This window comes from Laceyella tengchongensis (genome assembly GCF_900182735.1).
In the GTDB taxonomy this organism is placed as follows: domain Bacteria; phylum Bacillota; class Bacilli; order Thermoactinomycetales; family Thermoactinomycetaceae; genus Laceyella; species Laceyella tengchongensis.
On sequence record NZ_FXTU01000005.1, the window covers coordinates 56984 to 114654 of the forward strand.

Below are 57671 nucleotides of genomic sequence, written 5' to 3' on the forward strand. Positions count from 1 at the left end.
GGATACATCGAAAGGTGTACGTCCGGTTCGGAGGGGGGCTGATAGAAACCGGCCCTTATCGGGGATAAGGGAACCGGCGCTGTCTGTCTACCCTACAAAACAACCACGTCAGTGAACTTGGCTGCAGCGATTGCGGCACTAGGGAAGAAAGTGTTGATTGTGGATATTGACCCGCAAGGGAACACAACAAGTGGGCTGGGCATAAACAAAGGGGATGTCAAGCACTGCATCTATGATGTGTTAATTGATGAAGCGCCGGCGGAGCAATCCATCCTGCCGACTTTGTTGGAAAATCTTTTTTTGATTCCGGCCACGATTCAATTGGCCGGGGTGGAAATCGAACTGTCGCAAGTCATTTCGCGGGAGAAGCGGTTGAAAAGCGCGTTACAGACCGTGAAACACCGTTTTGATTACATCTTCATCGATTGTCCGCCTTCACTGGGGATTATCACCCTGAATGCGCTGAGTGCCGCCCAATCGGTGTTGATTCCGATTCAATGTGAGTTTTATGCGTTGGAAGGGTTGGGACAACTCCTCAATACGATTCGCATTGTGCAAAAGCATTTGAACAAAGGGTTGGAGATTGAAGGTGTTTTGCTGACCATGTATGACGCCCGTACCAACCTGTCTTCGCAGGTGATGGAAGAAGTGAAAAAGTACTTCCAGACGAAAGTGTACAACACAGTGATTCCGCGCAACATCCGATTGAGCGAGGCGCCCAGCCATGGGCAACCGATTATCGTCTATGATGCGCGTTCGCGAGGGGCAGAATGTTACAATGAATTGGCGAGAGAAGTGGTGATGCAGAATGAGTAAACGTCTGGGCCGAGGATTGGATGCCTTGTTTTCGCAAGTTGACGTGAAAGAGGAAGATGTGGTGACTGAGGCGGAGATCACTGAGCTGCGCCCCAATCCGTATCAACCTCGTAAGAACTTCGACGATGCAGCGTTGCAGGAATTGATGGAATCGATTAAGCAACATGGGATTGTGCAACCCTTGGTTGTCCGCAAGAGCATTCGGGGTTATGAAATCGTGGCTGGGGAGCGTCGTTTTCGCGCGGCTAAGCTGGCTGCATTGCAGACCGTTCCCATTGTCGTAAGAGATTTTACTGATGAGCAGATGATGGAAATTGCGCTGGTTGAAAACATACAGCGGGAAGACTTGAATCCAATCGAAGTTGCCTTCGCCTATCAGAAACTGATGAATCATTTGGGGATTACGCAAGAGGAACTGGCAGAACGAGTTGGGAAAAGCCGTCCGCATGTGGCCAATTTCTTGCGATTGCTGCAATTGCCGGCGGAGGTACAAGAGTATGTTTCACGTGGAACATTGTCGATGGGACATGCTCGTACCCTGCTGGGGGTAAAAGATCGGGATATGCTGAAACGGTTAGCGGAAAAAGTGATCAAAGAGAAGCCAAGTGTTCGGCAGTTGGAAGAATGGGTGCAAAAATTAAACGAAGTGATGCCCAAAAAGGAAGAGCGCAAAAAGAAAACTGCCGATCCATTCATCAAGCGGTATGAAGATGTGTTGCAACAAGTGTTTAGCACCCCAGTACGCATTAAACATGGACGGAAAAAGGGGAAAATCGAAATTGAATACTACTCCGAACGGGAGTTGGAACGCTTGATCGAAATGTTAAATGGCGAGCGGGTGATTGAATAAACAGGGGGAAGAGGAAAGTGATTTATTTGGACAATGCGGCTTCGACCTGGCCCAAACCTCCAGAAGTGGCGGAAGCGGCGAAGACCGCCATTTCGGACTATGGGGCTAATCCCGGGCGCGGAGGCCACCAGTTGGCGCGCAGGGCGGAGCAGACCATCACGAAAACCAGAGCCAAACTGGCACGTCTTTTTGGCGTGAAGGACCCCAATCGTTTTCTCTTTTGTTTTCATGCGACCCATGCCATTAACCAAGCGATTCAAGGAACGCTCTCGTCGGAAGACCATGTGATTATTTCCGGATGGGAACACAATGCTGTCGCCCGCCCGGTTACTGCGCTCGCCCAGACGAAAGGGGTTCGGGTCAGCGTGGTGGAACCTTCTGAATCAGGAGATTGGCTGACGGCGATCCAACAAGCGGTATCACCGCGAACGAAAATGATCATCACTACCCATGGTTCCAATGTGACTGGAGAAGTGATGCCGGTTGTGGAGATCGGCCAGTACGCCCGAAGCAAGGGGATATTGTACTTGGTGGATGCTTCGCAGACGGCTGGCTTGTTACCGTACCGGCTTGATGAATGGCCCATTGATATGCTCGCCTTTCCAGGGCATAAAGGATTGTATGGGCCGCAAGGCACGGGTGGGCTGTATGTGGCGGAAGGTGTTTCCATGTATCCGCTTTTGTTCGGAGGGACCGGGAGCCGCTCAGAGGAGCTGGAACAACCGCTAGACTGGCCAGGCGGCTTTGAGAGCGGCACACTCAACACGCCGGGTCTTGCCGGACTGGGGGCGGGCGTGGACTTTGTGTTGCGGACGGGTGTGGAGCGCATTCATCAGCATGAAATGGAGCTGACCCGTTTGTTGTGGGAAGGACTGAAACGGCTGAATGGGGTGCGGCTGTCCACTGAAGAGATGCCTTCGTTGCCGCTTTTTTCTTTTAATCTAGTCGGTTTGGATGGTCAAGAGGTAGCGATGATCTTGGACCAACATTATGACATCGCTGTCCGCGCTGGATTCCATTGCGCCGCTTTGAAGCATCGTAGCTTAGGTACGGAGGCGGGGGCCATCCGGGTGAGCCCCGGCTATTTCAACACCCCAGCCGAGATGGAATCGTTTTTAAAGGCCATTGCTGAGATTCAGCGTTATCTGTCATGATTGGATGCTATGATCTTTTGACATAGGGAGAGTCAGGGAAGTGAAGGCTGATCATGGGGTGTCGGTACTGTTTCAGTAAACGAGTCCAGGCCGTCTGCTAAAAGCAGGCGGCCTGCGTTTGTTGACCGAGCGTTTGGAACCCGTTTGGATTACGCCGAGAGTGTGGGCATCTTTAAACAGGCTTTTTTAATGGAAGTGGAGATGATTTCGGCCATGTTCATGACCAAGCTCAACCGGGTGTTTTGTAAGACAAAATATTCCATGAATCCGGATACGTTGACTATGCCGGTGATATGGATGTTTCCCACTTCCGGTAAGGATTTGTTCACTCCGGCTCCAGGCTTTAACGGCCCTAGCCCCAGTTGGATGGATCCTACGCTTTTAAAGTGGCCAAGACAAGCGTCCACTGCAATGACCAGCGAATGGGGATGGGCGGATGAGATGTTCTCCAAGGTTTCTTCAAGATTGAGCGCGTGCACCGGGTCATCCAGTGTGCCGTATATGAGCAGGCCGGGTGGGGGATCTTTGCGCAAAGCACTTCCAACCAGAGGGCCCAGCGCGTCACCAGTTGAACGGTCGGTGCCGACGCAGACGCAAACGATGTCATGATAAGGGGCGAAAGAGCGGCAAGCAAACGCTAGTTGATTTGCAAACTCCTCATCTGCCATAGGATGGGTATGTTCAACCCGAAAAGGATAGGTTGTTTTATGCGCTTGGCGGACAGAGGCATATTCGTTCATGGACAACCCTCCGAGAATCAATTCTGTAACAGTATACGGATTTGAGAGGGAAAATATACATAGGTTGCTAGATTATTAAAATCGATCGGAGAGTTAACCAAAGTTTAGCCAACAGTCGCTAAAAAACAGCATATAATAGAAAATATCAGTCTGGCCGTGTAACAGGAATTGCGGAAGCTAATAGCGGGAAAGAATCAAATACAAGCTGGTTGAATTTTGACCAGAGGCTTTCTATAATTGTAGCATTCACAGAAGAGAGAGTGATCTGAATTGCAAATGAAGCAATTTGGTCTTGGCGATGTCGTGGAAATGAAAAAGGCGCATCCTTGCGGAACGAACGCATGGAAAATCATTCGTATGGGAGCCGATATCCGCATGAAATGCACAGGATGCGACCACAGCGTCTTGTTGCCGCGGAGCCGGTTTGAAAAGAGATTGAAGCGCGTATTGGTGCCTGCGGGCGGACAGGATGCAACAGAATAAGGATGAGCGGCCTCATGAGAGAGAGGCCGCTTTTTTTGTCCAGAGTACACTAGGTAATGATCCGCATGGCCAAATCCTCTGTCCTCCCGCTGATGGCACTCGGTCCCACTTTTCGCTATAATGGACAAGGATTCGAATATCAGTACGGTGTTCGGTGAGAATCGGACGTTAGAGGAGGAGCCAAAAGATGGCGTTAGCTACTGGAATTGTCGGTTTACCTAACGTAGGAAAATCCACGCTGTTTAATGCGATCACCCAAGCGGGAGCGGAGTCGGCCAACTACCCGTTTTGCACGATTGACCCGAATGTGGGGGTTGTCGATGTGCCGGATCCGCGATTGGATCGGTTGGCGGAATTGATCAAACCACAACGGACCGTTCCCACATCCTTTCAATTCGTGGACATCGCCGGCTTGGTGAAAGGAGCGAGCCGGGGGGAAGGGCTGGGAAATAAATTCCTCTCCCACATCCGCGAAGTGGACGCCATTATTCATGTGGTTCGTTGCTTTGAAGATGAAAACATCACCCATGTGGCGGGCAAAGTGGACCCAGCTGCGGATATAGAAACCATCAGCCTAGAGTTGGTGTTGGCGGACTTGGAAACCGTTGAAAAACGGTTGGAGCGTGTGAAAAAGCAGAAAAAGAGCGGGGACAAAGTGGCGGCGCAAGAGCATGCCATCCTGGAGCGATTGCAACAGGTTCTAGCCGAAGGAAAACCGGCGCGTATGGTAGCGTTGGATGAAGAAGAACGCAAACTGATCAAGAGCCTGAACCTTTTGACGATGAAAAATGTCCTCTATGCGGCCAATGTGAGCGAACAGGACATCGCCAATCCCGACGAAAATCCCTATGTGCAGGTAGTGAAGGAAATCGCTGCCGCTGAAGGAGCGGAAGTGGTGCCGATCAGTGCCCAAGTGGAAGCGGAAATCGCCGAGCTAGAAGGGGAAGAGCGCGCCATGTTTTTAGAAGAGCTCGGCTTGGAGCAGTCGGGCTTGGACCGTTTGATCTCGGCCGCCTACAAGTTGCTCGGCTTGATCACGTATTTTACTGCTGGTGAGAAAGAAGTGCGGGCTTGGACCATCCGCGAGGGCACCAAAGCGCCGCAAGCGGCCGCGGTGATCCACACCGACTTTGAACGCGGCTTCATTCGCGCAGAGGTTACAGCGTATGAAGACCTGATCGCCTGTGGATCACAAGCGGTTGCCCGCGAGAAGGGATTATTGCGTTTGGAAGGGAAAGATTATGTCGTCAAAGACGGGGACATCATGACGTTCCGCTTTAACGTGTAGAAGCGAAAGCTGCCACAATCATTTTGGCACTTTCCCGAGTTCTTCGCCCTACCTGTTTTTTGCTCTTTTTGCAGTGAGGGTTCATTGATTTCTTTTTCGTTTTCTGTTACAATTACTAATCGTACTACGTATCAGACGTATTACTCCTTGCTCTGCGTCGCATAGCAGGGCCGTTTAAGTCCAAAAGGAGGTGTAGAGGATGCATAACTACGAAATCATGTTCATCGTACGTCCAGATGTGGATGAGGAAACCGTAAAAGCGACCCGTGAAAAGGTACAAGCGACCATTACGGAAAACGGCGGCGAAATCACCAACATCGACGAAATGGGCAAACGCCGTCTCGCTTACGAGATCGACAAACATCGTGAAGGTGTGTACACCGTGTACACATTCAAAGGTGAAGCGCGCGTTGTTGACGAACTTGATCACGTGATCCGCATTAACGACAACATTTTGCGTCACCTGATCATCAACATCGACGAAAAATAAGATCGATTGATATAGATGAAGGTTGATCATTAGCAAGGGAGAGGGGATCAATGTTAAATCGGGTCATCTTAGTCGGACGGCTCACCCGTGATCCGGAGTTGCGTTACACAGCCAGCGGAGTGGCGATCACACGCTTTTCCATCGCGGTGAACCGGAATTACACGAACCAGCAAGGGGAACGAGAAGCAGACTTTATCAACATCGTCACGTGGCGTGGACTGGCTGAGAACTGTGCCAACTACCTGCGAAAAGGCTCTTTGGTTGGAGTCGATGGCCGTTTGCAGACGGGCAAGTATGAAAACCAAGAAGGGCGCACGGTGTACACCACGGATGTGGTGGCGGAAGACGTCCGTTTCTTGGAGCCGAAAAACCGAAGCGAGTCGGTTTCCGATTTCGGCGGAGGTTCATTTGGCGGCAACTCCTACGGTGGTGGAAACAACAAAAACGTTGGCCGCAAACCGATGGATGATCCCTTTGCTGATGATGGCCAACCCATTGACATCTCTGATGATGATCTGCCTTTCTGACATTTAAACCACTTGCTAAATAAGGAAGGAGGCAATTGCTCATGGCTCGTCGTCGTGGAAACAAGCGCCGCAAGGTCTGCTACTTCACAGTCAACAAAATCGATTATATCGATTACAAAGACACCGACTTGTTGCGCAAGTTCATCAGTGAGCGCGGTAAAATTCTGCCGCGTCGCGTAACGGGTACCAGCTCCAAGTACCAACGCCAATTGACCCGCGCAATCAAAAGAGCACGTCAAATGGCTCTGGTACCATATAGCAACGATTGATCGGCAAACAGGGGTGTGCGTCGCCCCTGTTTTTCGTATGTAAAAGAAGGAAAAAGTTGGACGGATGTGGAAGCATCTCCTAAACTTGTTTACATTTGAAGGAGTGCAACCATATGAGTCGGCCTGAACGGGGAGTGCAATTCGCTAAGAGCGTGAAAGTGATCGAATGGTTAAAAACCGAAATCCTTGATCAGATTGCCAACCTATTTCGGGGAATTTTCCATGCCAATCAGCATATGATGATAGATAGTTTGTCCAGTTTGGTTATTTCGGTGTATGTCATGGCGAGACGGATGGGTTTTTCGTTTCGCGAGCTTGATCAGGCGGTAATTCAAAAATTACGCGAGCATATCCATGAAGGGCATCAATTGGAACAATGGTACGGTGATTTGTCTTCTTTGGAAGAATACGTGAACAAGAGGTGACAAGTGGTTTGTCTCAACAGTCAAAAGGGGGATGGAAGGATGGCCTTCTCGCTTGCGGAGGGTTTCTCTTCCTTCTCGTTTCTTTATTTATCCCTGTTCTTCAGTTTGTTGCGCTTTGGCTTCTTCCCCTTCCATTCCTCCTGCTCAAGGCTAAGCGGCCTTGGTCGACAACCCTGATTCCGTTCGGCATGTTGATTGTTTGGCTTCTCTTTTATACGGTTCCCCTTTTTATTTGTTTGTTCCTGTTCGCTTGGTTGACTGGTAGCGTCATGGGGCATTTGGTTCGCAAGGAAGATGCGACAGGGACGGATACAGTGTTGGGCGGCTTGGTAGCTGGGTTGGTTAGTTCTTGGATCATCCTGTTGGTGGGCCAACTCGGTTTCCAGTTGTTTTCGCAGTTGACCACGGTTTGGGATCAGCAATGGGCGGAAACGGTGCGCCTTATGGGGAAAAATGGGATTGCTTTGCAGGATGCAGGGTTGTCTTTGTCGGTCGCTTTTCCGATCCTGCTGTTCATGCTCATCGTCCCGTCGGTGGTTGCAACGTTTCTAGTGGCTTCCCGCCTGTTGGAACGTGCGGGATTTCCCCGGAAATCTTTGCCGCCGTTTTATGAATGGCGCTTGCCCCGGATTTTTTTCACCGCGTACCTGTTGTTGATGATCGCATCGCTTGTGCAGTCCGGCAACGAGGTGGGCGGCGATTGGATACTGGGATTCTTGTATTTGATGCAAATCCTGATGGTGTTGCAGGGTTGCTCGTTTGCGCTGTTTCTTCTGCAACGCCGTCGCGGTCGGGTCGGCTGGGGGAGCCACGCGCTCGCGCTGGTGTTGGCCGTTCCGCTTTCTCCGCTGTTTATGTTGTTGGGGTTCATTGATACGGGGATTGACTTGCGGGGACGCCTAGCCAAGAAGTGAGATCCGGCAAGCTGGCGGAAATCCAAGTTTTGGCGGTGTGATCAAGAGGGGCGGGAGTTGCTCTATCCTATAACTGGGGTAAAATAAGAGTGAGATGAAATGCAGGGTTGACAGTTTGAGGGGATAGAATGATGCCAAAGTTTGTTATACAAAGATGGCATGGGTACCATATGATATTTGCCATGTGTTTTAGCCTGGTCTTAATCGCTTTGCTTTCCATATATGAATGGGTTTATGGCTTGGTGGGCCTCGTACTTTTTGTAGTGCTGGCCTGGGTTTTGTACAAGGCGGAACGGGCTTTTCGCCATGATTTCACTGAATATGTGCTGACTCTAAACCATCGAGTCAAGAATGCAGGGCAAACGGCGATGGATGAGATGCCAGTCGGCATCTTGTTGTATGACCGGTCTGGTCGAATTGAGTGGCACAATCCGTTCATTGCAGGCATGATGGGGAAATGTGAACGAATGATTGGGGAACCGGTGGTTGATGTGTTTCCGCAATTGAAAGAAGCACAGGAGGCGGTTCCGTGCACGGTCGAATTGGAAGGGCGCGTCTATGAAGTAACCCATCAGCGCGAAGAGAGAGTGTATTTTTTTAGAGACATCACGCGGCTGGAGAGCTTGCGGCAAAAGTTACACAACGAACGCGCGATTTTCGGGTTCATCCATCTGGATAACTTTGACGAGGCCGGACAAGGCTTGACTGATCAAGAGGCCACGTTGTTGCTGTCCAATGTGGCGGGGACGATTTCCAAGTGGGCATTGGAATATGACATTACCCTCAAACGGCTTGATACAGATAAAATGTTCTTTGTAGCGGCGCAACAATCACTGGAGCGGTTGATGAAATCCCGCTTTGAAATTTTGGACGTGGTCAGGGAGATGACCAGGAAGAATAAGATTCCAATCACCTTGAGTATTGGGATCGCAAGCGTCGGGGACACCTTGGTCGAAAGGACGCAAAACGCCCAAGCGGCATTAGATATCGCGTTGGCTCGCGGTGGGGATCAAGCTGCCGTGAAGCAAGGCGAAGAGACCGTTTTCTTTGGCGGCAAGACCAACGCGGTCGAGAAACGGACGCGAGTGCGTGCCCGGGTAATCTCCCACGCGATGAGCAATTTGATTCAAGACAGCAAGCGCGTGATTGTTATGGGCCACACGCAGCCGGACATGGATGCGTTGGGGGCGGCCATCGGCGTCGTCAAGTTCGCTTTGATTCATGATTGTGAAGCGCACATCGTGCTGGACGAAGAGAACGCTTCGATTGAACGGTTGCTAGCCGCTGTGCGTAGCCACTCGCAACTGGGGGAGATGTTGATCCAACCCGAGCGGGCGCTGTCCTTGGTGGATGATCCGGATACGCTTCTCATCTTGGTCGATACGCACAAGCCGTCGCTGGCGATGGATGCCCGCTTATTGGAGCGGGCCCGCAAAATCGTGGTGATTGACCACCATCGCCGCGGCGAGGATTTTGTGAAAGATCCGGTGCTGGTGTATCTAGAGCCTTATGCCTCTTCTACTAGTGAATTGGTGACGGAGCTGTTGCAATATCAAGATCAGCGTCTGTCCATGGATACGTTGGAAGCGACGGCCTTATTGGCCGGGATTGTGGTAGACACGAAGAATTTCGCCTTCCGGGCTGGTTCGCGCACCTTTGAGGCGGCGTCCTTCTTGCGCAGGCATGGCGCTGACCTCATGATGGTGCAATCGCTGTTGAAAGAGGATTTGAGCCAGTACGTCAAACGGGCGGAAATTATCAAGTCCACGGAAGTCGTGCGCGGAGACATCGCTGTCGCCGTGGGTGACGAGACGACGGAGTATGATCAGTTGCTGATTGCGCAAGCGGCCGACACCTTGTTGAATATGCAAGGCATCCGCGCCTCATTTGTGATAGGCCGCCGTGGTGACGGGTTGATCTCGATCAGTGCGAGATCGCAAGGGGAAATTAATGTCCAAGTCATCATGGAACAATTGGGGGGCGGAGGGCATTTGACCAACGCCGCTTGCCAATTGAAAAACGGTTCATTGGGCGAGGTCAAATCGCGCCTAATGCAAGTGTTGCAAGAGAATTTGGATGGAGGGCCGGAGAAATGAAAGTCATTTTACAACAAGATGTGAAAGGCACAGGCAAAAAAGGGGAAGTCAAAGAAGTTTCCGAAGGTTACGCGCGTAACTTTCTGATTCCACGGAAATTGGCGATTCCCGCCACTGATGGTAACATGAACACGTTGAAAGAGCAAAAGCGCTTAGAAGAGAAACGCAAAGAAGCGGAATTGAAAGAAGCGCAAGAATTGGGCCAGCGCATTGACTCGTTGACGGTGAAATTGTCCACCAAGACCGGGCAAGGTGGTCGGGTGTTCGGTTCCATCACCTCCAAACAAATCAGCCAAGCGCTGAAACAGCAACATCAATTGCAAATCGACAAGAAAAAGATTCTGCTTGATGAGCCGATTCGCGCATTGGGTGTGACCAAAGTTCCCGTGAAGTTGCACCCCAAAGTGTCGGCGACCCTGTCGGTGCAAGTGGTGGAAGAATAAAACGGTGCGCATCCTGCACCCATGCGCGAACCAGGAAGTGGGCTCGCCTTAGGATGATGGCGGGTCTGCCTTCCCTTGCATCAAAGAAGTGATTTAAAGCCCTCCACTCGCATGGAGAGCTTTTTTATGGGGCAAAGGGGGAGAAACGATGAGTGACTTGTTTGCTGATCGTCTACCTCCGCACAATCACGAAGCTGAACAAGCTGTGTTGGGTGCCATTTTGCTGGAGCCGGGCGTATTGGTTTCTGTTAATGAGCGCTTAAAGCCAGATGATTTTTATCGCCAGTCCCATCAACGCCTGTTTCAAGTGATGAATGAATTGGGCGAACAGGGAGAGCCCGTTGATTTGGTCACCCTGACAGCGGAGTTGCAAGACCGCAAGCTGTTGGAAGAAGTGGGGGGAGTGACCTATCTCAACGAACTGGCCAGTGCCGTGCCTACCGCAGCCAATGTCGAGTATTACGCCAAGATCGTTGAGGAGAAAGCGGTGCTGCGCCGACTCATCAGGACGGCATCCCAGATCGCAATGTCTGGTTATGGCGGCAACGAAGAATTGGATCACTTGCTCAATGAAGCGGAACGGCGGATTTTGGAAGTATCTCAGCGCCGCATCCGCGGCAGTGGGTTTATCCCGATTCAAGATGCGTTGATGGAGTCTTATGAGCAGATTGAAGCGTTGCACTTTAACAAAGGCGGCATCAGCGGGATTCCTACCGGATTTGTCGATCTGGATCGGATGACTTCCGGCCTTAAGGGATCGGAGCTGATCATTCTGGCCGCCCGACCAGCGATGGGAAAAACGGCTTTTGCGTTGAACTTGGCACAAAACGCGGCAGTGCGGAGTGGACAGACCGTGGCTATCTTCAGTTTGGAGATGGGGGCTTCCCAGTTGGTGTCACGGATGTTGGCATCGGAAGGGAACATTGACGCCCAAGCATTTCGAACGGGGAATTTAAATGAGGAAGATTGGGAAAAGCTAACAATGGCGATGAGTACATTGAGCGAAGCGCCGATCTTTATTGACGATTCGCCGGGAGTGACTGTGTACGACATTCGCGCCAAACTGCGCCGCTTAAAAGTGGAACGTGGCTTGGGATTGGTCGTGATCGACTACTTGCAGTTGATTTCAGGTCGCGGCGGCGAGAGCAGGCAACAGGAAATTTCCGAAATCTCGCGGTCGTTGAAATTGATGGCGCGGGAATTCGATGTGCCGGTCATCGCATTGTCGCAGTTATCGCGGGCGGTGGAACAGCGGCAAGACAAACGGCCGATGTTATCGGACCTGCGGGAATCGGGCTCAATCGAACAAGATGCCGATGTGGTAGCCTTTTTATATCGGGATGATTATTACAATGAGGATTCCGAGAAGAAAAACATCGCTGAGCTCATCATTGGCAAACAGCGGAGCGGACCGGTTGGCAAAGTGGAATTGCTCTTCCTTAAGAACTACAACAAATTTTTAAGCTTGGATATAAAGCAACCAGCTATACACGAATAATCATTTATAATATTTCGATTAATGTTCGTATTTTATTGACAACGACGCGGTAATATTGGTAAAATGAAGCGGTGCTTGAATTTGATGTTCGGAAATTGTACCGCTGAGGGGGAACAAACGATGTCCACGGTGGTTGTTGTAGGTACCCAGTGGGGAGATGAAGGAAAAGGGAAGATCACGGATTTCTTGGCAGAGAAAGCGGAGGTTGTTGCGCGTTACCAAGGCGGGAACAACGCAGGCCACACCATTGTGTTTGGCGGAACTCGCTATAAGCTGCACATGATTCCGTCTGGGATCTTCTATCGTGACAAAGTGTGCGTGTTGGGTAATGGCATGGTAGTCAATCCGGAAGCATTGGTGAAGGAGTTGGACTACCTGCACGAACATGGGATTGTCACCGACAACTTGCGCATTTCTGATCGGGCCCATGTGATTATGCCTTATCATTTGCGTTTGGATTTAGCTGAAGAAGCGAGCAAGGGCTCCGGTAAAATCGGGACGACGGGTAAAGGGATCGGTCCGGCCTATATGGATAAGGCGGCCCGGGTGGGAATCCGCATCAACGATCTCTTGGATAAGGAATTGTTCCGGGCGAAGCTGACGCGCATCCTGGAGGAGAAAAACCGCATCTTGGAACGACTTTATGGGGAAGAAGGATTTAGCTTTGAAGAGATTTATGAGCCTTATTTGGCTTATGCGGATCGGATTCGCGACTATGTCGTCGACACATCGGTGGTGTTGAACGATGCCATTGACCAAGGAAAACGGGTCTTGTTTGAAGGGGCCCAAGGCGTGATGTTGGATATTGACCAAGGGACGTATCCTTTCGTTACGTCGTCCAACCCGGTCGCTGGTGGGGTATGCATCGGTTCTGGCGTCGGCCCGACCAAGATTCATCAAGTGGTGGGTGTAGCCAAAGCGTACACCACCCGTGTTGGTGACGGCCCATTCCCCACGGAGCTGTTTGATGAAATCGGCGATCAGATCAGAGAAGTGGGACGCGAGTACGGTACCACCACCGGCCGCCCACGCCGCGTGGGTTGGTTTGACAGTGTGGTAGTGCGCCATGCGCGCCGTGTGAGCGGCATCACTGGTCTGTCTCTCAACTCGCTGGACGTGCTGACCGGCATCGACACGGTCAAAATCTGCACCGCTTATGAATATGAAGGGCAAATCATCGAAAATTACCCTGCCAATCTCGATATCTTGGCTAAATGCAAGCCGGTCTACGAAGAATTGCCGGGTTGGAAAGAGGATATTACGGGAGTGCGCAACTTCCATGACTTGCCTTTGGAAGCCCAGCACTATGTAGAACGGGTGTCACAGTTGACAGGGATTCCGCTGGCGATCTTCTCTGTCGGTCCGGACCGTGACCAAACGATCCAAGTGCGCCCGGTATACGCTTAATAAAGCAGACGCTGGGTTCGGCGAAAAAAGAAACACACTGGCGATGAGACTTGTGGAGTCATCATCAGCCAGTGTGTTTTTTATTTTGCGTCGTCACGCGTGAAGCCAATGAGAAAACGGGGTTGGAGCTACTGGCTTATTCACCAGATGACGCCTTAGACCGCTTGTTGCCATTTGATCATTTATGGTATGTTTCGCCGCGGATGATTTTGAAGGCGCGGTAGATTTGCTCTAAGAGGAAGATGCGGATCAGCTGATGGGGAAAGGTCATGGCTGAAAAAGACAGTAACAGGTCAGCCCGTTTTAGCACCTCTGGTGCGATCCCGTATGAACCACCGATGACAAAAACGACATGGCTTTGTCCGTAGGTGCCCAATCGCTCCAGTTTGTTGGCGAACTCTGGAGAAGAGAGGGATTTACCCTCAATGGCCAAAGCGATGAGGAAGGCGTCGGGGGATAAGGCTTTTAAGATGCGCTCACCTTCTTTGCGCTTGATCAACGCCACTTCCGCTTCATGAACAGGGTCTTGTGCCTTTTCTTCATTTACTTCCACGATTTCCACTTTGGCATAGGGAGTAAGTCTTTTTAGATATTCATCGCATGCTTGTTTTAAATATTTTTCTTTTAACTTACCCACGGTGATGAGTTGGATTTTCATGCGTCTTCCTCCGCTGTCTCCTCTTGGTTAGCGATTTGCAAAACATAACGGGGAGTTTGTCCGCACCAAAAACAAGTTGCTTGATCGTTCGGCTCGTCGTCCATCAGTTCCATAAGGGGAGCATGTTCATACATATCCACAATTTCATCGAGTGCAATGTCGACGTGCTCGTCGCATGCATACCATTTTTTCTTTTCGGCAGAAGCCATTTGTTATTTCACTCCTTACCGCACAGTAGTTATTCATAGGTTATCCACAATATCCACAAATTTATCAAAAGACAGGGAAAAGGAAAAGCCCCGTTTGTGAAAAACGGGGCTTGAACGTTTTTATCTCAAGTTGCTTGGCGCTTCGCCCAAGGTAATCGTAGTGGTTTGTTTTTTGCCATCGCGGAAGTAGGTTACTTCCATTTTGTCATTGACGGCTTTTTTGGTGTACATGTATTGTCTGATATCCGAACCCGATTTGACGGTTTGACCATCGAGGGCGGTGATGACGTCTCCCGGTTCCATGCCAGCCTGATCTGCAGGGGAGCCAGGCTCTAACTCATACAGCGCTACCCCGGAAGTGATGTTGTTGGGGAGGTTGAGCTGTTGGCGAGCTTCTTGAGTGAGGTCGGCGACATCGACCATTTGTACTCCTAAGTACGGGCGCGACACTTTGCCGTATTTGATCAATTTTTCAACAATCGGGCGCGCGTCATTGATGGGGATGGCAAATCCAAGTCCTTCTACCCCTTGTTCGGCAATTTTGAGGGTGTTGATGCCAATCACTTGGCCTGAGATGTTGATCAGGGCGCCGCCGCTGTTGCCGGGATTGATGGCAGCATCGGTTTGGATGACATCGGTGGTAGTTTGCTCATCTACTTTAAACGCCCGCTTGGGGGAGCTAATGACACCGGTGGTGACCGACTGACCCAGTCCCAACGGGTTGCCGATGGCGATAGCAGGTTCCCCGGCGGTGAGTTGGTCGGAGTTGCCCAAGTCGGCGATGGCGGTCACATATTTATCGCTGATTTCCAATACCGCTAAGTCTGTCAATTGATCTCCGCCCAATAACCGCGCTTCGACTTCTTGGTTTTTGTCGTTGCCGTTAGGAATGATCACCTTAAAGCGGCTACCGCCTTGGATGACGTGATAATTGGTGATAATGCGCGCTTTGCCGTCAATCTTCTCAAAAATAATACCTGATCCGGAACTCTGTTGCAGTTCTTCGGTTTCAAAGAAATTAAATGAGCGTTTTAAGTTGATAACCCCAACCACGGCCGGAGCCGCTTTTTTGACAGCGCTGGTGATGTCTGAGTTCACCTTGACGCTGGTCACTTGCTTGTTGCCCACCGTGGTTTGCGGCAGGTTGCCATCCACGGACGGAAGAAGCCCCATGCGCGTTAAGGATGGGCTTAACAGCAATACAATCAATCCCCCGATGACCGCAGATACGATCGAAGTGAAAATGGGGCTAGCGGAGCGCTTTGGCTGTTTGTAATCCGGCTGTTCATCATAATAACCCATGGCATTCCCTCCTTGAATTAAGGCCATATGTATGGGAGTGGATTCGCTCTCATTATTTCAACAACTCAAATGTATTATACTAAATCCCTATGTGGGGTGGTTTGGTTTTCAAAGAAACGTAAGGTTGTTGACACAGTTGGATCGAAACGGGCGAATCCAGGCTTTTGTGTACATATTTATTTTATAGTGGGTGTGTGAAGTTGATGTGGAGAATCATTGTTTTGCTTGTGTCAAAATGGAGTAAGGAGAACGACACACATATACAAGTTTGAAGAATAGGAAAAATGAGGAGAATAATAGAAGATAACTAATACAAGTGATTAGGAGATGAGAGAATGAAACAGGGAAAGCGACCCTCTGTCAATACGTTAAAACGGTTTGCTGGAGTTGATTTGGGCGCGCAGGTGGCTGATCTGAAATTGGCATTTTACCAACAGGGTTTGCTCTTATCGGCCTTAATCGATCTTCTCGTCGATAAAGGGTTGATCGAACCGGATGAGTTGGCGGAGTTGGCGACGCGGCTGGACAGGGAAATCACGGTGCCAACCGAAGAATAAAGGGAGTCCCATACATGATGGGACTCCCTTTATTTGTCCTTTACCGCTCTTAGCGGGGTGGGGCGGTCGTCATACGTAGGCCACAGGTGGACATCACGCCCTACCTGCATGCCAGTCTCTTCTAGAATGTTTTTGACGGTCAGATGGGCCAACTCACTTAGGTTGTTGTCCCGGCTCAAATGAGCCAGGTAGATGTTTTCGCCCATCCCCTTGAGAATCTCGGTCAGCGCCACCCCGGCATCCTCATTGGAAAGATGGCCGGTGTCGCCTAAAATGCGGCGTTTCACATTCCACGGATACGTTCCCATGCGCAACATTTCGACGTCATGGTTGCTCTCCCAGACGATGGTATGGGAACCGCTCACCCGGTCGATGATCCGTTGGTTTACATAGCCTAAGTCAGTAACGATGGAGAGGAGATCCTCACCATGTTGGATGTGGAATGCGACCGGTTCTGCAGCGTCATGCGAGATCGCGAACGATTCGACGCGCAGATCGGACAATTCTAGCGCCGCACCCGTTTCCAAGACATTTTGCAAGGATTCGGGGATATCCCCCACACTGCTTGGCAGGTGACGCCAAGTAGATTCATTCATATAGATGGGGATCTGATAGCGACGGGCTAAGACCCCGAGTCCTCGCACATGGTCGATATGCTCATGCGTCACAAAAATGGCGGACAGGGTGGATGGGTCCACATTGATCTGCTCTAAGCGCTGTTCAATCTGTTTGCCGCTTAATCCTGCGTCTACCAACACCCTGACGCTGTCGGATTCAATATAAGTGGAATTGCCAGTGCTTCCGCTGGCCAACACACTAAACTTCATGGCGTCTTTCCTTTGCTTTCAATAGATTGCTTGGGCACGATTTCCATTTTTTCTTTGGCTTCGCGTTTGGTGGCGTTTAAGTAAATCCAATTGTTGCCGACTTCAAACCGCCAATAAGGGACGAGAATGTATTCCTCTTTGGAACCACCATAGGCGGCACGGTAGCCGAGCTTGGGATTGGTGATGGAAGCCGGGCCCTTTGTGTTCAGATTGGTGATCACCTGGTAGAGCGCGCTTGGATAAGTCATGAGCTCCTCTGCTGTCGGCGATTGAGACAAGTCATAGTGCACCACATGGATGGCTTTGATCGAGGAAGCCGCCAACTCCACTTCCAACACTGCATCCAAAATGGGTCTTCCTTTGACATGCTGCATATAGATACGTTTGTCTCGGCTGGATTCCATCAGCTCATAATCGCCGAAACGAGGCACTTCCCTGCTCAACAGCCGGTTCAGCTCCCGCTCGTTGCGGAAGGCGGGGGGAGTGGCGTAGGTTTTGCTGTAACCATTCAGCTCATTTTTCTTCCATCCGGCCAGCCGGATCGGGGTGACGGTGGCTTTATACGCCGCCAGTGTCGTTGGTGTGTTGTCCGGCTCTTCCGGAAACTGGATGCGACTCTTTTTGGCGATCTGTTTTAATTGTGCAAGCGAGATCTCTTCCGTTTCCACATAATCGGACTGCTGTTTTACTAGTTGGTTTAATTGCAGTCCCAAAAAGAGATTTAAGACGATGAAGGCGATGATCAAAATCGTTTTGGCGCGACTCCAATCCATGGAGATTTCCTCCCTATGACGTTGGCGAACCGATGAAGAACTGTTCTCCAGCCGTGGTGAGTACCACCCATACAGGGGTGAACTGGACTGTTTTATCTTTCAGGTTATGGTTTGTCTCATAACCGGGATAGATGTGTTTGATGGCGGTCAAGGCGAGTTTGCGTTCGCTCAATTGCCGAAGCACTTCGTCCCGCCCGGGGAGCATCGCCTCGCGGTCGCGGGTACCCTCGAGCATGTACACCGTTGACCGAGCGTACTGCTTGATACCGTCTTCTCCACCGCTGGCCCCCGCTTGGAATTGCAACACATCGGGATAGATCATCTGCCCGTCTTGCCGGTTCCAGTATACGGGCAGGCCTGCAATGATGCGGCGGAAAGTGAGCTGGTTGGTGTCCCGTTCATCTTTGACCCGTTCCACACGATCAAGCAAATAATCGCCTGTCCAACCGCGGTGCCGCTTTACAAAGTTGTTGACGTCGTACAACTGGTTCTCAACCAGTGGATGTGTCGATTCAGAAGTGGGAACATCTTCAGTGTATTGCAATGAACCCCTCTTATTATAAACGAGCCGTTGGGACCGGGCCATGTAAAGATTTTCATCGTGGATGACGATCGGTTCCACGTCGGTTGATGTCAGCAGATACTCTTTGATGTCATCAATCTTGATCTGTTCCGTTTTATAACGCCACACCGGAAGCTTGGCTGATGCGGTCGGCAGATAAAAGATGCGTGACCATGGTTGTTTTTCATTCGCTTTATCCCAAGGCGCTTTGCCATTGGCCACCACCGGTGTCAGCTCCACTTGCGCATGCTGAATGGCTTGTTCCATCGTTTGTTGCAAGTGGGTCGGATCCAGTTGCAATTGCGCTTGCAAGATCGTTTTGGCATCATCGGAGATCAGCCAGAGTTGGGGCTGACCGCCGCTTAGATGGAGCAGGATGCGGCTGACGTCGGTGGGCTGATGCAGGGAGAATTTCTCCAAGACCGACGTTTTGAAGAACGCATCCACCGTCTCTGAATTCATGTCGCGGGGGAATTGCAACTGGAGTGAAGGCCCGTCAAGCAGGCGCTTCTTCCATTCTTCGGGTGTGATTTGGTTCACGGCCTCGAATTTGGTGATTTCCGCGTTTTTGATGCCGTCGACCAACGTGCGGTATTCCTCACTGTCGGAATGTAACCATGTCGCCCGGCCGCCCAGGTTGACAATCAGTTGATAAGGGGCGACAAACTGGGTGGATTTTTTTTCGTTGTATGTTTTGTCATCGGTCAAGACAGGCGGTGGCATGTTGTTAATCGGCTTCTGCTGGTATCCGGGCGAGTAAAACCACAGAAATCCCGTGAGACAGAAGCTGAGGGTGATTAGCAAGATCAGTACGACGGTTTTGATGTGTTCAACCCATTTTTCTTCCACTTGGCCTTATTCACCTCCGACTGACGGGGGGCAGTGTGAAGGTTACGACAGTGCCTTTTTGATAGATACTGTCAATCGCGATGATCCCTTCATGCGCATGCACGATTTCTTGGGCGATTGCCAACCCCAGTCCGGTGCCCCCCAGGCTGCGCGAACGGGCTTTGTCCACACGATAAAACCGCTCAAAAATCCGGCCCAAGTCTTGCTTGGGAATGCCGATGCCGGTATCGGCAATGCCCACCTCCACCATGCCGTCCGAGTTGCGCTTGGCAACAATCGCCACTGAACCGCCTTCCGGGGTGTATTTGATGGCGTTGGACACGAGGTTGTCCAATACTTGCATCAGCTTATCCGGATCAGCGTAAACACGGGGCAGGGAGCCGTGAGTGAAAAGCGTGAAGCTGATCTGTTTCTGTTGGCATTGGAAGCGGAAGCGATCCATGGTTTCTTCCAATATCTCGGTCAACACCAGCGGTTTTTTGTAGAACTTCGATTTGCGGGCGTCAAGGCGCGAGAGATGCAACAGGTCTTGAATCAGGCGCGTCATGCGGTCAGCTTCTTGGCGGGCCACTTTGAGGAAGCGGACAGCCAGCTCCGGATCTTCGACCGCTCCGTCTTCCAGTGCCTCGATATAACTTTTGATGGTGGTCAAAGGCGTCCGCAGTTCATGAGACACATTGGCGACGAAATCTTTCCGTTGCCGATCCAGTTTCTCTTGTTCGGTGACGTCTTCGAGCACAGCCACCATCCCGATCAAGTCATTTCCCTTCAGCTTGATCGGCGTAAAGTTGATCTTCAGCACCGTCTGGGTTTCCGCATCGGCATGGTGGTGTTCGACGAAAGTTTGACGGGCTTCCTTCAACGGCAGTTTCAACGGCTCTGACAAGGACAATACTTCCGTGATCGAGCTACCGAGCGCGATTTGGCGATCCAACAGTTTTTCTGCAGGGATGTTTTTCACGATGATTTTCCCTTGCAAATCGGTTGCGATCACACCGTCGCTCATATTGGCTAGAACGGATTCCAGCTTCTCTGTTTCCTCTTCCTTTTCCTTGATCGCTGTTCGCAGATGAGCGGCCAGATCGTTGAAGGAGATGGCCAATTGGCCGATCTCGTCTTCGCTCTTCACGGCTACTTGGCGGTCAAAGTCGCCTGATGCCATCGCTTTCGTTTGCTCTCGGATCTCTTTGATCGGTAGGGTGATGGTGCGGGCCAAGATGATGACTAAGAATCCGGTCACCGCCAGTGCCACCGCCGCAATCTTGATCAAGATCTTGCTGATGCGATAGATGCGGTCATAGGTCGGTTTCAATGGGGCTTCCAGATAGAGTGAGCCCAACTCCCGCTGTTGCCGGTCCAGCAGTTTGGTCACGTACACTTGGTAGTCGTTTCCTTCCGCGTCCTTCACTTTGGCGAACGGTTGCTTCTTATCCATCAGATCAGTGAGGCGGTTGGGCAATTTAAATATCTTTTCATTCGACTCGTTTGACGCGATCACCCAGTTGTTTTGGTCGATCACGCGCACGATGGTGAAATGCTGGCTAGTGTTGGGCGCTGCTTGCAACAGGCGGGCCCGCAACCGCTTGGCACGGTCGCGGTCATTTTCAGCTTTCGCTTCCAGCTCGGGCGAGACGATCAGGGACAGCACATATCCTTGTTCTTTCAATTGGGCGCGCAGGTCATTGATAAAAACCGATTCTAGTTGGCGGATGAAGTAGACGCCAACCAATTGCATGGCCATGATGATCAAAAGAATGTATATCACAACCAGCTTCCACTGCACGCTGTTCATCAATTGTTTCCATTTCTTCATTGCGTTTACCCACCCATTCACCGATCTGCGCGGGGATCGCGAATCGTGTAACCGATGCCACGCCGCGTGATGATATACTTAGGCGCGCTCGGATCGTCTTCGATCTTTTCACGCAGACGGCGGATGGTCACATCGACAGTGCGCACGTCACCGAAGTAATCATACCCCCAGACGGATTGCAGGAGATGTTCTCTGGTCAGTACTTGATTGACATGCTTGGACAAGTAGAGCAACAACTCAAACTCGCGGTGGGTCAGATCGATGACTCGATCCTGCTTGCTGACGATGAAACTGTGTGGGTCGATCGTCAAATCACCGATGACCAGATTGCTTTTGTTAGGCTCCTCCCGCGTCGCTTCTTGGCGTTGTGACTGGGTGCGGCGCAAATTGGCTTTGATCCGCGCTAGGAGTTCGCGGTTGCTAAACGGTTTGGTCACATAGTCGTCAGCGCCCATCTCCAATCCCAACACCTTGTCCAATTCCGAGTCTTTGGCGGTCAGCATGATGATCGGAAATTGGAAGTGTTGCCGCACTCTTCGACAAACTTCGATACCGTCGGCGCCGGGCAACATTAAGTCCAGTAACATCAAGTCCGGCGGCGCGTTGAGCACTTTTTGAATCGCTTCGTCACCATCATGGATGCAATCCACCTGGTAACCTTCTTTCTCCAAATTGAACTTAATAATATCGGCAATTGGCCGTTCATCTTCCACTACGTAGATTTTGGCGCTCACGTACAGATCCCTCCTGGACATAAAAAGCGTAAAATCATTGTCCCACAAGAACATCGGGAAAACAATCGCCCGCCTATGAGACTATTTTACCATCCGCGGTTGAGGGGATTAGGCAAAATTGGGTGAAAGAAGGATGACTCGATGTGGTGGAGGTGAATAAAGTATGGAGAGCGAAAGGATGGATGATAGATGAGAAGAATGCCAAGAATGCAGTCGGTCCCCAGCAAAATGAAGAAAACGGCGGTGCTTTGGGAAAATATTCGAATCAGGCCCTACATCCCGGAAAGCCGAAGGTACAACAGGAAAGTAGTGTTTAACATGTTGCGGCGCCATCGGTTCGTCTTTCTCAAACCCGACATTGGCGGCGGTGGGAGAGGGGCGGTCAAGCTAACCCCTGCCAGAAGAGGAGTTATGTGCCAAACGCTAAACGGCAGAAGGGTGTTGCCAGTACAGAGGGCGTTCAGATGGATTGAGCAGGAGATGATATCTAGAAGAAATTACATGGCGCAACAAGGGATTCGAATGGCGCAAGTGGACGGGAGAAATGTCGATTTTCGCGTTCATCTGCAAAAACCGCGAAATCGCTGGTTAATCACCGGTTTTTGCGCCAAATTGGCTCCTCCGGGGAGCTTGGTCACCAATCGTTGTCGAGGAGGAACGCCGCTGGAAGCGAGCAAGGCGGTCAAACGGATTTCGCATACAGTTGGTAAAAAAGAAAAAACATTAAAAAAAGAAATATATGCAGTTTCTAAAGAGATAGCCAAAACATTAAATAGACGCTTTACAGGTTTAAAGGAACTTGGCGTCGATTTGACCGTGGATCGGAACGGGAAGATTTGGATATTTGAAGTGAATACTTCCCCTGTAATCAAACTGTTTAAAAGTTTGAAAGACAAGACCGCTTATCAGCAAATCAATCAAATTCGTTATCAAATGTTTGCTAAAAGATAGCAATACCTTTACCTAATTAAATAAAAATTTAAAACTTGGCTTTTTACCTTCGTATAGATTGTACATGCGTTAAGCATGTTTTTTTCGTTTCCGAGCATATATAACAGGATTCGACAAAGTATTCCCGTTGACGGTTTCGTAGTTCACCTGTTACCATTAATATTAATTCTAGGTATTTAAAATTTTTTGATCAATCCCGGAGGTGTATTTATATGTCGTCCATTACCGTTGGCGTATATCTAGGAAAAAAGGATCGTCTGGTTCGTTATTGGTATGAAATCCTGCCGAAAGGCCAATTCCCGATGCTGGTGAAGTACTGCATCCAGTCCTACCTGCGCAACAACTATTTCCCCTTGCAATCGATCTGCGACTCTCGTCTGTTGAAGGAGCAAATCCAGAAGCGGAGCGAGTATGTGCCGACCCAGCGCAATGTTACGTTCACTCCGGAAGACGGCCCGGTCTATCAATGGATCAAGAGCTTGGAAAGCGGTTACCGTAGCGAGGAGATCAAAAACATCCTGAAGGAGACGGTGGTGCACACCCTGTTGAATGAGCAAATGCATTATCCACCGCGGGCTGCAGTTGGACAATCCTCCTATGGGATGGAAGCGCACGAAGCGCAAGGCGTCTACCATCCTTATGCTGAAGAGGCGCAAAAGTTCGCCTTGCTGAAGCGGGATCACATCGCGATGGAAGAGCCTTACGGCTGGGACAAGGTGAACAAGCATGTGGTGGAGAATGAAGTGGAAGGCAAAGACAAAGCGGCAAAGGGGTTTAACCATTTGGTCAATTATCTCGGATAATGGGGGCCTTTGGTCTTATCCGTTACGTCACGAGACGGTGCGAAAGAATAAATAAGGCCAAGGGCGACCAGCAATCCCCGCGGCGAATCAAGAACATCATGAGAATGAGGAGAAACGTGCGGTGGTTAAACTTAATTATTCAATTAGAATAAGTAGGGAGTCCGTGTCTTGATCCAAAGCGGGCTCCTTTTCATGTTCATTTGGGCGGCGGGCCGCTTGGGTGGCCAAATGAACATGAAAAAAACGCCTATGAAGGCGCGAGTGGGTTGCGTCGAGGCGCAGGCGGACGGAGAGCTGTGGCCCGCCGTCCGCTGGCGCGCGTTGCCAACTTATTGCAGAGGCACCCCTTTGTTCGATGTCGGGCTGTTGGACGAGAAGGGTTTGGACATGTCCTCTTTGAAGCCAAAGAAATAGGTGAAGAAGAAGCCGGCCGCGTAAGAGATCACAATGCCGATCAGATATAGCACGATTTGATCCGGCTTGATCAGCAATGTGAGCGGCAACCCCGACACGCTGATACCAACGGAGGCCACTTTGAACACCGCTTGGAAGGCGCCTCCGACCGCAGCTCCCAAACATGCGGTGATGAAAGGGCGGCCCAAGGGCAAGGTGACGCCGTAGATCAGTGGCTCCCCGATGCCCAGAATGCCCACAGGCAAGGCACCTTTGATCACATTACGCAACGTGGTGTTGTGTGTTTTGAGATAGACAGCGAATACCGCTCCTACTTGCCCGGCGCCGGCCATGGCGAGAATCGGTTGCAATGGGTCGATACCGGTCGCGTTTAACAGCTCCATATGAATGGGAATAAGTCCTTGATGCAAGCCCAGCATCACCAAGGGCAGAAAGAAACCAGAGAGGATCGCGCCGGCGAACAAACCGCCTTGATTCAACAGCGTCTGGATGCCGCCAGTAAGCGCTTCAGACAGGAAGCCGCTGATTGGTTGCAAGGCGATATACGTGGAGAAGCCGGTGATCAGAACTGCCACGGTTGGAGTGACGATGATGTCAATGCTTTTGGGCACGAACGGACGGATGCTTTTTTCAAGCCAGACGATAAACCAGGCTGCCAGCAGGACGCCAATCAACCCTCCGCGCCCAGGGACCAGCGCTTCCCCGAACAGCTGGATGTTTTCGATATCGGGGAGAATGAAGAGGCCCCCCGCAATTCCGCCTAACGCCGGTGTACCGCCAAACTCCTTGGCAGTGTTGATGCCGACAAAGACGGACAGGTATGCGAAAATGACCTTGCTCATGGCCTGTAACAACGGAATGACTGTGCTACCTTCTTTGAGGCTGGGGAAGGAATGAATGAGCACATTGGTCAATCCCATGATGATTCCGCCTGCGATAATGGCTGGAATCAATGGGATGAAGATGTTGGCGATTTTGCGCACCAGCTGCTTGGCGGAGTTGTGCCGCCGCGCTACCAGGTGTTCTTCCGCCACCGGCGTGGACGTCTTGCCGCTCAATTTGCTCAAGTGCGTGGCCACGCGCGTAACCAGCCCAGGTCCCAACACGATTTGGTATTCTCCGGCTTGCTCCACCACGCCGAGCACGCCCGGTATCGACTGCAATTGATCCGATTGGAGCGCGGACTCATCGCGCAAGGTCAGGCGCAGACGAGTCATGCAATGCGCAATACTCTGAATATTCTCCGCACCGCCGACTGCTGAAAGAATGGACTCGGCCAGGGAGATTTCCGCTTGGTTCATGGCGTCCCTCCTGGGTATGGCTTGCAAACAATTAGAAGATATATTTATCTGACAATAAGCCTATCATAACCTCACAAAATCGTCAAAGGTGTGATCGAAATATTAAATCTTATGTCGAAAGAGGGAAGATTGGGAGGATTTTTCATTTTACGGTGGAAGAGAATAACTAATAAAGTGGCATGTCTTGTAAAAATGCGTTGAATTATGGCATAAAAGTTGTGATATCAAGGGGTGGGTATTGGACGTGTTAGATATACAGGCGATCGAGAGCAAAGGTTGGTTATATCACTTTGTCGAGCGAATCTTCTCCCTACATCCGTCCCTCCATTGGATTAGTGTGGGATTAATCACAACGTTACTCAGTTTTCTGCTGATACTGAACCGGAAGTGGGTCAGTCATTTTCCACGTTATGGCTATATGGCATCCGTTGTCGCCACGATTGCATTGCTTGACTTGTTTACGCAGACAATCCCTATTTTAACGGTATATTTAATTGTATTAGGATATGTATTATTTCGAGCATCTGATGAGAGAAACTATCTTATAACAATAAGTTTTTTCATTACTTACATATTGATATCTGCTTATACCGAATGGAGTTATTTGCGGGCGATCGAGCTGGTCAGCCACGGCTTGCTTTTTGTTTGGGTTGCGTGGATTAGCGACCAAGTGCGGGATCGGTTCTTTGAATTGAAGAAACAGAAAGAGAAAACGCGTCGCTTGATTGACCAGAAAAACGAGTCCAACCGACGGTTGAGGGAATTTCAGAAAGAGCTGGAAGAAACCTATCTGCGCGATTCGCTGACGGGCTTGTACAATTTTCACGGGTTTCAGGAGCAAGTGACCCGTGGCTTGTCCCGATGCGCCCATTCACTGTCATATCATGTGGTTTGCTTTGATTTGACCGATTTTCGGCAAATCAATATGAAGGATGGGAACGACACAGGCGACCGGCTGTTGGTGCAGATCGCTAACTTGTTAAAGCGGCATTTGCCTCCTTCCGCGCGGATCGCCCGCTACGACGGGGACCAGTTTGCCATCGGGTTGATGGGGGACGGCGCGGTGTTGCGGCGTTTGATCGAAACGGTGGAGTTTGTCCTGGCCGAGTTGAAGGCCAACCATCCGCTGCTCAATTACTGCATGGCGTCGGCCTCCTATCCCACGGAAGCGAAGACGGGAGCTGAATTGATCCGACAAGCGGAGGATCGCCTGATGCTCGCCCAGCGGCAACGGCGTGACAAGGAGGAGGAGCACCGTCTCAGACTGGAGAAGCTATCGGCGCTCGGGCAGTTGGCGGCCGGACTGGCCCATGAAATCCGCAATCCGCTTACATCCATTCGAGGGTTTGTCCAGATTTCCGCTGTTGAGTCGGAAGCGGTGAAAAAATGGGAATCAATCATTTTGCCCGAGATCGATCGCATCAACGACTTGTTGAAACAATTTCTTAATTTGAGTGAAGCCAAGCCGGTGAAAGTAACCCGGTTTAATCTGAACCGCCTGATGAATGATGTGCTCAGCCTGTTGCAACCCAAGTCCCTCTTAATGGGACATGAGTTGATTGGCCATCAGCCGGATCAACCGGTGGAGATGGAGGCAGATGCCGAGCAGTTGAAACAGGTGCTGATCAATTTAGTGCAAAACGGGTTGGAGGCTTTGTCGGAAAAAGGGACGGTGCAGGTCTCATGGCAAAAGAGCGAGGAACAAGTGCATATCCAGGTAATGGACAACGGAAATGGCATTCCTCCGGAATTGTGTTCCCGCATTTTTGAGCCGTTTTTCACCACCAAGGACGAAGGGACGGGAATGGGATTGGCCATCTGTTCCCGCATCATTGAAGATCATGGGGGAATCATGTGCGTTACCAGCACCCCGGGCTTGGGAACTTCGTTTAATATTCAATTGCCGCTGAAGCAGACGACCTTGGGCGAAGTGGTGATATCTGAAGAATACCCGCCTGAAGCAGAGCCGGAGAAAGCGGAAGTCGGAGCGTTGGCCGGTGTCCAAGATGGAGCGGATATGGTGGCCTCACTTGAGAAGCCACAGTCAGCGCTCGAGCCAATGGAAGATTCTGCGGAGGCAGAACAAAAAGAGGGAACGGAAGAACAGGAAACAGCGGAAGCAGATCAACAGGAAAGGGACAATAAGGGGACGAAGCGCACGGCAGAGGAGGCTGTTCGGAAACGGAAGCCGGGCAAGATGCAAGCTCCCAAGGTGGAGCCGATCAAGGACAAGCAAAAGCGGGAAAAAAACATGCGCGGGGAGGCAACTGGCGCTCAGGAAGCTTCAGGCGCGTCCGCTCCCTGCAATGAGGTGGTGGGCTTGGCTGGCGGATAAAAGGAGGCGTTTCCCTCACTTCCAAACATCACCTTCCCGGTTCGCCCTTCTGCAAAAACGGGATTTTCGGCGATGAATCTTGTAAAATAAGTGAAGGGGGAAAACCGATCCGGCGGATGGACGGGTCAAACCCGAACGGCAAAGGGAGGTGAAGCGTTACGAAAGGGGAAACGCGCTTTCGTAACTGCTAAAAGCATATGGGCAACAAAAAAGATGTGCAATTCAACATTCTAAGCAACAAATCAACCACCCACGGGGCTTACCACACAGGCACCATCAGCTTGAGCAATCTCTCTTCCATATTGATCGAAGGGGATCAAGCTAAGATCGATCTCGGTTTGATTCATGCCAAAAGCGCGGTAGAGCGTGGTGTGAAGTTTACCAGCAATGAAGATGAAGTGCCTGAGGGTACCTTGTATTGGGTCGTGTGGGTAGCGGTGGATCGTGACGAAAACGGTCCGTATTATGCCGGTGCCGCGGCCTGTCCGATGCGGATTGACCGGGAGAAACGCATCGGTTGGAAAAATCTCGCCTTTCATGTGAACCGCATGGATGACGCGCTGAAACGGCGAGTCAAGCTGTCGGAAATGGGCGAAACGGAGAAGGCCGCGTTGAAAGCATTCCTTATTAAACACAATGAGGAAATGTGGAAAAACAGCAAGGCGGAGTTAAAAGCGCAGCTTCCGTCATAAAAATGAACGAAATGTGAACAAACTTCATTCGCTATTGCCGCCTCATATGGGGCAGGAGTACACTAAGTAGTGGTTTCGGAATCTTTTGCTAGGACACAAAAAATGGCGGACAGTTGTCCGCCATTTTTTGTTTTTGTGATGGCATTCGCGATGACATGGTAAATTTTTGCCTCTTTTGCGCAAGCTAAAGGATAGGGAGGCGGTAGTGATGGCAAATAACCATGAACATTTTGCGAGGCATGGCGGCACGCATTTCCGCGCCAATGTTTCCGAGCAAGAGATCAACGAATTTGTGCGGTCCCTTCCTGAAGGGAAAAAAGAAAGCATGTATGAAGTGATGAAAGAGTTGGCCGCGGCAGGCAAAATCACTTTGCTGAATGATGGTGAATTTGCAGACGGCGAGGGACGCGTCGGCGGCAGTAACGAATGTTAAAGCAAACAACCCCATGTCTTTCAAGGACATGGGGTTGTTTTTGCTCATTGACAACATGCGGCCCACACGCCATGCTAGCGTTGGGTGTGGGCCAACGTGTAACTGTCCATCTTCCTCAGACACGACCTAAAGTCGGTTCCACCAGTCAGACAACCGTTCCCACAGAGACGGCTCCCGCTCCGGTAAACGGTGATGTGGTGCGATGATTTTTGGTTCGGTACCGCTGACGAAATACTCGAACCGGACCCGTTCACACAGCGGTGTTGCCAGTGTGCCGGTCTCTTCATCAATATAAACGCCTTTGACTCCTTCTGGGACGGGGAAGCGGCGGCTTGGAAACGGCTTTGTCGCTTCCTTCATATAATCGGCCCAGATGTACTGCGAATAACGGGCTTGGTGGTGGGGAAGCCGTTTCCCTTGGTCATAACCGACCCAAGTGACTGTAACCAAATCAGGTGTGTATCCAGTCAGCCAACCGTCCCAGTCCGTCGTTCCTGTTTTGCCCGCGGCAGGGTGGGTGAATTGTTGGCGAACCCGATAGCCTGTCCCGCCCGGTTCAAACACGCTAGACAAAAGCTGAGTCAAGACAAAGGTGTGGGCGTCAGAGGCGACCCGCTCCGCTTGTTGTTGCACTTGGATGATGGTGCGGTTGAAAGGGTCGACCACCTTGGTGATGCCGATCAGGGGGCGGTGGATGCCGCCGCTGGCGATCGTCGCGTACGATTCGGCCATTTCGTAGGGCGAGACGGTGTAACTACCCAAAGCCAATGAGGGGGTTGGTTTGAGCTGGCTTTTGATGCCGAGTTTCCGGGCTAAGGCGATTTCCCGTTCCATCCCGGTCGACAGGAGTGTGCTGACAGCGTAGATGTTGTCAGAGCGGGCGATCGCTTCCCTCATGGTGATCGGACGGTAAGCGTACTGACCCCGATAATTGGATGGCTTGTAAGTGCCACCCTGGTAAACGAATGTCGTAGGCTTGCTCTCAATGCGTGTGATCGGTGTAAAACCTTGTTGCAACGCGCTGAGGTACAGGAACGGTTTGAATGACGAACCAGGTTGCCGCTTGGCGAACACGCGGTTGTATTGGGATGTCAGATAGTCTTTGCCTCCAACCATCGCTTTAATGGCCCCTGTCTGGGGATCGACGGAGATCAAAGCACCCTGCAATCCAGGAGCGGGTTCGGTGTGTTTTCTCAGGGCTTGTTCGGCTGCCTGTTGCATGCGGGTGTTGAGCGTGGTGTGGATTTTTAAACCGCCCCGCCGCACCACAGCTTCATCCAATCCATACTGGTTCACCAACGTTGAAATGACATAATCCTGAAAGTAATTTGCTTTTAGTTGTTTGGGTTTCGTTTGGGGGGCGATGGCAAGCGCGTGTTGTTTGGCTTGTTCGGCTTCCGCTAGGGAAATCTCACCGTTTTTCACCATCAGGTCCAAGATGTGACGTTGTCTGCGCTTGGCCCGCTCCAGATGGTTCCATGGGGAATAGTAAGAGGGGCCACGGGGGATGCCCGCCAAAAACGCTGATTCTGCCAATGTGAGTTGCTCCGCTTTTTTGTTGAAATAAAGTTTGGCGGCTCTTCCCACGCCATAGGCGCCGTGTCCGTAATAAATCTGGTTTAAATAAAGCTCCAATATCTGGTCTTTGCTGTAGTGGAGTTCAAGCTGGACGGTTAACAGCGCTTCTTTGATCTTGCGGGCCCACGTGCGGTCATGGGTCAAGTAGAGATTGCGCGCCAATTGTTGCGTGATGGTGCTGGCCCCCTGCTCGATACGCCCTTCTTTGATGTTGACAGCAACCGCCCGGAGAATGCTTTTCACCGAAAAACCGTGATGGCGGTAAAAATCTTTATCTTCGGCGGCCAAAGTGGCGGAGATGAGCGAAGGGGGCAAGTCCCGCAAACGAACCGGGATGCGCGCTTCCCCTTCGTCTAGACGTCCAAACACTTGCCCTGTATCGTCATAAAGCATGGACGTTGAGAAAAAGTTAGGGATGGGCAATGGACGCGACTTTAGATACAAAAGCAACAAACCGGATAAAAGAGCACCAATCACGAGTGTGATGATAAGGCCCTTTAATATCTTGTAGCCCAAAGACAAGCCCTTCAGGATGAAAAGTAGTTTTGTTGATTCGCTTGGAGTGGCGTGTGGATGTTCCCTCATGTTTGCGGCTCCTTTTTCCGGTGTTTTCTTCCGTCTCTACTTAAACAGAAGCAGGAATATTATGCGAAGGTCGCAGGAAGAATATACCTGAGAAAAAGGTTGGTCTTATGGTTGATGAAAATGATTGTAACTGATTCGTCCATGCATTATTCTTAGTAAGTTAGAGTTGTACATAGGAAAGGAGTAATCAATTATGGAAATGAGAGAAATGGATCTCTGGTACACAGAAAAACAAACGAAGAACCATGGAATCACGACGAAAATCAATAAGACGTTATATCACGATAAATCAGAGTTCCAAACGTTAGATGTGATTGAAACGGCCGAGTTTGGAAACATGTTGGTGCTGGACGGCATGGTCATGACCACCGACCGCGATGAGTTTGTCTACCATGAAATGATCACCCACGTTGCGATGAATACCCATCCCAATCCTAAGCGCGTGCTTGTGGTCGGCGGAGGAGACGGGGGTGCCATTCGGGAAATCCTGCGCTACCCGAGTGTCGAGCAGGCTGTGTTGGCAGAAATCGACGGCAAAGTGATTGAAGCGTCCAAACAATTTTTCCCCAAGATCGCCGGTGGGTTGGACGATCCGCGTGTCGATATCCAAGTTGCTGATGGTATCCAGCATGTGCGGGACAACAAAGGGAAATACGATGTGATCTTGGTTGATTCGACGGAGCCGGTTGGACCTGCGGTGGGATTGTTCCAAAAGCCTTTCTATGAGGAAATTTATGAAGCGCTGAAAGAAGACGGAATCATGGTCGCGCAGACGGAATCACCTTGGTTCAACCGGGATCTCATCCGCCAGGTTTTCCGCGACATTTCCAATACCTTCCCGATCACCCGCCTGTATACGGCGAGCATTCCAACCTACCCTAGCGGATTGTGGAGCTTCACGATCGGATCGAAAAAATATGATCCTCTGGCAGTGGACGAGGCCAAGCTACATCGATTCGACACCCGCTATTATCGTCCAGAACTGCATAAAGCGCTGTTCTCGCTGCCGGCGTTCGTCTTGGAATTGCTCCAGCCAGAGGGGGAATAATGGATGAGATTCGATGAGAAATACTCAGGTAATGTTTTCATTGGTGCGAGCGATAACTTGGAGCAGGCGCAAGCCGTGTTGTACGGTATGCCCATGGACTGGACCGTTAGTTTCCGTCCCGGATCGCGGTTTGGTCCGGCGCGGATTCGAGAGTCTTCCTTGGTACATGAAGAATACAGCCACTATTTGGAACGGGAACTGACCGAGATCGTTTATTACGACGCTGGGGATATTCCGTTGGCTTTTGGCAATCCGGAGAAAAGCTTGCGGCAAATCGGGGATTTCGTCCGCCAAGTCTTGGACAAGAAGAAAATGCCGATCGGGATGGGCGGAGAGCATTTGGTCACTTGGCCGGTGGTGCAGGAAGTGTATAAAGATTACCCTGATTTGGCGGTGATCCATATTGACGCCCACGCCGATTTGCGTACGGATTATGAGGGGGAACCGTATTCCCACGCCACGCCTTTGCGCAAAATCGCCGAATTGATCGGTGGGCAAAATGTGTATCAGTTTGGGATTCGATCCATGACCAAAGATGAAGTGGCTTATGTCAAGGAAGCGGGCATTCACTTTTATCCATTCGATGTGCTTGCGCCGCTGGAAAAATGTTTGCCGTCCTTGGCTGGCCGTCCCGTCTACGTGACCATCGATATCGACGCGCTCGATCCGGCTCATGCGCCGGGCACGGGAACGCCGGAGCCTGGCGGCATCACTTCCAAAGAGATGTTGGCAGCGATTCATGCCATCGCCCGTTCGGAAGTGAATGTGGTCGGCGCCGATTTGGTCGAAGTGGCACCGGCGTATGACCACAGTGAACAAACCCCTGTGGTAGCGGCAAAGCTGATTCGGGAAATGCTGCTCGGGTTTGTCAAATAGACCGCATTGACTCAAATTCTTCCCTCCCACGCACAGGGCAGGGAAGCTTTTTTATTCGGCTGGCAAAAAAGTCCCGACCAGTGTTAAGATACAAGTATTAAAAAATTGGGGGAGGCTGGCGCTTTGATCCCAGTGAAAATCCACATCCAATCGGTCATACAGCAAGAAGCGGGACAAGAGCCGGAAGTGATCGAACAAGACTTGGTCGGCAAGTTTGAGGCCAAGGCGAACGGAGAATGGACACTTAAGTACAAAGAACATGAGGGAACCGTCGAAGAAGTGTTCACCTCTGTCCGATCACATCAAGACCATGTCACCATCTCACGGCAAGGGCCTGTATCATACAGACAGACATATTGGCCGGGCAAAAAAGTGGAGAGCATCGTACACACCCCGGCAGGCAAGACCGAAATGGAAGTGAAAACCCTGTCCTACCGACGCGGTTGCGCGGAGACGGGGGGAGAGATTGCGTTTTCATTTGAATTGACGATGGGCACGCAAGAGTTGGGCAAATACCAATTGAGTTTGAAGTGGATGGAGGACGAGTGAAATGAATCCGCTTGAACAGATGAAGGAAACATTGAAACAAGAGATCAGGCAAGCAGTCATCCGCACCGGGCTGGTGGCGGAAGAGAGCGTGCCAGAGGTTGCGTTGGAAGTGCCAAAGGAAAAAGCACACGGAGACTTCGCTACCAACATTGCGATGCAATTAACCCGCATCGCCCGCAAAAACCCGCGCGAGATCGCGGCACAAATCGTGGCCGAGCTTGATCGCGGTGCCGGCAACATCCGCGATGTGCAAATAGCTGGCCCCGGCTTTATCAACTTTTTTATGGACCGTTCCTTCTTGGTGCGCGTGTTGGAAGAGATCAAGCAAAAAGGAACGGCTTACGGCCATTCCAACACCGGGCGGGGAGAGAAGGTAAATGTGGAGTTTTGTAGCGCCAACCCGACCGGCCATCTGCATTTGGGGCATGCCCGCGGTTCCGCAGTGGGCGATGCCCTCAGCAACATCTTGGAAGCCGCCGGTTACGACGTAACCAGGGAATATTACATCAATGATGCCGGTAACCAGATGAATATGCTGGGCCTTTCGTTGGAAGCACGGGTTTTGGAGGCGTTGGGCCAAGATGCGGTTTTCCCTGAAGACGGTTACCGCGGTCAGGAGATTATCGACATCGCTGCAGAGTTGGTTCGGGAGGAAGGGGACCGACTCTTACATATGGAGCGAGAAGAGCGTTTGGCTTACGTGAAAGAAGTGGGCAAGCAGAAGCTGTTGGCCAAGATCAAAGCCGACTTGGAGAAATACCGGGTTAAATTTGATGTTTGGTTCAGCGAATTGTCCTTGTACGAAGCGGACGCAATTGAGCAAACGATTGCTGAGCTGAAAGAAAAAGGGTACACCTATGAGTCGGATGGGGCGTTGTGGCTCCGCTCGACAGCATTTGGCGATGATAAAGACCGCGTCTTGATTAAACAGGATGGGTCATTCACCTACCTCACACCGGACATCGCCTATCACCGTGACAAGTTAAAGCGCGGCCATGACCGATTGATCAACATCTGGGGAGCCGATCACCATGGCTATATACCGCGGATGAAAGCGGCGCTCAACTCCTTGGGGCATGACGCAGATCAGTTGGAAGTGGTTATCACCCAGATGGTGAAGCTTTATCAAGGCGGCGAACTGGTTAAGATGTCGAAGCGCACGGGTAAAGCGGTGACCATGGAAGAATTGATGGACGAAGTAGGCGTGGATGCAGCTCGTTACTTTTTTGTGATGAGAAGCCCAGATGCGCACCTTGATTTTGATATGGATTTGGCAGTGTCACAGTCTAATGCCAATCCCGTGTATTATGTGCAATATGCGTCGGCCCGGATTGCCAGCGTATTCCGCCTGGCCGAGGAGAAAGGGATGGCGCCTTCCTGGGATGCGAACGTGTTGGCGCGCCTCACCTTGGAGCAGGAATTGGATCTGATTCAGAAGCTGGGCGAGTTTGCGGAAGAAGTAGCCGTCAGCGCCCAACAGTTGGCGCCACACCGGGTTGTGCGGTATCTGTATGATTTGGCGACCTTATTCCACAGCTATTACAACGAACATCGCGTGATCACCGATGATGCGGAATTGTCTCAGGCGCGGCTGGCTCTGTTTGCGGGTGTGCGCCAAGTTTTGCGAAACGGGTTGTCCCTGATCGGCGTGTCGGCGCCGGAGCGGATGTGAGCGACTCATCCAACCCCCATCATTCCCATCTGGGAGTGGTGGGGGATTTTCTTTTGAGCAAAAACTGATATGATGATGACGGGCACCTTTTTCCCTCTCTATCATTTTCGAAAAAATGTAACATCCATTAGGAGATTCTAGATTGATAATAGAAGTGCAGGAAAGATTGTTAGTAGATGGGAAACCAAAGGAAAAAGCAATTGATTAAACAGCAAACCTGACAGTGGTTACGCTGAGAACATGAACGTAATGAACACAAGGAGAATGTCCGATGGAAGGAACAGTGCTGGCTGGAAGGTACCAGGTTCTTGAGCGCATCGGTGGCGGCGGCATGGCTGTCGTCTACAAAGGGAGAGACTCGCTGTTGGACCGGTACGTGGCGATCAAGGTGATGAACCAATCTTTCAGCCATGATCAAGATGCAGTTCGCCGATTTATTCGTGAGGCAAAAGCAGCGGCAAGCATGTCACACGCCAATATCGTCAATGTGTACGATGTAGGGCGTGAGGATTCGATATATTTTATGGTTATGGAGTATGTCAAAGGCCCCACCTTGATGGATATGATCAAGAAAAAAGGCCGATTTGGGGCGGAGGAAACGATTGAAATCGCCATCCAAATTTGTGAAGGAATTCACCATGCCCACCTAAAGGGAATTATTCACCGCGACATCAAGCCCCATAATATCTTGGTGGCGCCGGGCAACCAGTATAAAGTGACCGACTTTGGCATCTCTTATTTTCCCCGGGTGTCAGCGATTACGCAGACGGGGTATGTCATGGGATCGGTTCATTATTTTTCTCCGGAACAGGCGTCAGGAACCAAAGTGAGCGCCGCCTCCGACTTATATTCGCTCGGTGTGGTTTTGTATGAAATGCTGACGGGACGAGTGCCGTTTAATGGCGGGAATTCTGTCTCCATCGCATTGAAGCATATCCATGATCCTGTGCCTGATCTCAAATCGCTTAACAGTGAGATTCCAGAGCAATTGGTGGAGGTGATTCACAGAGCGTTGGCCAAAGACCCCGAACAGCGCTATCAATCGGCACGGCAGATGAAAGAGGCGCTGGAGGAGGTATTGGCGTCGATCCGGCAAGTGGATGCCTATGTGGAAACGTATGACATCCGTCCGAGAAGGACAACCACGCGCAATCGGGGCAAACGTTGGTGGGCGGTCGCTGGCTTGGCGGCGGTGTCATTGGTGTTCATCGGGTTTCAATTGGGCAACTTGGAAGGGAATTCCGCACCTCTTCCCGATCCGGCCAAGCAGCAGGCGGAAAACCCGAAACAAGGTAGTGGTTCATTGCCTGACAACACCAAAAGGAATTATAAATGGTGGAAAGAAATACCCAAAGAGTCTCGTAAGCAAAGCGAATATTTCCGTGATGTGAAAGTGACTGGGAAAGACGGCAATTATATTGTGTCATTAAAAGTGAATAATGAATTAGACAGTGAGTTTCATTATGATATTTTTGTGGTTGACCAAACCAATTCTCGCTTAGTGGACCCGGGTGTGTATGTCCGGTTCAAGAAAACGCCAAACGAAAAATGGTCCGATGTTCGTTTTCCTGTGCGTTTTCCCGCAGCCTGGTTGCAGACGACGATCAATGGGATTGTCAAAATCGAAATGTACCAATCCAAATGGGTGAATGGCAAGAAAAAGCGCATCGGCGAGGCGGAAGCGGTGTTAGAATTAAAAGGGGAACTCCCCGAATTTATGCGAAAAGATGCCCAAGATTGAGGCATCTTTTCTTTTTTTATAGAATTGGGGTGTTTCTGGACAAATAATAGAGTCCTTCGTTAGAATGGATATGATGAATTTTTGTCAACGAGTGACCATTTTTCGGCAGTCGGATCGGAAGCGGAGGAAAGGAGAGTTGTCTCATTTGATGATTACCCCCGGGATGAAGCAGGACATGATTGTCGAATTTCTCGAATGTTTGGACGAAGGGGTCCATATCGTCAATGCGGAGGGTAGCACCATTTACTACAACAAAGTCGCATCGCAACTCGATGGCATGCCTGCGGATGAAGTCATCGGCATGCATGTGTTGGAAGCGTTTCCATCCTTGACCCATAAGAGTAGCACCTTGTTGAGTGTGCTAAAAACGGGGCAAGCGCTGGAAGAGAGGGAGCAAACGTTCATGAACCGCAAAGGTAAGCGGGTGACAACCATCAATCGCACGATTCCGCTTAGATCCAAAGGGAAAGTGGTCGGGGCAGCAGAGATATCCAAAGACCTGACCCGCATGAAAGAATTGTCGGATCAAGTGCTTCATTTGCAGGAGCGCATACGGCATCCGCGGGGGTCACGCGAGCAGGAGGTTAAACGTTTTTACTCCTTTGATGACATTGTGACCCAGAACCCGTTGATGCTCAAAGAGATTGAGCGTGCCCGACGGGCCGCCCGCACGCATTCTCCCGTCTTGGTAATCGGGGAGACGGGTACGGGTAAGGAGTTGTTTGTGCAGGCGATTCACCGTGATTCGTCGCGGCGCGATCAACCGTTTATCGTTCAGAATTGCGCTGCTATTCCTGCTTCTCTGTTGGAGGGCATCCTGTTTGGCACGGCGCGCGGTGCTTTCACCGGAGCGGAAGACCGTCCTGGCTTGGTAGAGCTGGCGGACGGAGGTACCCTCTTTTTGGATGAAATCCATGCAATGCCGATTGATTTGCAGGCCAAATTGTTGCGGGTGTTGGAGGATGGCCAAGTGCGGCGCGTGGGCGGAACCGAGTTGCGTTCGTTTGATGTCCGGGTGATTGTGGCCACCAACGAGGACCCTTTGTTAAGCATTAAGGAAGGGCGGTTGCGCCGGGATCTTTATTACCGGATTCATGTGGTGGGGATCCATCTCCCTCCCTTGCGCGAACGGCCGGAAGACATCACTTGCTTAACCCACTATTTCTTCAGAAAGTTAAAAGGGCAGTGGCATTCGCCGGTGAAGCGCATCGCCGATGAAGTGATGGAAGCGTTTGTCCGATATGATTGGCCAGGCAATGTGCGGGAGCTGGAGCATACAGTGGAAGGGGCTTTGAATCTGGCGTTGGAAGAGGAGTTACAGCTTGTGCATCTCCCCCGTCATTTCCAGGCGATTGAACCGACCCAGGTGATTCGGATGAAAGGGAGTGGAGGTTGCCTGCGCGAAATGTTGTGGGACGTGGAGGCGCGGTTGATTCGTGAGGCCATGGAGGAAGCTGGCGGCAATGTATTGCAAGCGGCCAAACGGTTGGGCATTCCACGCCAGACGCTACAGTACAAATTGAAAAAGCTAAATGAAAGGAAACGCGGCTGACTTCTTTATAGCGGTCACGAACTAGATGTGTCTGGTGCATAGACCAGCGACTTCAAAACCGTTTCCTATTCGCTTCACGTGTGACGAGGCGCTCATTTGGAAAAGGTTTTTCCGTTGCATCTCCCTACTTGATTTGCCAGATACGCCCTGGATGGGCTGCCCGTTATTTCTTGTGTTACAAGCTGACTGCCCATATTTGGGCAGTTTTTTTGTGGGGAGACGGAAAGAAGCGTGGAAATATGGGCTCCGCCGCAGTGGCATGAAAATTGCATGATATGAGAATGGAAACCGGCGGAAGGGGGAGAAGGTTTGCGAAAAGCGGGTCACCACTATGGTTTGCACCGGGTATTGGAACCGGCGGGTGTGTTGCCTCAACCGGCTTGGAAGTTGGATGCCACACCTGAGATTTGGGAAAATGAACTGCTGATTGACGTAGAGCGGTTAAATATCGATTCGGCTTCATTTCAACAGTTGAAAACCGAGGCAGAGGGCGATCCAGAACGGATCAAACGGCGCATTGTTGAAATCGTGAAAGAGCGGGGAAAGATGCACAACCCCGTCACCGGTTCGGGTGGAATGTTGATCGGTATGGTGGTGGAAGTGGGTTCGGCGTTTCCTGACCAAACGCTTGCCCCGGGCGCCAAAATCGCCTCGTTGGTTTCTTTGACGCTGACTCCGTTATGGTTGGAAGATGTGAGAGAGCTATCACTGGATACAGGGCAATTGGAAGTGGATGGAAAAGCAGTGTTGTTTGCCAGCGCTCCCTATGCTGTGTTGCCGTCCGACATGCCTGAGCCGGTCGCTTTGGCCGCGCTTGATGTATGTGGCGCACCGGCGCAGACTGCTCGTTTGGTTCAACCGACCGATACGGTGGTGATCATGGGAGCGGGCGGAAAGTCGGGCTTGTTGTCCTTGTACCAAGCTTGGAAAAAGGCGGGGCAACAGGGATGTGTGATTGCCTTGGAGGCAAACCCTGAAGCGTGCCGCCGCATCGAATCGATGGGATTGGCCCATCATGTCGCATGTTTGGATGCGACAGACCCCTTGCAAGTGCTGGAGACGGTATCCACGCTTACCCGGGGCCGGTTGGCCGATGTGACCATCAATTGCGTCAATGTGCCCCGCTCGGAGTTACCGGCGATCTTGGCGACGCAAGAAGGCGGCGTGGTGGTGTTTTTCAGCATGGCCGTTCAGTTCACGACGGCGGCCTTAGGAGCCGAAGGAGTGGGAAAAGACGTACAGATGATGATCGGCAATGGATATGTTCCGGGACATGCCGCCTTGGCGTTGGAGAGCCTAAGGGAATGTCCGGCGCTTTATGATTGGTTTTGCCAACGGTTTTCTTCGCAGATAGGGTGATCGCTTGTCAGATTGCGGGTGTGACGCGAGGGAGAACGGACAAATGAAAGGGGATGGAAGCAGATGCGTGATTGGCGCGAGATTGAACTGTGGAAAGATGTGACGGAAGAACAGTGGAACGATTGGCTATGGCAATTGACCCACACGATTCGCAATTATGATGACCTGAGCAAAGTGATCAATCTGACGCCGGAAGAAATCCAGGGAGTTGACATCTCTAAAGAGACGATTCCGCTCAATATCACTCCCTATTACGCCTTGCTCATGGACCCAGACGACCCCAAAGATCCGATTCGGATGCAATCGGTGCCGATTTCTTCCGAGTTGTATCGCACATCGTACGACATGGCCGATCCGTTGTTGGAAGACACGGATTCCCCAGTGAAAGGGCTGACCCATCGCTACCCTGACCGCGTTCTCTTCTTGATCACCAACCAATGCTCCATGTATTGCCGTTATTGTACGCGCCGCCGCTTTTCGGGCCAAATCGGGATGGGCGTCCCCAAAAAGCAGATGGACGCTTGTATCGAATACATCCGCAATACGCCGACTGTCCGCGATGTGCTACTCTCCGGAGGGGACGGCTTGTTGGTCAATGACCGGATCTTGGAATATCTGCTGAAAAACCTGCGGGAGATCCCCCATGTGGAAATCATCCGGATCGGCACGCGGGCACCGGTTGTGTTTCCGCAACGCATCACGAAAGAGTTGTGTGCCATTTTGAAGAAATACCATCCGGTCTGGCTCAACACGCATTTCAACCACCCCAAGGAGTTGACGCCAGAAGCGCGCCGGGCTTGTGAGATGTTGGCCGACGCGGGTGTGCCGGTCGGGAATCAAGCTGTCATTCTGGCCGGAATCAATGATTGCCCCCATGTGATGAAAAAACTGATGCATGAATTGGTTAAGACGCGCGTAAGGCCTTATTACATCTATCAATGTGACCTTTCAGAAGGGATTGGCCATTTCCGGGCCCCCGTGTCCAAAGGGCTGGAGATCATCGAGTATTTGCGCGGCCACACTTCGGGATACGCCATTCCTACGTTTGTGGTGGACGCACCAGGAGGCGGCGGCAAAATACCGCTCAGTCCCAACTACATCATCGCGCAGACGCCGTCTAAAACCGTATTGCGCAACTTTGAAGGGGTCATCACCAGTTATCCGGAGCCAGAGGATTACTATCCGCACGACTCAGAGAATTGCGAGTATTGCCAGCAGGCCGGGGATCAATTGGGTGTAGCCGCGCTGTTGAGCGACCAGCGAATCAACTTGGAGCCCAAACAATTGACCCGCGAGCTACGGCGGAAACAGGGGGAAGCGCTGGAAAAAAGATGAGCAAGAGGGCAGTGGTGGTGGGTGAAAGAGAAAACATGTGAGAGCACCGCGATTGTCGGTGTGGCGAAAAACGCGGGGAAAACCACGGTTCTAAGCGCCTTTATGGAACAGTGGTCCCTGTGTGGCCCGCTGGGTGTGTGCAGCATCGGCATTGACGGGGAGGAACGGGATGCGTGGAGCGGAAGGCCAAAGCCGCAGCTGAAGGTTCCTGAAGGGGTCTGGGTGGCGACGACGGGTGCGATCATTGATCAAAAGCCCGGTCATTTTGCGATTTGGGAAGGGACCGGGATTACGACCACGTTGGGAGAGGTGTGGATCGCGCAAACAACGCGGCCAACCCAAGTGAAGCTGGCTGGCGTCCATACGCGGGAAGAGGCGCACCGGGTAATCGACGGCTTGCAGCGAGCCGGAGTACGAAGGGTTGTGGTGGACGGCGCTTATGACCGGCGCATGGTAGCTAGCCCTTGGGTCACCGACTCCGTGATTTTGGTGGTGGGCGCCAGCCTGGGCGCGTCGATGAGCGCATTGGTGTCTAAGACAGCAGAGTGGTTGCGCCTCTTTTCATTGCCCGTCTGTCCAGAACCCGATCGTGAGGCGCTTACGCCCCTGCTGGTTCACCGTGGGGTGTATCGCAAGCGGGAAGGTACATGGCAATCTTGCACGGCATCGACCTTGATGGAGCAGGAAGCCCTGACCTCCGAAATCCTAGAGGGGGAGGCGGTGGCACTGTCGGGTGCATTGACAGATCGCATGTTGCGCCACATGATGCAGCAAGGGTGCTACCCGCGACTGATTGTATCTGATTGGACTCGCATCTTCGCTGATCCCGTTCTTTTGCGGCGTTATTTAGAGCGGGGCGGACGCATTGAAACGGTGCGGTCAGCGGTGTTGCGAGGGGTGGCGGTCAATCCTGTGTCGCCGGAAGGCTATGTGTTTCCGCCGCAGGAGCTGAAGGCGCGTGTGGCCGAGCTGTGCAAGCCGGTGCCGGTCTTTGATGTATGGCGTGATCCCTTGGAGGAAGGAGGGGATCGTGATCCATTGGGATGAAACGACATGGGCGGAGTTGGATGTGGCGTATTGTTGGAACTTGTGGCAGCCTCTCACGCCGATGGGTAAGCGGGCCAAACGGCGGGTGCGTCCTTTTCGTCCGGGTGAAGAGCGCGAGTGGGAACAAGTGCTTCGTGAACAGGATGAAATCAACTTGTGGCTAGCGGCCCATCCCCGTTGCCAAGCACTGGTCTCGCATTGCTTGAAGAAGATGCCGGACATCGAAGGGCAACTGGACAAATTGGGTGCGGATGAGGTGTTGGGGCTGACTGATTGGTTCCACATGAAACAATTTTTGTGGCAATTCGGCCAACTACACCACCTCATGCGGGAGCATCGGTGTACAGTCGTTTCCCTGATGCCGGAGGAAGATGTTCCGCTTGTGGAACAGTGCTTGGCGCGACTCAATCCGGGTACTAATCGGACAGCCGCTTTTTGGATTGATGATGCGTATGATGATGATTTGCGCCGCTTGCGGCAACAATGGTGCCGTATGGAAATCAAGGAGCGAGAGCGTGTGGAACAATGCAAGCGGGAGATCGAGGAAGCGTATGGTATCCGCCGGAACCGTTTGGGAACTTGGACGGTTCCGCGCCACACGCCTTTAGAAGAAGCGTTGCGCCAGGACCGGCGGGTCGTGTGCGAGGCAGAAACGGCATATGATGTCACGTTTCGCTTGCCAGAAGTCGCTGATCAAGAGATGGCGAGGTTGCAAGAGCAAGTGGAAGCGCGGGAACAGGCGGTATGCGTCCAGTTGACCGAAGAATTTAGGCGCGTGTATCCCCGTTTGCGGTACTGGATGCAACAGGTGACGCACTTCGATTTGCAATGGTCCCGCTATCATGCTGGACAGAAGTGGGCCGGTGTGCGACCGGAGTGGGATGGAGACCGGGTTCTCCTTGAGGGAGCCATCCATCCGGGCATCGCGCAAGACGTGGCCGCGGAAGGGAGAAGCGTGACGCCGATTGATCTGGAAGTGGGCCGTGGTGTCACGGTAATCACTGGCCCCAACATGGGAGGCAAGACCGTCGCCTTAAAAACGGTAGGGCTGATTGCCGTCTTAGCTCATTATGGATTGTTTGTGCCCGCCACCGCTTGCCGGCTGCCCTTGATGCACTGGATTGCGAGCACGCTGGGCGACGGGCAGTCCACAAAGCAAGGCTTAAGCCGCTTTGGGGCGGAAGTGGTGCGTTTGACAGAGTGGCTGAACCAACCGGGAGAGGGATTGCTTTTGTTGGATGAGATCGGCAGGGGAACCAATCCGCGGGAAGGAGCGGCCTTAGCGCAAGCGATCACAAGCCGGTTGAGCGAAGGGAATGATTGGGCCGTGCATGTGACGCATTATCATGAGGTGAATCAGTTGCCCGGCATCCGCCGTTACCGAGTGGCCGGCTTGTCATGGCCGGATTTAGAACGAGAAGGTCTGGGGAGTGAAGGGGCGTGGCGGGAGCGGTTGCACCGCCATATGGATTATCGACTCATTCCGGTGCAACGGGAGGAAGCGCTTGATGCCGACGCTCTCCGCTTGGCCCTGCTCTTAGGGTTGCCGGAAGAGATTGTGGCGGATGCGGAACGACGATTGGGGAGTGGGGAAGATGAAGGGAAAACTGCGGCTGAATCAGGCTGATATCGATCGGGCCCGGGAAGCGGCACGAGTGATTGCAGCAGATGTGGATCAGTACATCTCCACCCGCACCACAGTAGCGGTGGAGCGGACTGTGCTGCGGTTGTTGGGGATTGACGGCATTGACCATGAGGGCGTGCCGCTCCCCAATGTGATCGTCGAACAATTGCTGACAGAAGGGAAGATCTCTTCCGGGGCGGCGTTTTGGGTGATTCAGGCGATGTTGGCGTATCGTCTCTCAGCGCAGGAAGTGGCGGAGAAAGTGGCACGGGGGGAACTCCATTTGTTGCAAGTGCCCCCTCTCCCACGCGAGGAGATTCAGCGTGAAGGGGAGCGATTGGCCCGTGAGGCACTGGACTTGATTCAAGCGCGGCGGCGGGAACGGGAAGAGTGGATTGAGCGCATCGGCGAAGGGCGGCAACCTTATCTCTATGTTATCGTTGCCACCGGAGACATTTATGAAGATGTGGTGCAGGCCCGAACGGCGGCGCGGCAAGGGGCCGATATTATCGCCGTGATCCGGAGCACAGGGCAAAGCTTGTTGGATTATGTGCCTTATGGGGCAACCCGTGAGGGGTTTGGCGGAACGTTTGCCACGCAGGAGAATTTTCGGATCATGCGGCGGGCGCTGGATGAAGTAGGTGAGGAAGTGGGACGGTATATTCGGCTGTGCAACTATTGTTCTGGGTTGTGCATGCCGGAGATCGCGGCGATGGGAGCGCTTGAGCGGTTGGATGTGATGCTGAACGATGCGCTGTACGGCATTCTTTTCCGTGACATCAACATGCAACGAACCCTGATCGATCAAGCGTTTTCCCGCATGATCAACAGCTATGCCGGGATTATCATCAATACTGGGGAAGACAATTATTTGACCACGGCAGACGCGGTTGAAGCGGCCCATACAGTGATAGCCTCCCAATTCATCAATGAACAGCTAGCTCTCTTGTCCGGACTGCCACCTGAGCAGATGGGATTGGGGCATGCATTTGAGATGAACCCCGACTTGGAGGACGGTTTGTTGCTGGAGATCGCCCAAGCGCAATTGGCGCGCGAGCTCTTCCCCGACGCCCCACTTAAATACATGCCGCCAACCAAGCACATGACCGGTAACATTTTCAAAGGGCACGTACAGGATGCTTTGTTTAATCTGGTGAGCATCCTGACGGGGCAAGGCATCCAATTATTGGGGATGATGACGGAAGCGATGCACACCCCGCACATGCATGACCGCCAATTGGCATTGGAGAGCGCGCAATACATTTTCAACAATGGGCGTCGTCTGGGTGAAGAGCTGTTGTTCCGTCCAGGGGGACGGATTGAGCAGCGGGCGACCGAGGTGCTGAAGCAGGCGGGGGACTTGCTTCAGCAAGTGTGCGAAAGCGGGTTGTTCACGGCTTTGGAGCAGGGCGTGTTCGCCGATGTGAAAAGGTCGCGGTTCGGCGGCAAGGGTTTGCGCGGCGTGGTGGAAAAAGAAATCGATTATTACAATCCGTTGGAGGAGGAACTCCGCAGAAGATTGGGATTGCCGGAGCGGGAGGGAAACGGGAATGAGTGTGGACTTTACCAGAGTTAAACCTTATGGGGACACCATGAATGACGGGGTGATTCAACTCAGTTTCACGCTGCCCGTTCCGGCGGGAGAAGAAGCTCGGGAAGCGGCGCGGCAATTGGTCGCCAAGATGGCAATCGATGAACCGCAAGTGTATCACATGAAAGACTTGGGTGAAGGGTACACCTATTTCATTGTTTATGGCAAATGCCAGGTGGATGTCGATTACAGTCGGATTCAAGTGCCCAAGGTGACAAGTAAAGTGATGGACTTTTATGAGATCAACCAGTTTATCCGCGAGCAAATTGGGCGCAAACTGGTGGTCATCGGCGCTTGCACAGGCACCGACGCCCATACCGTGGGCATCGATGCGATCATGAATATGAAAGGGTACAACGGGGAGTATGGCTTGGAACGGTATCCTGAAATCGAGGCATACAATTTAGGGAGCCAGGTAGAGAATGAGGAATTGATCAGCAAAGCGTTGGAATTGCAGGCGGATGTGTTGCTGGTCTCGCAAGTGGTCACCCAAAAAGGGGTGCATGTGACCAACTTGACAGAACTGGTGGAATTGCTGGAAGCGGAAGGATTGCGGGAGCGTTTTGTTTTGATCTGTGGCGGTCCGCGCATTCATCATGAATTGGCGTTAGAGTTGGGGTTTGATGCTGGATTTGGGCCAGGAACCTTGGCACCGCATGTGGCTTCCTACTTTGTGCAGGAGATTGCGCGGAGGGAGCGGGCGCGCATGGACTCCCAGCGTTGATAAAAAACGGTTTTCTCCACTGCGCATGGAGAAAACCGTTTTGCAATGTTTGGATCAAAATGGAAAAAGCCGATCTTCTGGCCGTACCTTCGTCCCTTGGTCCATGTTTTTAACGCGGATGAGGTAATAAGATTGGAATCCTCCTTGCGCAATGGGAGTGATTTCAACCAGATCTTTGTAGGCCAGGTGTTCGATGATAATCGCTGTCTGAGAATAAGCGTAATCCAATATTTTTGATAAGCGGTAATGGGAAGTGATGAGGCTTCCCGGTTCCAAGGTGACGCCAAACGTGGTGTCTTTTGTCGGTTCGGTCGCGGCCAAGCGGCACAATTCATAGTACACAAAGCGCTCCTTGGGGGTTAATTTCTCCGCTACATCATAAGGCACGCTAAAGGAATACGGTTTATTCACTGCATTTCACTCCTGAAGTTGGTATCAAAAATCAAAGGGCATGCCGCTCGCCTTGATTTGTTGAAAGGAAGAGGAACGTTCCGCTTTTGGGGTAGGAAGGGGGTTGTTGCTACCGCCAGCCTGCAACAACGGAGAAGCGGAGAGTTCATCTGCTTTCAGCTGTCCCATGCAGTAGGCGAATAGCAGATTCTTCACCAACCCCGAAAAGTTGATGTCCTTGCGGTCAATAAATCTCAACAACTCCAGTTCCACCGCGTCTTCGGTGTTAAACGAGACTTGCCGCCGTTCCCGCTTCTTGTATCCGCTCATTCACCAAGGGTCTCCTTTCCTAACGCGTAGTACCCTATCGCATTGGCAAACTGCGGATCTTCAAATGTGGTGGAATAGATGAAGCCCACGCGTTTGAAGGGTTCCAGCAGATCTTGCGCTTTGCCGCCGATTAATTCGACCACGTCGGTCGGCTCCCACATGCCTCCCAGATGACCCACCAGCATGGCCGCCATCTCTTCGGGATCGGCTTCCCGCACATTGTCCCAGCCTTTGGGGATCGTTCCGCTCTCCCGGTCGATGAAAATCCCGTCTTTAAACGTTGCGTAATTGGTCGTACGGGCTCCGGGGTCTACGATCCGCACCGTCCCCATCCGGCGGTGGATCCAATAGGCGGCTCCTCCCTCAATCGTAATCGCCGCTTTTTTAATGTTGATCTTGCGGTATGTACCATTCAGGATCACTTCATGCTCTCCCTCTAGCTTGGCCCGCAACCTTGCTCGTTCGTCATCTCTGTACATATTGATCGGCACACCGGTAACCAGCTTAACGTCTCCTAGTGCTCCTGCTTGGAACAAAGCCGTCAAAATCAACAGGACGGTCTCTATGTTCACTTTGCTTTCCGTCATCATCTGACGAGTGAACGAACCCTCCCGTTCAGCCAATTGTCCAATAAAATAATCCTTTCCTTGATATCGGATCTCCATATCATCCTCTAGTGTCTGGATAAAGTTGCGCTGCCTTGCTTTTGACACTTTGGAAGGAAATGTGAACCTGCGGGTTCCCACAATTGTTTTCACATATGCGCGTCCAGCATCTACCGCCACTAACATTTTCTGGGCCACCTTTCTGGGTTGTGTTGACGACAGTCAGGACAACTGTCTTTAAAATATCCTTCTTGTGTACTATTGTACGGACTATCGTCTTCAATCTGAGAAGTGTTGTGCACCATAGTCATGACTATTGTCAGCAATGGGGCGGATGATCAGGACTGTCGTCCTGACTATAGTCATATTATAAGAGAAATAGTAGGGTTTGCGCGTGAAATAATTTGTGAACGACATGCATTATCCTTTTTGTCCAAAATATGAACAAGAATAGGCAGTGAAAGTTACCTTCGTTTTCAATTTGTTCACAAATAAAGGTGAGCCCTTGGAATCATTGGCTTATCACTTGGGCGTAAGAAGCTCGCGAAGGGAGAAAATAGGAAAATGGGTGAATAGAAAGTGGATATAAAGTGAACAAAAAGTGAAAATCCTGTCTTTCAGGCATTGTCACATATTTGACAAGCAAGCTATACTCATATCACAACAATCGCATCAAAATTCCCGTAAGGAAATATTTTCTCTATATAAAAAATACAATGACAAATGAATGAATAACCACTCATTTTATGTTAGAATGTTAGCGAAATAGTATGAAAGCGAATTCAATCATTCATAAAGATGATGTGGAAGGGGAGAAGACAATGTCGCTGTTTGAAGTGGTCAATCTGGTTTTGTTCATCGCCGTTGCGGGTTATGCTTTTTATCTCTTCGGCAGTGTGGTTTATCGGCGGTATATGTACGTACGCTTGGGGAAGCCCGCTGACTTTTCCATGGATGTCAAAAAAGCGCTCGACGAAGTGTGGATCAATGTCTTTGGACAGAAGAAGTTGTTGAAAGATGCCAAAAGCGGCATCATGCACGTGGTGATGTTTTATGGATTCATTGTGATCCAATTTGGGGCGATTGATCTCTTCATCAAAGGATTGGTACCTGGCAAACATCTTCCCGTGCCCGCCTATCCGGTGTTCACCTTGATCCAGGAAATCACTACCTTCCTCGTATTGCTGGCGACGCTATACGCTTACTACCGGCGTTACATTGAGAAATTGCCGCGGTTGAAGCGCGGATTGAAATCCGGCTTAGTCATTATTTTTCTGACGAGCTTGATGGCTTCCATCCTCTTGTCGGCTGCCTTTGAGAAAGTTTGGTTAGGGCACGGTTCGTCATGGGACACGCCGATTTCTTCCGTGTTAGCTAGCCCATTTCTCGGTTGGATGAGTGCAGACGCTGGCCAAGTGCTGTTTTATGTATTCTGGTGGATGCATGCTTTGGTCTTGTTTTCCTTTTTGGTTTATGTGCCCCAGTCAAAACACTTTCATTTGCTGGTCGCTCCGCTCAACGTCTTCCTCAAGCGGCAACAACCACCAGCGAAGTTGTCTTTGATCGATTTTGAAGATGAAAGTGTTGAAGAGTACGGCGTAGGAAAGATTGAAGATTTCAATCAGAAGCAATTGATTGATTTGTATGCCTGCGTAGAATGCGGGCGCTGTACCAATGTCTGCCCCGCAGCAGGAACAGGGAAGCTGTTGTCTCCGATGGATTTGATGGTTAAGATGCGTGACCACTTGACCATGAAAGGGGCGGCGATCACCTCCAAAACGCCGTGGGTGCCCAACTTCGCCTTCGCAGAGGCAAACCAAGCTTCGTTGCGGTTGGCAGGCCAGGGTGAGTATCCGGTCAGCTTGATCGGCGATGTCATCACAGAAAAGGAGCTGTGGGCTTGTACCACCTGCCGCAACTGTGAGGATGCCTGCCCGGTGATGAATGAACACGTAGACAAAATTATCGATATGCGTCGCTACTTGGTGATGACTGAAGGGAAGATGAACGCCGAAGCTTCCCGGACGTTCTCCAATATCGAGCGTCAAGGCAACCCTTGGGGCATCAACCGCAAGGATCGCGACAAATGGACGGCAGACGCAGAAGTGAAAGTGCCCACGGTCAAAGAAGAAAAAGATTTCGAATACCTCTTCTTCGTCGGTTCGATGGGGTCGTTTGACAACCGTAGCCAGAAAATCAGCCGGGCGTTGGTGAAGGTGTTGCATCACGCAGGCGTCAAGTTCGCTATTTTGGGCAACAAAGAGAAAAACTCCGGGGACACGGCCAGACGGATGGGCAATGAGTTCTTGTTCCAACAATTGGCCGCTGATAACATCGCTTTGTTTGAGAAGCATCAAGTGAAGAAGATTATTACCATCGACCCTCATGCTTACAACACGTTTAAAAACGAGTATCCTGATTTGGGCTTGACGGCGGAAGTGTACCATCACACGGAAGTGTTGGCTGATTTGATCAAAGAAGGGCGCATCAAGCCGACCAAAGAGGTGAAAGAACGGATCACCTACCATGATTCCTGTTATTTGGGCCGTTACAACGGCGTGTTCAGCGCGCCTCGCTACATCCTGAGCCAGATTCCGGGCGTGGAAGTGGTCGAGATGGAACGCAACCGCGAAAACGGTATGTGTTGCGGCGCCGGTGGCGGGATGATGTGGATGGAAGAAACAGAAGGGGTACGGGTGAACGTCGCGCGCACGGAACAAGCGTTGCAAGTGAACCCGACGGTGATCGGCAGTGCTTGTCCTTACTGTCTCACCATGCTGTCGGATGGTACGAAGGCCAAAGAAGTGGAAGATCAAGTGAAAACGATGGATGTGGCTGAAATCTTGGCCTTGTCGCTGGAGTTTGATTCAGAAGCTGAGGTGGCGGACGGGGTTCACTAAGGAAGACAAAGGCTCGTTTGGAGTATCAAGTTAGACACGCTTTAGAAAAGGCTGTCGGGATCAAACCGACAGCCTTTTTGATGTGCAAAACTGCAGAGGGAAAGAGCGCGCAACTTAGCGGCAAACAGAATTAAATATGTTATTTGAATAGAAGAATTCGATTAACTATTGTTAAAACAGAATGGTTGAGGTAATCTGAAAATGAAGGCGTTTTCATTGTGCCGGAGTGCCGAACGAACGCTCGATAGAATGAAAATCAACCTATGGGGGGTGCCGATCATGGCAGAAACCGTGATTTTAGGAGGGGCGCGTACGCCGTTTGGCAAGTTTGGCGGAGCATTGCAAGGAGTGACCGCGGCGGAGTTGGGCGGCGTTGCCATCAGAGGTGCGTTGACAAAGGCGGGGATTCCTGATGAAGCGGTGGAAGAAGTGATCATGGGCATGGTTTTACAAGGGGGAGCGGGACAGATCCCTTCCCGGCAAGCGGCGCGCCATGCGGGTTTGTCTTGGGAAGTGGGTACGGAGACGATCAACAAAGTCTGTGCTTCCGGCTTGCGTAGTGTCACACTTGGCGACCAAATCATCCGAGCGGGGGACGCGGATGTGATCGTCGCTGGTGGGATGGAGAGCATGAGCCAAGCCCCGTACATGCTGAAGGGCGCGCGGTTTGGTGAGCGCATGGGTCATGGGGAGCTGACGGATTTGATGATCCATGACGGGCTGTGGTGCGCCTTTCACGGTGTGCATATGATCGTGCACGGAAGTCGGACGGCGAAGGAACAAGAGGTATCTCGCGAAGAACAAGACGCTTGGGCACTGCGGAGCCACCAAAAAGCGCAAGCTGCTGTCGAAGCGGGATGGTTTGCGGAAGAGATCGTGCCGGTGACTGTGAAGGCGAAACGGCAAGAAGTGGTGGTGGATCAGGATGAATCGATCCGGCCTGACACCAGCTTGGAGAAACTGTCCAAATTGAAGCCGGTGTACGACACCAACGGAACCATCACAGCGGGGAACGCGCCGGGAGTGAATGATGGGGCGGCCGCACTTGTCGTCGCTTCAGCCAAACGGGCGGCTGAGCTTGGAGTCCAACCGCTGGCTACGATCGTGGGGCATGCTGCTGTTGCCATGGAAGCCAAAGACTTCCCCATCACCCCCGCTTACGCCGTGAAAAAATTGCTCAAAAAACATGGCTTGACCGCGGATCAGATCGATTTGTACGAGATCAATGAGGCGTTTGCTGCCGTCGCTTTGGCCAACATGAAGTTGTTGGGAGTCAGCGAGGAGAAGGTGAATGTGAATGGCGGCGCGGTTGCTTTGGGACATCCGGTGGGAGCGAGCGGAGCCCGGATTCTGTTGACGTTGATCCACGAATTAAAGCGTCGCGGCGGCGGTTTAGGCGTAGCGGCTATTTGCAGTGGGGCTGCGCAAGGGGATGCCATTTTGGTAAGAGTGGATGGATAGAAAGGAGCGAGTGGAGATGGAATTGCAACGCGTAAGTGTGATCGGCGCTGGCCAGATGGGAGGCGGTATCGCCCAAGTGGCTGCGCAAGCCGGATATCAAGTGGTTTTGCTTGATACGACAGAAGAACGTGTGCAAGCCGGTTTGGAACGGATCGGAAGCTTGTTGTCGCGCAGTGTGGAGAAGGGCAAACTGTCGGCGGAGGAGCGGGAAGCCATTTTGGGACGGATCACGCTCACCACAGATCTGGCTGTGGCAGGTCAGGATGCCGACTTGGTCATTGAGGCCGTGGTGGAAAAAATGGAGGTGAAAGCCGAGATCTTCACGCGCTTGGATGAGTACTGTCCGAGTCATACGATTTTGGCTAGTAACACCTCGTCCCTACCTATCACAGAGATTGCCGCGGCCACCCGTCGCCCGGAGCAAGTGATCGGTATGCACTTTATGAACCCCGTGCCAGTGATGAAGTTGGTAGAAGTGATTCGCGGATTGGCCACGAGTGAGGAGACATTCCAAGCGGTGATGGCGGCAGCGGAACGGATGGGCAAGACGCCTGTGGAAGTGAACGATTATCCTGGTTTTGTGTCCAACCGCATCTTGATGCCCATGATCAATGAAGCGATTTTCGCCGTCTATGAAGGCGTGGCTACGCCAGAAGCGATCGACCAAGTGATGAAATTGGGCATGAATCATCCCATGGGGCCGTTGACGTTGGCCGATTTCATCGGCTTGGATACCTGCTTGTACATCATGGAAACGCTTTATGAAGGGTTTGGCGACAGCAAGTACCGCCCCTGCCCGTTGCTCAGAAAATATGTGAAGGCGGGTTGGCTGGGCCGCAAGAGCGGTCGGGGCTTTTATTCATACAGCTAAGGCGAGGCAACAGGAGGAGTGGAGAGGGATGCACTTTCTGTTAACAGAAGAACAAGAAATGATGCGCAGAATGGTGCGTGATTTTGCGGAGAAAGAGATTACTCCTTATTTGGAGTCCATGGATGAAGGAGATCAGTTTCCGCGGGAAGTGATCCGGCTCATGGGCGAGGTTGGGCTGATGGGCATCCCCATCCCCGAAGCTTATGGTGGGGCGGGAGCTGACTTTTTGTCTTACATTTTGGCTTTGGAGGAAATATCCAAGGTCAGCGCTACAGTTGGCGTCATTTTGGCTGTGCATACATCTGTGGGAACGATGCCGATATTGAAATACGGCACGGAAGAACAAAAGCAAACCTATGTCCCTCGGATGGCCCGGGGGGAGTACTTGGGGGCGTTTGCGCTAACCGAACCACAGGCCGGATCGGATGCCGCGCGCATTCACACGCAAGCTCGCCGCGTTGGGGATCGGTATGTGCTGTCGGGGAATAAGGTGTTCATCACCAATGCGGGTGAAGCGGATGTGTATGTGGTGTTCGCGGTGACCGACCCCGATAAGGGAACCAAAGGCATCTCGGCGTTTATCGTGGAGAAGGACACCCCAGGCCTCACCATCGGGAAAAAAGAGAAGAAGATGGGGATGGGCGGGTCCAATACCAGCGCCTTGATTTTTGAAGAGATGGAAGTACCAGTTACTCAGCGGTTGGGTGCAGAGGGGCAAGGCTATGAAGTGGCGCTGTCCAATTTGGCTGGCGGACGGATCGGCATCGCTGCCCAAGCGCTGGGAATTGCGACAGCGGCATATCAAGCAGCGCTTCAGTACGCCAAGGAGCGCAAGCAGTTCGGCAACACGATCAGCCGCCTGCAAGCCATTCAGTTTAAGCTGGCCGACATGGCTACTGAGATTGAGGCTGCTCGCTTGCTCACTTACCGCGCGGCCGTGTTGCGAGAAGAAGGGGCCAACTGCAAGAAAGAAGCGTCGATGGCTAAAATGTTTGCCTCAGATGTGGCCATGCGCGTGACCACAGAGGCGGTGCAAGTGTTTGGTGGATACGGGTATACGCGGGAATATCCAGTGGAGCGGCTGTTCCGTGACGCGAAGGTGACACAAATCTATGAAGGGGCCAATGAGATTCAGCGGCTTGTCATTGCCAATGAAGTGTTTTCGTCCTGATAGGATTGTAGAAATCCTTGCTTATGGATATGGATATTGGATCAACTAGGAAGGAATTTAGGAGAGCTATCACATGTGGCATCCACCATCCGGGCGTGTCCAAACAGGTTGTGGCCTCTTTCACATAGTTTTTTTGCGGACGCGCCTTATAACAGAGATCAGGAGGGCAAAACATGCAGTTTCGATTGTCAGAAGAGCATGAAATGATGCGCAAAATGGTGCGTGAATTCGCTTTGCAAGAAGTGGCGCCGAGTGCCGGAGAGCGGGATGAGGAAGAGCGGTTTGACCGGTCCATTTTTGACAAGATGGGTGAGTTGGGCTTGACCGGGATTCCGTTTCCAGAGCAGTGGGGCGGCGCGGGGGCTGATTATCTCAGCTATGTGATAGCCGTGGAAGAATTGTCCCGCGTGTGTGGATCAATCGGTGTGACATTGTCGGCACACATCTCCCTAGCAAGCTGGCCCATCTACAAGTTTGGCACTGACGAACAGAAAGAGCGTTTTTTGAAACCGCTTGCTAAAGGAAGCAAATTGGGCGCGTACGGGTTGACCGAGCCTGGCTCCGGCTCTGACGCCGCCGGGATGAAAACGACAGCGGTACGCGACGGGGATGACTATATCCTCAACGGAAACAAGATTTTCATCACCAATGGCGGAGAAGCGGAAATCTATGTCGTGTTTGCGGTGACTGATCCGACCAAGAAGCACAAAGGCATCACTGCTTTCATCGTAGAGAAGGGCACGCCTGGGTTTTCCATCGGCAAAAAAGAGAAAAAGCTGGGTATCCGGTCATCACCGACCACGGAAATCATTTTTGAAGATTGCCGCATTCCGGCCAGCCAGCGGTTGGGGGAAGAGGGGCAAGGTTTCAAAATCGCCATGATGACGCTGGACGGTGGGCGTAACGGCATCGCTGCTCAAGCGCTAGGTATCGCCCAAGGCGCCTTTGACGCGGCCCGTGATTACGCCAAAGAGCGCAAGCAATTCGGGCAGCCGCTGAGCAAACTGCAAGCCATCCAATTCAAGCTGGCGGATATGGCCACACAGATTGAAGCGGCGCGTTTGCTGACGTATCAAGCGGCTTGGTGTGAGTCCGAGGGACTTCCTTATGGAAAGGCTTCAGCCATGGCTAAATTGTATGCGGGGGATATCGCGATGCAAGTGACCACCGAAGCAGTGCAAATCTTCGGCGGATATGGGTACACCAGGGAGTATCCGGTCGAGCGGATGATGCGCGACGCCAAGATCACGCAAATCTATGAAGGAACCAACGAAATCCAACGTGTCGTCATAGCCAATTATTTATTGAAATAAGCGGGAGGAACGGCGATGGAGACATGGCTGACACAGATCAAGGAGGGAAACAAACGGCAGATCGCCCGCCTGATTAGCCGGATGGAGAATGGGGACCCCGAGAAAGAAAAGTGGTTAGACGCATTGTATCCCCATACAGGCAATGCCCAATTGATCGGCGTCACTGGTTCACCGGGCGCTGGCAAAAGCACTCTCATCGCCGCCTTGATCCGCCTGTTGCGCCACATGGGAAAAACAGTGGGGGTGTTGGCGGTTGATCCGACCAGTCCCTTCACTGGTGGGGCCATCTTGGGGGACCGGGTGCGGATGACCGAACACGCGTTGGATGAGGGGGTTTTCATCCGCAGCATGGGAAGCCGGGGGGGATGGGGCGGTTTGGCCCAGGCCACCTCAGAGGCAGTTCGTGTGTTGGACGCGGCAGGGTATGATGTCATCTTGATCGAGACTGTGGGCGTTGGGCAGGCGGAGTGGGACATCATGCATCTGGCTGATACCGTCACACTGGTGTTAAACCCGACGGCGGGCGATGTGGTGCAGGTGTTCAAAGCGGGAATCATGGAAATCGCCGATCTGTTTGTGATCAATAAGGCTGATCTTCCTGGAGTATCGCGCTTAAAGCAGGAGATACAAGATTTGTTGGCTTTATCCAAGCATGACGCCCCATGGCACCCGCCGATCATTGAAACGTTGGCGACAGAGGAGAAAGGGTTGGAAGATTGGTGGGAAGCGGCGGAGCGACACTATGCCCATCTGCGGGGGCATGGCTTATTGGTGCAGAAGCGGAGAGCGCGCATTGAAAAAGAAGTGAGCGACTTGGTTTTTTCCGCTTGGCGGGAACGTTTCAAGGCCAAACAACAGGCGCCCCGCTTCCGGCGGGATATCCAGGACGCATTGGATCAACGCATTAGCCCGCATGAGGTGGCGCGCCGTTGGCTAAAGGAGGAATTACGAATTGAAACGCAATTCCAAGCTGATCCCGTCGATGATTAAGGATCAGCGCCTGATCGCGGAGCGGCGGCGGCAGATCATCGAAGGGGCGGTACGGCTGTTTGTGAAAAAGGGATTTCACAAGACCACGACGAGGGAAATCGCGCGGGAGTGCGGGCTGTCGATTGGCACGATGTATGAATACATTCAAAGCAAAGAAGATGTGCTTTATCTCGTTTGTGAAGACATTCACTCCGATTTGGAAAAGCGGCTGTTGGAAGTGGTGACCGAGTCCGATTCGGGGATGGAATCCCTGCGCAAAGGGTTGAAACAGCTGTTTCGCGTGATGGATGAAATGCGTCCGTTGGTGCTATTGATCTACCAAGAGACCAAGTCCTTGCCGAACGACAAGATGAAGTATGTGTTGAGCAAAGAAGAGGAAATCACGGGGCTTTTTGAAAGGATTTTGTATAAAGGGATGCAGGACGGAACGATCGGCATCGACCCATCTTCTATCAAATTGATGGCTCATAACATCATGGTGATGGGACAGATGTGGACATTTCGCCACTGGTCGCTCGGCAAGCACTATGACGTGCAGGAGTACACGGATCGGCAGATGGCGTTGTTGCTAGGTGAGTTTACCAATGGAGGGAAGCGGGATGGAAACAGAAGTGATTCGACCTAAACATGCGGTGCGTTTTGTGACGGCAGCCAGTCTGTTTGACGGGCATGACGCTTCCATCAACTTGTTTCGTCGCCTGTTGCAGGCATCAGGGGTGGAAGTAATCCATCTGGGTCACAACCGTTCCGTAGATGAGATTGTGGAAGCGGCAATCCAAGAGGATGTCCAAGGCATCGCGGTGTCATCTTACCAAGGAGGCCATATGGAGTTTTTCAAATATATGGTCGATTTGTTAAGGAAGCGGGGTGCTGGGCACATCAAGGTGTTCGGGGGAGGCGGGGGCGTCATTATTCCCCAGGAAATAAAAGAGTTGGAGGCGTATGGCGTCGCTCGCATCTTTTCCCCGCACGATGGCCGCCAGTTGGGCTTGCAGGGGATCATCAATACCATGGTGCGCGAAACCGACTTTCCGACGGTCGGCGAGATCACATGGGAAATGGATGCCCTTTCTGAAGGGAACACGCAAGCGATTGCGCGTCTCATCACAGCAGCGGAAGAAGTGGCCGAGGCGGATGGAGGGCTCGATTATCTCCGCCAGGCGCTGGATGAATTGCGCCTCCAACCACCGGTGGACAAAGTGATTCCTGTGGTGGGGATCACTGGCACGGGGGGAGCGGGGAAAAGCTCTTTGACCGATGAATTGGTACGGCGTTTTGTTGAGGACTTCACTGATAAAAAAGTGGCGGTACTCTCAGTGGACCCCTCCAAGCAAAAGACGGGAGGCGCCTTGCTGGGTGACCGCATCCGCATGAACGCGGTTCACCATCCGCGCGTTTATATGCGGAGCTTGGCCACAAGGAGAACGCGTTCGGAGTTGAGCGCCGGCATCCGGGATGCCATCGCAGTGTTGAAACGAGCCGCATATGATTTGATCATCGTTGAAACCAGCGGAATTGGGCAAGGCAACGCCGATGTAGTAGGGATCAGCGATGTGTCCTTGTATGTGATGACCTCTGAATTCGGTGCCCCCTCCCAACTGGAGAAGATTGAGATGCTGGATTACGCTGACCTGGTCGCCATTAACAAATTTGACCGCAAAGGTTCGGAAGACGCTTTGCGCGACGTCAAAAAACAATTCCGTCGCAATCACGGGCTGTTTGACGCGCCGGATGAAGCGATTCCTG

The 57671-nt window shown here is 51.8% G+C and carries 55 protein-coding genes (2 of these 55 running past the window's edge); 41 read left to right on the forward strand and 14 right to left on the reverse strand.

Annotated features, from left to right (window positions below; all coding sequences use genetic code 11):
• The 4 genes in view from QQZ12_RS11205 to QQZ12_RS11220 are tightly spaced (at most 17 nt apart) and all read left to right on the forward strand, a layout consistent with a single transcriptional unit that may run on beyond the window.
• On the forward strand, positions 1-42 hold the final stretch of the coding sequence (locus tag QQZ12_RS11205; protein WP_284724449.1) for a group II intron reverse transcriptase/maturase. It extends 1320 nt beyond the left edge of the window; 42 of the gene's 1362 nt are visible here — the last part of the coding sequence; its start codon lies beyond the left edge, outside the window; its stop codon occupies positions 40-42.
• A gap of 15 nt (positions 43-57) precedes the next feature.
• Positions 58-816: a ParA family protein gene (locus tag QQZ12_RS11210; protein WP_102993712.1), complete on the forward strand. Its 759-nt coding sequence runs from the start codon at positions 58-60 to the stop codon at positions 814-816.
• Positions 809-1666, forward strand: a complete 858-nt coding sequence (locus QQZ12_RS11215; RefSeq protein ID WP_022737294.1) for a ParB/RepB/Spo0J family partition protein — start codon at positions 809-811, stop codon at positions 1664-1666. The genes QQZ12_RS11210 and QQZ12_RS11215 overlap by 8 nt, the downstream gene beginning before the upstream one ends.
• A 17-nt stretch (positions 1667-1683) precedes the next feature.
• A complete protein-coding gene (locus QQZ12_RS11220) occupies positions 1684-2820 on the forward strand; it encodes an aminotransferase class V-fold PLP-dependent enzyme (RefSeq protein WP_102993711.1) in 1137 nt (378 codons plus the stop codon).
• A 149-nt stretch (positions 2821-2969) separates the two neighbouring features.
• Here QQZ12_RS11220 and yyaC read toward each other — a convergent pair whose 3' ends face one another.
• Positions 2970-3560 (reverse strand): spore protease YyaC, encoded by a 591-nt coding sequence (yyaC, locus tag QQZ12_RS11225; RefSeq protein ID WP_102993710.1) that lies wholly within the window; start codon positions 3558-3560, stop codon positions 2970-2972.
• 270 nt (positions 3561-3830) lie between these two features.
• On the opposite strand from yyaC, the gene QQZ12_RS11230 reads away from it, so the two are divergent.
• The 11 genes from QQZ12_RS11230 (at position 3831) to QQZ12_RS11280 (ending at position 13400) form a co-directional block, all read left to right on the forward strand.
• Positions 3831-4043, forward strand: coding sequence for a DUF951 domain-containing protein (locus tag QQZ12_RS11230; RefSeq protein ID WP_102993709.1), 213 nt, complete (start codon positions 3831-3833; stop codon positions 4041-4043).
• 187 nt (positions 4044-4230) lie between these two features.
• Positions 4231-5331 carry a redox-regulated ATPase YchF gene (ychF, locus tag QQZ12_RS11235; protein ID WP_102993708.1) on the forward strand — a complete coding sequence of 367 codons (1101 nt, stop codon included), beginning with the start codon at positions 4231-4233 and terminating at the stop codon, positions 5329-5331.
• 199 nt (positions 5332-5530) lie between these two features.
• Positions 5531-5821: a 30S ribosomal protein S6 gene (gene rpsF / locus QQZ12_RS11240; protein ID WP_102993707.1), complete on the forward strand. Its 291-nt coding sequence runs from the start codon at positions 5531-5533 to the stop codon at positions 5819-5821.
• Positions 5822-5871: 50 nt separating this feature from the next.
• Positions 5872-6348, forward strand: coding sequence for a single-stranded DNA-binding protein (gene ssb / locus QQZ12_RS11245; protein ID WP_022737300.1), 477 nt, complete (start codon positions 5872-5874; stop codon positions 6346-6348).
• 41 nt (positions 6349-6389) lie between these two features.
• The gene (rpsR, locus tag QQZ12_RS11250; RefSeq protein WP_022737301.1) at positions 6390-6617 is read left to right on the forward strand and encodes a 30S ribosomal protein S18; all 228 of its coding nucleotides are present in this window, start codon (positions 6390-6392) and stop codon (positions 6615-6617) included.
• A 113-nt stretch (positions 6618-6730) separates the two neighbouring features.
• A complete protein-coding gene (locus QQZ12_RS11255; RefSeq protein WP_022737302.1) occupies positions 6731-7042 on the forward strand; it encodes a MazG-like family protein in 312 nt (103 codons plus the stop codon).
• 8 nt (positions 7043-7050) lie between these two features.
• Positions 7051-7956 (forward strand): DUF2232 domain-containing protein, encoded by a 906-nt coding sequence (locus QQZ12_RS11260; RefSeq protein WP_284724450.1) that lies wholly within the window; start codon positions 7051-7053, stop codon positions 7954-7956.
• A 131-nt stretch (positions 7957-8087) separates the two neighbouring features.
• Positions 8088-10052, forward strand: a complete 1965-nt coding sequence (locus tag QQZ12_RS11265) for a DHH family phosphoesterase (RefSeq protein WP_102993704.1) — start codon at positions 8088-8090, stop codon at positions 10050-10052.
• Positions 10049-10495, forward strand: a complete 447-nt coding sequence (gene rplI, locus QQZ12_RS11270; protein ID WP_102993703.1) for a 50S ribosomal protein L9 — start codon at positions 10049-10051, stop codon at positions 10493-10495. Before QQZ12_RS11265 ends, rplI begins: the two co-directional genes overlap by 4 nt.
• A 148-nt stretch (positions 10496-10643) precedes the next feature.
• Positions 10644-11993, forward strand: a complete 1350-nt coding sequence (gene dnaB, locus QQZ12_RS11275) for a replicative DNA helicase (protein WP_102993702.1) — start codon at positions 10644-10646, stop codon at positions 11991-11993.
• A gap of 120 nt (positions 11994-12113) precedes the next feature.
• Positions 12114-13400 carry an adenylosuccinate synthase gene (locus tag QQZ12_RS11280; protein ID WP_284724451.1) on the forward strand — a complete coding sequence of 429 codons (1287 nt, stop codon included), beginning with the start codon at positions 12114-12116 and terminating at the stop codon, positions 13398-13400.
• 178 nt (positions 13401-13578) lie between these two features.
• Here QQZ12_RS11280 and rlmH read toward each other — a convergent pair whose 3' ends face one another.
• From rlmH to QQZ12_RS11295, 3 genes are all read right to left on the reverse strand, one after another.
• The gene (gene rlmH, locus QQZ12_RS11285; protein ID WP_284724452.1) at positions 13579-14058 is read right to left on the reverse strand and encodes a 23S rRNA (pseudouridine(1915)-N(3))-methyltransferase RlmH; all 480 of its coding nucleotides are present in this window, start codon (positions 14056-14058) and stop codon (positions 13579-13581) included.
• Positions 14055-14267 (reverse strand): CxxH/CxxC protein, encoded by a 213-nt coding sequence (locus QQZ12_RS11290; protein WP_284724453.1) that lies wholly within the window; start codon positions 14265-14267, stop codon positions 14055-14057. The genes rlmH and QQZ12_RS11290 overlap by 4 nt, the downstream gene beginning before the upstream one ends.
• A 120-nt stretch (positions 14268-14387) precedes the next feature.
• A complete protein-coding gene (locus QQZ12_RS11295) occupies positions 14388-15569 on the reverse strand; it encodes a S1C family serine protease (protein WP_284724454.1) in 1182 nt (393 codons plus the stop codon).
• Positions 15570-15904: 335 nt separating this feature from the next.
• On the opposite strand from QQZ12_RS11295, the gene QQZ12_RS11300 reads away from it, so the two are divergent.
• Complete coding sequence (locus QQZ12_RS11300; RefSeq protein WP_022737311.1) at positions 15905-16126, forward strand: hypothetical protein; 222 nt, start codon at positions 15905-15907, stop codon at positions 16124-16126.
• 29 nt (positions 16127-16155) lie between these two features.
• On the opposite strand, the gene QQZ12_RS11305 is transcribed toward QQZ12_RS11300, so the two are convergent.
• Genes QQZ12_RS11305 through yycF form a run of 5 tightly spaced genes read right to left on the reverse strand, consistent with a single transcriptional unit; the run spans position 16156 to position 21684 of the window.
• Complete coding sequence (locus QQZ12_RS11305) at positions 16156-16953, reverse strand: MBL fold metallo-hydrolase (protein WP_102993697.1); 798 nt, start codon at positions 16951-16953, stop codon at positions 16156-16158.
• The gene (yycI, locus tag QQZ12_RS11310; RefSeq protein WP_102993696.1) at positions 16950-17726 is read right to left on the reverse strand and encodes a two-component system regulatory protein YycI; all 777 of its coding nucleotides are present in this window, start codon (positions 17724-17726) and stop codon (positions 16950-16952) included. The genes QQZ12_RS11305 and yycI overlap by 4 nt, the downstream gene beginning before the upstream one ends.
• A gap of 13 nt (positions 17727-17739) precedes the next feature.
• Entirely contained in the window at positions 17740-19137 is a 1398-nt protein-coding gene (locus tag QQZ12_RS11315; RefSeq protein WP_284724455.1) for a YycH family regulatory protein, read from the reverse strand.
• Between the two features lie 10 nt (positions 19138-19147).
• A complete protein-coding gene (locus tag QQZ12_RS11320; RefSeq protein WP_284724456.1) occupies positions 19148-20950 on the reverse strand; it encodes an ATP-binding protein in 1803 nt (600 codons plus the stop codon).
• A gap of 17 nt (positions 20951-20967) precedes the next feature.
• Positions 20968-21684, reverse strand: coding sequence for a response regulator YycF (gene yycF, locus QQZ12_RS11325; RefSeq protein ID WP_145958372.1), 717 nt, complete (start codon positions 21682-21684; stop codon positions 20968-20970).
• 189 nt (positions 21685-21873) lie between these two features.
• On the opposite strand from yycF, the gene QQZ12_RS11330 reads away from it, so the two are divergent.
• Positions 21874-22635, forward strand: coding sequence for a YheC/YheD family protein (locus QQZ12_RS11330; RefSeq protein ID WP_102993693.1), 762 nt, complete (start codon positions 21874-21876; stop codon positions 22633-22635).
• 212 nt (positions 22636-22847) lie between these two features.
• Positions 22848-23438: a hypothetical protein gene (locus tag QQZ12_RS11335; protein WP_022737317.1), complete on the forward strand. Its 591-nt coding sequence runs from the start codon at positions 22848-22850 to the stop codon at positions 23436-23438.
• Between the two features lie 329 nt (positions 23439-23767).
• Here the strand turns inward: QQZ12_RS11335 and QQZ12_RS11340 are convergent, their stop codons facing one another.
• Positions 23768-25153 (reverse strand): PTS transporter subunit EIIC, encoded by a 1386-nt coding sequence (locus tag QQZ12_RS11340; protein ID WP_284724457.1) that lies wholly within the window; start codon positions 25151-25153, stop codon positions 23768-23770.
• A 244-nt stretch (positions 25154-25397) separates the two neighbouring features.
• Between QQZ12_RS11340 and QQZ12_RS11345 the strand changes: the two genes are divergently transcribed.
• The 3 genes from QQZ12_RS11345 (at position 25398) to QQZ12_RS11355 (ending at position 28613) form a co-directional block, all read left to right on the forward strand.
• Positions 25398-27488, forward strand: a complete 2091-nt coding sequence (locus QQZ12_RS11345) for a sensor histidine kinase (protein WP_123827498.1) — start codon at positions 25398-25400, stop codon at positions 27486-27488.
• A 197-nt stretch (positions 27489-27685) separates the two neighbouring features.
• Positions 27686-28180, forward strand: coding sequence for a YwhD family protein (locus QQZ12_RS11350; protein ID WP_102993690.1), 495 nt, complete (start codon positions 27686-27688; stop codon positions 28178-28180).
• 208 nt (positions 28181-28388) lie between these two features.
• Positions 28389-28613 (forward strand): hypothetical protein, encoded by a 225-nt coding sequence (locus QQZ12_RS11355; RefSeq protein ID WP_054095810.1) that lies wholly within the window; start codon positions 28389-28391, stop codon positions 28611-28613.
• Positions 28614-28739: 126 nt separating this feature from the next.
• Here the strand turns inward: QQZ12_RS11355 and QQZ12_RS11360 are convergent, their stop codons facing one another.
• Positions 28740-30776 carry a transglycosylase domain-containing protein gene (locus tag QQZ12_RS11360; RefSeq protein WP_102993689.1) on the reverse strand — a complete coding sequence of 679 codons (2037 nt, stop codon included), beginning with the start codon at positions 30774-30776 and terminating at the stop codon, positions 28740-28742.
• Between the two features lie 208 nt (positions 30777-30984).
• On the opposite strand from QQZ12_RS11360, the gene speE reads away from it, so the two are divergent.
• The 12 genes from speE (at position 30985) to kamE (ending at position 45894) form a co-directional block, all read left to right on the forward strand.
• Positions 30985-31824, forward strand: a complete 840-nt coding sequence (speE, locus tag QQZ12_RS11365) for a polyamine aminopropyltransferase (RefSeq protein WP_102993936.1) — start codon at positions 30985-30987, stop codon at positions 31822-31824.
• Positions 31825-31827: 3 nt separating this feature from the next.
• A complete protein-coding gene (gene speB / locus QQZ12_RS11370) occupies positions 31828-32700 on the forward strand; it encodes an agmatinase (RefSeq protein WP_102993688.1) in 873 nt (290 codons plus the stop codon).
• A gap of 132 nt (positions 32701-32832) precedes the next feature.
• A complete protein-coding gene (locus QQZ12_RS11375) occupies positions 32833-33249 on the forward strand; it encodes a YwiB family protein (RefSeq protein ID WP_223248127.1) in 417 nt (138 codons plus the stop codon).
• Position 33250: 1 nt separating this feature from the next.
• Positions 33251-34921: an arginine--tRNA ligase gene (argS, locus tag QQZ12_RS11380; RefSeq protein WP_102993686.1), complete on the forward strand. Its 1671-nt coding sequence runs from the start codon at positions 33251-33253 to the stop codon at positions 34919-34921.
• A gap of 271 nt (positions 34922-35192) precedes the next feature.
• The gene (locus tag QQZ12_RS11385; protein WP_102993685.1) at positions 35193-36662 is read left to right on the forward strand and encodes a protein kinase domain-containing protein; all 1470 of its coding nucleotides are present in this window, start codon (positions 35193-35195) and stop codon (positions 36660-36662) included.
• Between the two features lie 136 nt (positions 36663-36798).
• A complete protein-coding gene (locus QQZ12_RS11390; RefSeq protein ID WP_321195623.1) occupies positions 36799-38214 on the forward strand; it encodes a sigma-54 interaction domain-containing protein in 1416 nt (471 codons plus the stop codon).
• 309 nt (positions 38215-38523) lie between these two features.
• Complete coding sequence (gene kdd / locus QQZ12_RS11395; protein WP_102993684.1) at positions 38524-39573, forward strand: L-erythro-3,5-diaminohexanoate dehydrogenase; 1050 nt, start codon at positions 38524-38526, stop codon at positions 39571-39573.
• A 63-nt stretch (positions 39574-39636) separates the two neighbouring features.
• A complete protein-coding gene (gene kamA, locus QQZ12_RS11400) occupies positions 39637-40908 on the forward strand; it encodes a lysine 2,3-aminomutase (RefSeq protein WP_102993683.1) in 1272 nt (423 codons plus the stop codon).
• 21 nt (positions 40909-40929) lie between these two features.
• The gene (kamB, locus tag QQZ12_RS11405) at positions 40930-41955 is read left to right on the forward strand and encodes a lysine 5,6-aminomutase reactivase subunit KamB (RefSeq protein ID WP_102993682.1); all 1026 of its coding nucleotides are present in this window, start codon (positions 40930-40932) and stop codon (positions 41953-41955) included.
• Positions 41939-43582, forward strand: coding sequence for a lysine 5,6-aminomutase reactivase ATPase KamC (gene kamC / locus QQZ12_RS11410; RefSeq protein WP_189318929.1), 1644 nt, complete (start codon positions 41939-41941; stop codon positions 43580-43582). Before kamB ends, kamC begins: the two co-directional genes overlap by 17 nt.
• On the forward strand, positions 43551-45155 hold the full coding sequence (gene kamD / locus QQZ12_RS11415; RefSeq protein ID WP_102993680.1) for a lysine 5,6-aminomutase subunit alpha: 1605 nt from the start codon (positions 43551-43553) through the stop codon (positions 45153-45155). Before kamC ends, kamD begins: the two co-directional genes overlap by 32 nt.
• Positions 45130-45894, forward strand: coding sequence for a lysine 5,6-aminomutase subunit beta (kamE, locus tag QQZ12_RS11420; protein WP_102993679.1), 765 nt, complete (start codon positions 45130-45132; stop codon positions 45892-45894). The genes kamD and kamE overlap by 26 nt, the downstream gene beginning before the upstream one ends.
• A 54-nt stretch (positions 45895-45948) precedes the next feature.
• On the opposite strand, the gene QQZ12_RS11425 is transcribed toward kamE, so the two are convergent.
• From QQZ12_RS11425 to QQZ12_RS11435, 3 genes are read right to left on the reverse strand one after another with little or no spacing between them, the layout of a single operon-like run.
• Positions 45949-46305 carry a hypothetical protein gene (locus QQZ12_RS11425; protein WP_102993678.1) on the reverse strand — a complete coding sequence of 119 codons (357 nt, stop codon included), beginning with the start codon at positions 46303-46305 and terminating at the stop codon, positions 45949-45951.
• A gap of 24 nt (positions 46306-46329) precedes the next feature.
• Complete coding sequence (locus tag QQZ12_RS11430; RefSeq protein WP_102993677.1) at positions 46330-46614, reverse strand: hypothetical protein; 285 nt, start codon at positions 46612-46614, stop codon at positions 46330-46332.
• A complete protein-coding gene (locus tag QQZ12_RS11435; protein WP_102993676.1) occupies positions 46611-47405 on the reverse strand; it encodes a ParM/StbA family protein in 795 nt (264 codons plus the stop codon). Before QQZ12_RS11435 ends, QQZ12_RS11430 begins: the two co-directional genes overlap by 4 nt.
• A gap of 635 nt (positions 47406-48040) precedes the next feature.
• Between QQZ12_RS11435 and QQZ12_RS11440 the strand changes: the two genes are divergently transcribed.
• The 8 genes from QQZ12_RS11440 to icmF form a co-directional block, all read left to right on the forward strand.
• Positions 48041-50119: a (Fe-S)-binding protein gene (locus tag QQZ12_RS11440; RefSeq protein ID WP_102993675.1), complete on the forward strand. Its 2079-nt coding sequence runs from the start codon at positions 48041-48043 to the stop codon at positions 50117-50119.
• Between the two features lie 279 nt (positions 50120-50398).
• Positions 50399-51580, forward strand: coding sequence for an acetyl-CoA C-acetyltransferase (locus tag QQZ12_RS11445; protein ID WP_022737341.1), 1182 nt, complete (start codon positions 50399-50401; stop codon positions 51578-51580).
• A 16-nt stretch (positions 51581-51596) separates the two neighbouring features.
• Complete coding sequence (locus QQZ12_RS11450) at positions 51597-52451, forward strand: 3-hydroxybutyryl-CoA dehydrogenase (RefSeq protein ID WP_102993674.1); 855 nt, start codon at positions 51597-51599, stop codon at positions 52449-52451.
• A 28-nt stretch (positions 52452-52479) separates the two neighbouring features.
• Positions 52480-53622 (forward strand): acyl-CoA dehydrogenase, encoded by a 1143-nt coding sequence (locus QQZ12_RS11455; protein ID WP_284724458.1) that lies wholly within the window; start codon positions 52480-52482, stop codon positions 53620-53622.
• A 173-nt stretch (positions 53623-53795) separates the two neighbouring features.
• Complete coding sequence (locus QQZ12_RS11460; RefSeq protein WP_102993672.1) at positions 53796-54935, forward strand: acyl-CoA dehydrogenase; 1140 nt, start codon at positions 53796-53798, stop codon at positions 54933-54935.
• Positions 54936-54950: 15 nt separating this feature from the next.
• Complete coding sequence (gene meaB, locus QQZ12_RS11465) at positions 54951-55925, forward strand: methylmalonyl Co-A mutase-associated GTPase MeaB (protein ID WP_102993671.1); 975 nt, start codon at positions 54951-54953, stop codon at positions 55923-55925.
• The gene (locus QQZ12_RS11470; protein WP_223247995.1) at positions 55888-56550 is read left to right on the forward strand and encodes a TetR/AcrR family transcriptional regulator; all 663 of its coding nucleotides are present in this window, start codon (positions 55888-55890) and stop codon (positions 56548-56550) included. The genes meaB and QQZ12_RS11470 overlap by 38 nt, the downstream gene beginning before the upstream one ends.
• Positions 56525-57671, forward strand: the beginning of a protein-coding gene (icmF, locus tag QQZ12_RS11475) for a fused isobutyryl-CoA mutase/GTPase IcmF (protein WP_284724459.1). The gene runs 2108 nt beyond the window's last position; 1147 of the gene's 3255 nt are visible here — the first part of the coding sequence; its start codon is at positions 56525-56527; its stop codon lies off the right edge, out of view. Before QQZ12_RS11470 ends, icmF begins: the two co-directional genes overlap by 26 nt.

Excerpts from the sequence above, each read along its gene's own strand:
- QQZ12_RS11215 (WP_022737294.1), top strand. The coding sequence starts at position 809 with ATGAGTAAACGTCTGGGCCGAGGATTGGATGCCTTGTTTTCGCAAGTT.
- yyaC (WP_102993710.1), bottom strand. The coding sequence starts at position 3,560 with ATGAACGAATATGCCTCTGTCCGCCAAGCGCATAAAACAACCTATCCT.
- ychF (WP_102993708.1), top strand. The coding sequence starts at position 4,231 with ATGGCGTTAGCTACTGGAATTGTCGGTTTACCTAACGTAGGAAAATCC.
- rpsF (WP_102993707.1), top strand. The coding sequence starts at position 5,531 with ATGCATAACTACGAAATCATGTTCATCGTACGTCCAGATGTGGATGAG.
- ssb (WP_022737300.1), top strand. The coding sequence starts at position 5,872 with ATGTTAAATCGGGTCATCTTAGTCGGACGGCTCACCCGTGATCCGGAG.
- rpsR (WP_022737301.1), top strand. The coding sequence starts at position 6,390 with ATGGCTCGTCGTCGTGGAAACAAGCGCCGCAAGGTCTGCTACTTCACA.
- QQZ12_RS11255 (WP_022737302.1), top strand. The coding sequence starts at position 6,731 with ATGAGTCGGCCTGAACGGGGAGTGCAATTCGCTAAGAGCGTGAAAGTG.
- QQZ12_RS11265 (WP_102993704.1), top strand. The coding sequence starts at position 8,088 with ATGCCAAAGTTTGTTATACAAAGATGGCATGGGTACCATATGATATTT.
- rplI (WP_102993703.1), top strand. The coding sequence starts at position 10,049 with ATGAAAGTCATTTTACAACAAGATGTGAAAGGCACAGGCAAAAAAGGG.
- dnaB (WP_102993702.1), top strand. The coding sequence starts at position 10,644 with ATGAGTGACTTGTTTGCTGATCGTCTACCTCCGCACAATCACGAAGCT.
- QQZ12_RS11280 (WP_284724451.1), top strand. The coding sequence starts at position 12,114 with ATGTCCACGGTGGTTGTTGTAGGTACCCAGTGGGGAGATGAAGGAAAA.
- rlmH (WP_284724452.1), bottom strand. The coding sequence starts at position 14,058 with ATGAAAATCCAACTCATCACCGTGGGTAAGTTAAAAGAAAAATATTTA.
- QQZ12_RS11290 (WP_284724453.1), bottom strand. The coding sequence starts at position 14,267 with ATGGCTTCTGCCGAAAAGAAAAAATGGTATGCATGCGACGAGCACGTC.
- QQZ12_RS11295 (WP_284724454.1), bottom strand. The coding sequence starts at position 15,569 with ATGGGTTATTATGATGAACAGCCGGATTACAAACAGCCAAAGCGCTCC.
- QQZ12_RS11300 (WP_022737311.1), top strand. The coding sequence starts at position 15,905 with ATGAAACAGGGAAAGCGACCCTCTGTCAATACGTTAAAACGGTTTGCT.
- QQZ12_RS11305 (WP_102993697.1), bottom strand. The coding sequence starts at position 16,953 with ATGAAGTTTAGTGTGTTGGCCAGCGGAAGCACTGGCAATTCCACTTAT.
- yycI (WP_102993696.1), bottom strand. The coding sequence starts at position 17,726 with ATGGATTGGAGTCGCGCCAAAACGATTTTGATCATCGCCTTCATCGTC.
- QQZ12_RS11320 (WP_284724456.1), bottom strand. The coding sequence starts at position 20,950 with ATGAAGAAATGGAAACAATTGATGAACAGCGTGCAGTGGAAGCTGGTT.
- QQZ12_RS11330 (WP_102993693.1), top strand. The coding sequence starts at position 21,874 with ATGAGAAGAATGCCAAGAATGCAGTCGGTCCCCAGCAAAATGAAGAAA.
- QQZ12_RS11335 (WP_022737317.1), top strand. The coding sequence starts at position 22,848 with ATGTCGTCCATTACCGTTGGCGTATATCTAGGAAAAAAGGATCGTCTG.
- QQZ12_RS11340 (WP_284724457.1), bottom strand. The coding sequence starts at position 25,153 with ATGAACCAAGCGGAAATCTCCCTGGCCGAGTCCATTCTTTCAGCAGTC.
- QQZ12_RS11350 (WP_102993690.1), top strand. The coding sequence starts at position 27,686 with ATGGGCAACAAAAAAGATGTGCAATTCAACATTCTAAGCAACAAATCA.
- QQZ12_RS11355 (WP_054095810.1), top strand. The coding sequence starts at position 28,389 with ATGGCAAATAACCATGAACATTTTGCGAGGCATGGCGGCACGCATTTC.
- QQZ12_RS11360 (WP_102993689.1), bottom strand. The coding sequence starts at position 30,776 with ATGAGGGAACATCCACACGCCACTCCAAGCGAATCAACAAAACTACTT.
- speE (WP_102993936.1), top strand. The coding sequence starts at position 30,985 with ATGGATCTCTGGTACACAGAAAAACAAACGAAGAACCATGGAATCACG.
- speB (WP_102993688.1), top strand. The coding sequence starts at position 31,828 with ATGAGATTCGATGAGAAATACTCAGGTAATGTTTTCATTGGTGCGAGC.
- argS (WP_102993686.1), top strand. The coding sequence starts at position 33,251 with ATGAATCCGCTTGAACAGATGAAGGAAACATTGAAACAAGAGATCAGG.
- QQZ12_RS11385 (WP_102993685.1), top strand. The coding sequence starts at position 35,193 with ATGGAAGGAACAGTGCTGGCTGGAAGGTACCAGGTTCTTGAGCGCATC.
- kamA (WP_102993683.1), top strand. The coding sequence starts at position 39,637 with ATGCGTGATTGGCGCGAGATTGAACTGTGGAAAGATGTGACGGAAGAA.
- kamD (WP_102993680.1), top strand. The coding sequence starts at position 43,551 with ATGAAGGGAAAACTGCGGCTGAATCAGGCTGATATCGATCGGGCCCGG.
- kamE (WP_102993679.1), top strand. The coding sequence starts at position 45,130 with ATGAGTGTGGACTTTACCAGAGTTAAACCTTATGGGGACACCATGAAT.
- QQZ12_RS11430 (WP_102993677.1), bottom strand. The coding sequence starts at position 46,614 with ATGAGCGGATACAAGAAGCGGGAACGGCGGCAAGTCTCGTTTAACACC.
- QQZ12_RS11435 (WP_102993676.1), bottom strand. The coding sequence starts at position 47,405 with ATGTTAGTGGCGGTAGATGCTGGACGCGCATATGTGAAAACAATTGTG.
- QQZ12_RS11440 (WP_102993675.1), top strand. The coding sequence starts at position 48,041 with ATGTCGCTGTTTGAAGTGGTCAATCTGGTTTTGTTCATCGCCGTTGCG.
- QQZ12_RS11445 (WP_022737341.1), top strand. The coding sequence starts at position 50,399 with ATGGCAGAAACCGTGATTTTAGGAGGGGCGCGTACGCCGTTTGGCAAG.
- QQZ12_RS11450 (WP_102993674.1), top strand. The coding sequence starts at position 51,597 with ATGGAATTGCAACGCGTAAGTGTGATCGGCGCTGGCCAGATGGGAGGC.
- QQZ12_RS11455 (WP_284724458.1), top strand. The coding sequence starts at position 52,480 with ATGCACTTTCTGTTAACAGAAGAACAAGAAATGATGCGCAGAATGGTG.
- QQZ12_RS11460 (WP_102993672.1), top strand. The coding sequence starts at position 53,796 with ATGCAGTTTCGATTGTCAGAAGAGCATGAAATGATGCGCAAAATGGTG.
- meaB (WP_102993671.1), top strand. The coding sequence starts at position 54,951 with ATGGAGACATGGCTGACACAGATCAAGGAGGGAAACAAACGGCAGATC.